This is a genomic window from Pseudomonas sp. NFX5 (genome assembly GCF_049132125.1).
GTDB classification, from domain to species: Bacteria; Pseudomonadota; Gammaproteobacteria; order Pseudomonadales; family Pseudomonadaceae; genus Aquipseudomonas; species Aquipseudomonas marginalis.
Map to the genome: position 1 here is coordinate 508,859 of NZ_JAFMZG010000044.1, position 57,671 is coordinate 566,529.

Annotated in this window: 50 protein-coding genes (1 of these 50 cut by a window edge); 23 read left to right on the top strand and 27 right to left on the bottom strand. The window is 59.6% G+C overall.

Features of this window, described 5'->3' with window-relative positions; all coding sequences use genetic code 11:
- The 6 genes from J1N02_RS30360 to tcuB form a co-directional block, all read left to right on the top strand.
- Positions 1-1,048: the 3' portion of a hypothetical protein gene (locus J1N02_RS30360; protein WP_027605749.1), read on the top strand. 629 nt of this gene lie to the left of the window's left edge; only the last 1,048 of its 1,677 coding nucleotides appear in the window; the start codon falls outside the window, past its left edge; its stop codon occupies positions 1,046-1,048.
- Complete coding sequence (locus tag J1N02_RS30365; protein ID WP_027605748.1) at positions 1,045-2,535, top strand: hypothetical protein; 1,491 nt, start codon at positions 1,045-1,047, stop codon at positions 2,533-2,535. Before J1N02_RS30360 ends, J1N02_RS30365 begins: the two co-directional genes overlap by 4 nt.
- Positions 2,536-2,767: 232 nt before the next feature.
- Positions 2,768-4,309 carry a hypothetical protein gene (locus J1N02_RS30370; RefSeq protein ID WP_368960800.1) on the top strand — a complete coding sequence of 514 codons (1,542 nt, stop codon included), beginning with the start codon at positions 2,768-2,770 and terminating at the stop codon, positions 4,307-4,309.
- A gap of 592 nt (positions 4,310-4,901) precedes the next feature.
- Complete coding sequence (locus tag J1N02_RS30375; RefSeq protein WP_115486068.1) at positions 4,902-5,852, top strand: LysR family transcriptional regulator; 951 nt, start codon at positions 4,902-4,904, stop codon at positions 5,850-5,852.
- Between the two features lie 123 nt (positions 5,853-5,975).
- Positions 5,976-7,430: an FAD-dependent tricarballylate dehydrogenase TcuA gene (tcuA, locus tag J1N02_RS30380; protein WP_421148202.1), complete on the top strand. Its 1,455-nt coding sequence runs from the start codon at positions 5,976-5,978 to the stop codon at positions 7,428-7,430.
- A complete protein-coding gene (gene tcuB / locus J1N02_RS30385; RefSeq protein WP_027605744.1) occupies positions 7,417-8,574 on the top strand; it encodes a tricarballylate utilization 4Fe-4S protein TcuB in 1,158 nt (385 codons plus the stop codon). Before tcuA ends, tcuB begins: the two co-directional genes overlap by 14 nt.
- Positions 8,575-8,673: 99 nt before the next feature.
- On the opposite strand, the gene J1N02_RS30390 is transcribed toward tcuB, so the two are convergent.
- The 3 genes from J1N02_RS30390 to J1N02_RS30400 are packed head-to-tail and all read right to left on the bottom strand — an operon-like array spanning position 8,674 to position 12,972.
- On the bottom strand, positions 8,674-10,326 hold the full coding sequence (locus J1N02_RS30390) for a N,N-dimethylformamidase beta subunit family domain-containing protein (protein ID WP_421148203.1): 1,653 nt from the start codon (positions 10,324-10,326) through the stop codon (positions 8,674-8,676).
- Positions 10,323-11,672, bottom strand: coding sequence for an MFS transporter (locus J1N02_RS30395; protein ID WP_421148204.1), 1,350 nt, complete (start codon positions 11,670-11,672; stop codon positions 10,323-10,325). Before J1N02_RS30395 ends, J1N02_RS30390 begins: the two co-directional genes overlap by 4 nt.
- Positions 11,673-11,721: 49 nt before the next feature.
- Positions 11,722-12,972, bottom strand: coding sequence for an MFS transporter (locus J1N02_RS30400; protein ID WP_421148205.1), 1,251 nt, complete (start codon positions 12,970-12,972; stop codon positions 11,722-11,724).
- 101 nt (positions 12,973-13,073) lie between these two features.
- Here J1N02_RS30400 and J1N02_RS30405 point away from each other — a divergent pair, with 101 nt between their 5' ends.
- Complete coding sequence (locus J1N02_RS30405) at positions 13,074-14,042, top strand: AraC family transcriptional regulator (RefSeq protein WP_108574434.1); 969 nt, start codon at positions 13,074-13,076, stop codon at positions 14,040-14,042.
- 21 nt (positions 14,043-14,063) lie between these two features.
- Here the strand turns inward: J1N02_RS30405 and J1N02_RS30410 are convergent, their stop codons facing one another.
- From J1N02_RS30410 to J1N02_RS30430, 5 genes are all read right to left on the bottom strand, one after another.
- Entirely contained in the window at positions 14,064-14,825 is a 762-nt protein-coding gene (locus J1N02_RS30410) for an SDR family oxidoreductase (protein ID WP_065948722.1), read from the bottom strand.
- 29 nt (positions 14,826-14,854) lie between these two features.
- The gene (locus J1N02_RS30415; RefSeq protein WP_421148206.1) at positions 14,855-15,682 is read right to left on the bottom strand and encodes an EamA family transporter; all 828 of its coding nucleotides are present in this window, start codon (positions 15,680-15,682) and stop codon (positions 14,855-14,857) included.
- Between the two features lie 74 nt (positions 15,683-15,756).
- Positions 15,757-16,662, bottom strand: a complete 906-nt coding sequence (gene gcvA / locus J1N02_RS30420; protein ID WP_092485540.1) for a transcriptional regulator GcvA — start codon at positions 16,660-16,662, stop codon at positions 15,757-15,759.
- 181 nt (positions 16,663-16,843) lie between these two features.
- Positions 16,844-19,933, bottom strand: coding sequence for an efflux RND transporter permease subunit (locus J1N02_RS30425; protein ID WP_421148207.1), 3,090 nt, complete (start codon positions 19,931-19,933; stop codon positions 16,844-16,846).
- A complete protein-coding gene (locus J1N02_RS30430; RefSeq protein ID WP_421148208.1) occupies positions 19,930-21,039 on the bottom strand; it encodes an efflux RND transporter periplasmic adaptor subunit in 1,110 nt (369 codons plus the stop codon). The genes J1N02_RS30425 and J1N02_RS30430 overlap by 4 nt, the downstream gene beginning before the upstream one ends.
- 300 nt (positions 21,040-21,339) lie before the next feature.
- Here J1N02_RS30430 and J1N02_RS30435 point away from each other — a divergent pair, with 300 nt between their 5' ends.
- Together J1N02_RS30435 and J1N02_RS30440 are read left to right on the top strand one after the other, a co-directional pair.
- Positions 21,340-22,797, top strand: coding sequence for an efflux transporter outer membrane subunit (locus tag J1N02_RS30435; RefSeq protein ID WP_421148209.1), 1,458 nt, complete (start codon positions 21,340-21,342; stop codon positions 22,795-22,797).
- A 41-nt stretch (positions 22,798-22,838) separates the two neighbouring features.
- Complete coding sequence (locus tag J1N02_RS30440) at positions 22,839-23,624, top strand: SDR family NAD(P)-dependent oxidoreductase (RefSeq protein WP_421148295.1); 786 nt, start codon at positions 22,839-22,841, stop codon at positions 23,622-23,624.
- Between the two features lie 71 nt (positions 23,625-23,695).
- Here J1N02_RS30440 and J1N02_RS30445 read toward each other — a convergent pair whose 3' ends face one another.
- The 4 genes from J1N02_RS30445 to J1N02_RS30460 all read right to left on the bottom strand — a co-directional run bounded on the left by J1N02_RS30445 (position 23,696) and on the right by J1N02_RS30460 (position 27,968).
- Positions 23,696-24,967, bottom strand: coding sequence for an OmpP1/FadL family transporter (locus tag J1N02_RS30445; RefSeq protein ID WP_368960814.1), 1,272 nt, complete (start codon positions 24,965-24,967; stop codon positions 23,696-23,698).
- Positions 24,968-25,354: 387 nt separating this feature from the next.
- Positions 25,355-25,975: a TetR/AcrR family transcriptional regulator gene (locus J1N02_RS30450; RefSeq protein WP_368960816.1), complete on the bottom strand. Its 621-nt coding sequence runs from the start codon at positions 25,973-25,975 to the stop codon at positions 25,355-25,357.
- 131 nt (positions 25,976-26,106) lie between these two features.
- Entirely contained in the window at positions 26,107-26,970 is an 864-nt protein-coding gene (locus tag J1N02_RS30455; protein WP_421148210.1) for a class I SAM-dependent methyltransferase, read from the bottom strand.
- 104 nt (positions 26,971-27,074) lie between these two features.
- Entirely contained in the window at positions 27,075-27,968 is an 894-nt protein-coding gene (locus J1N02_RS30460) for an NAD(P)/FAD-dependent oxidoreductase (protein WP_421148211.1), read from the bottom strand.
- A 107-nt stretch (positions 27,969-28,075) separates the two neighbouring features.
- Between J1N02_RS30460 and J1N02_RS30465 the strand changes: the two genes are divergently transcribed.
- Positions 28,076-28,717 (top strand): TetR/AcrR family transcriptional regulator, encoded by a 642-nt coding sequence (locus tag J1N02_RS30465; RefSeq protein ID WP_027605730.1) that lies wholly within the window; start codon positions 28,076-28,078, stop codon positions 28,715-28,717.
- 106 nt (positions 28,718-28,823) lie between these two features.
- Here the strand turns inward: J1N02_RS30465 and J1N02_RS30470 are convergent, their stop codons facing one another.
- The gene (locus J1N02_RS30470; RefSeq protein WP_027605729.1) at positions 28,824-29,864 is read right to left on the bottom strand and encodes a GlxA family transcriptional regulator; all 1,041 of its coding nucleotides are present in this window, start codon (positions 29,862-29,864) and stop codon (positions 28,824-28,826) included.
- Between the two features lie 243 nt (positions 29,865-30,107).
- Here J1N02_RS30470 and J1N02_RS30475 point away from each other — a divergent pair, with 243 nt between their 5' ends.
- From J1N02_RS30475 to J1N02_RS30490, 4 genes are all read left to right on the top strand, one after another.
- The gene (locus J1N02_RS30475; protein WP_092358100.1) at positions 30,108-30,812 is read left to right on the top strand and encodes an alpha/beta fold hydrolase; all 705 of its coding nucleotides are present in this window, start codon (positions 30,108-30,110) and stop codon (positions 30,810-30,812) included.
- A 58-nt stretch (positions 30,813-30,870) separates the two neighbouring features.
- Positions 30,871-31,500 carry an FMN-dependent NADH-azoreductase gene (locus J1N02_RS30480; RefSeq protein ID WP_405125860.1) on the top strand — a complete coding sequence of 210 codons (630 nt, stop codon included), beginning with the start codon at positions 30,871-30,873 and terminating at the stop codon, positions 31,498-31,500.
- A 27-nt stretch (positions 31,501-31,527) separates the two neighbouring features.
- Positions 31,528-31,836 (top strand): YciI family protein, encoded by a 309-nt coding sequence (locus tag J1N02_RS30485; RefSeq protein ID WP_027605726.1) that lies wholly within the window; start codon positions 31,528-31,530, stop codon positions 31,834-31,836.
- Positions 31,837-32,019: 183 nt separating this feature from the next.
- Positions 32,020-32,652: a LysE family translocator gene (locus J1N02_RS30490; protein WP_421148212.1), complete on the top strand. Its 633-nt coding sequence runs from the start codon at positions 32,020-32,022 to the stop codon at positions 32,650-32,652.
- Between the two features lie 62 nt (positions 32,653-32,714).
- On the opposite strand, the gene J1N02_RS30495 is transcribed toward J1N02_RS30490, so the two are convergent.
- Entirely contained in the window at positions 32,715-33,632 is a 918-nt protein-coding gene (locus J1N02_RS30495; protein WP_027605724.1) for a LysR substrate-binding domain-containing protein, read from the bottom strand.
- 191 nt (positions 33,633-33,823) lie between these two features.
- Between J1N02_RS30495 and J1N02_RS30500 the strand changes: the two genes are divergently transcribed.
- From J1N02_RS30500 to J1N02_RS30515, 4 genes are all read left to right on the top strand, one after another.
- Positions 33,824-34,573, top strand: coding sequence for an SDR family NAD(P)-dependent oxidoreductase (locus J1N02_RS30500; RefSeq protein WP_027605723.1), 750 nt, complete (start codon positions 33,824-33,826; stop codon positions 34,571-34,573).
- Between the two features lie 96 nt (positions 34,574-34,669).
- Complete coding sequence (locus J1N02_RS30505; protein WP_108574443.1) at positions 34,670-35,971, top strand: MFS transporter; 1,302 nt, start codon at positions 34,670-34,672, stop codon at positions 35,969-35,971.
- Between the two features lie 17 nt (positions 35,972-35,988).
- The gene (locus tag J1N02_RS30510) at positions 35,989-36,837 is read left to right on the top strand and encodes a transketolase (RefSeq protein ID WP_027605721.1); all 849 of its coding nucleotides are present in this window, start codon (positions 35,989-35,991) and stop codon (positions 36,835-36,837) included.
- Positions 36,834-37,856 (top strand): transketolase family protein, encoded by a 1,023-nt coding sequence (locus J1N02_RS30515; RefSeq protein ID WP_027605720.1) that lies wholly within the window; start codon positions 36,834-36,836, stop codon positions 37,854-37,856. Before J1N02_RS30510 ends, J1N02_RS30515 begins: the two co-directional genes overlap by 4 nt.
- Before the next feature lie 65 nt (positions 37,857-37,921).
- On the opposite strand, the gene J1N02_RS30520 is transcribed toward J1N02_RS30515, so the two are convergent.
- From J1N02_RS30520 to J1N02_RS30550, 7 genes are read right to left on the bottom strand one after another with little or no spacing between them, the layout of a single operon-like run.
- Positions 37,922-38,695 (bottom strand): phosphate/phosphite/phosphonate ABC transporter substrate-binding protein, encoded by a 774-nt coding sequence (locus tag J1N02_RS30520; RefSeq protein WP_421148213.1) that lies wholly within the window; start codon positions 38,693-38,695, stop codon positions 37,922-37,924.
- 34 nt (positions 38,696-38,729) lie between these two features.
- Positions 38,730-40,058, bottom strand: coding sequence for an LLM class flavin-dependent oxidoreductase (locus J1N02_RS30525; protein ID WP_027605718.1), 1,329 nt, complete (start codon positions 40,056-40,058; stop codon positions 38,730-38,732).
- Positions 40,059-40,094: 36 nt separating this feature from the next.
- Positions 40,095-41,000: an ABC transporter substrate-binding protein gene (locus J1N02_RS30530; protein WP_092358108.1), complete on the bottom strand. Its 906-nt coding sequence runs from the start codon at positions 40,998-41,000 to the stop codon at positions 40,095-40,097.
- A 49-nt stretch (positions 41,001-41,049) separates the two neighbouring features.
- Entirely contained in the window at positions 41,050-41,733 is a 684-nt protein-coding gene (locus J1N02_RS30535) for an ABC transporter permease (protein ID WP_043293549.1), read from the bottom strand.
- The gene (locus J1N02_RS30540; protein WP_027605716.1) at positions 41,733-42,362 is read right to left on the bottom strand and encodes an ABC transporter permease; all 630 of its coding nucleotides are present in this window, start codon (positions 42,360-42,362) and stop codon (positions 41,733-41,735) included. Before J1N02_RS30540 ends, J1N02_RS30535 begins: the two co-directional genes overlap by 1 nt.
- Positions 42,359-43,390, bottom strand: a complete 1,032-nt coding sequence (locus tag J1N02_RS30545; RefSeq protein WP_421148214.1) for an ABC transporter ATP-binding protein — start codon at positions 43,388-43,390, stop codon at positions 42,359-42,361. Before J1N02_RS30545 ends, J1N02_RS30540 begins: the two co-directional genes overlap by 4 nt.
- A gap of 30 nt (positions 43,391-43,420) precedes the next feature.
- Complete coding sequence (locus tag J1N02_RS30550; RefSeq protein WP_421148215.1) at positions 43,421-44,365, bottom strand: fatty acid desaturase; 945 nt, start codon at positions 44,363-44,365, stop codon at positions 43,421-43,423.
- Positions 44,366-44,474: 109 nt separating this feature from the next.
- On the opposite strand from J1N02_RS30550, the gene J1N02_RS30555 reads away from it, so the two are divergent.
- From J1N02_RS30555 to glcF, 4 genes are all read left to right on the top strand, one after another.
- Entirely contained in the window at positions 44,475-44,669 is a 195-nt protein-coding gene (locus J1N02_RS30555; protein WP_027605713.1) for a hypothetical protein, read from the top strand.
- A 236-nt stretch (positions 44,670-44,905) separates the two neighbouring features.
- Complete coding sequence (gene glcD / locus J1N02_RS30560) at positions 44,906-46,405, top strand: glycolate oxidase subunit GlcD (RefSeq protein WP_421148216.1); 1,500 nt, start codon at positions 44,906-44,908, stop codon at positions 46,403-46,405.
- Positions 46,405-47,469, top strand: coding sequence for a glycolate oxidase subunit GlcE (gene glcE, locus J1N02_RS30565; RefSeq protein WP_421148217.1), 1,065 nt, complete (start codon positions 46,405-46,407; stop codon positions 47,467-47,469). The genes glcD and glcE overlap by 1 nt, the downstream gene beginning before the upstream one ends.
- A 3-nt stretch (positions 47,470-47,472) precedes the next feature.
- Positions 47,473-48,744, top strand: a complete 1,272-nt coding sequence (glcF, locus tag J1N02_RS30570; protein WP_092358118.1) for a glycolate oxidase subunit GlcF — start codon at positions 47,473-47,475, stop codon at positions 48,742-48,744.
- Between the two features lie 230 nt (positions 48,745-48,974).
- Here glcF and J1N02_RS30575 read toward each other — a convergent pair whose 3' ends face one another.
- From J1N02_RS30575 to J1N02_RS30590, 4 genes are all read right to left on the bottom strand, one after another.
- Positions 48,975-51,347 (bottom strand): hypothetical protein, encoded by a 2,373-nt coding sequence (locus J1N02_RS30575; protein ID WP_421148218.1) that lies wholly within the window; start codon positions 51,345-51,347, stop codon positions 48,975-48,977.
- Between the two features lie 61 nt (positions 51,348-51,408).
- The gene (locus tag J1N02_RS30580) at positions 51,409-52,158 is read right to left on the bottom strand and encodes an ABC transporter permease (protein ID WP_027605709.1); all 750 of its coding nucleotides are present in this window, start codon (positions 52,156-52,158) and stop codon (positions 51,409-51,411) included.
- Between the two features lie 13 nt (positions 52,159-52,171).
- The gene (locus J1N02_RS30585) at positions 52,172-53,173 is read right to left on the bottom strand and encodes an ABC transporter substrate-binding protein (protein ID WP_027605708.1); all 1,002 of its coding nucleotides are present in this window, start codon (positions 53,171-53,173) and stop codon (positions 52,172-52,174) included.
- On the bottom strand, positions 53,170-54,009 hold the full coding sequence (locus J1N02_RS30590; protein ID WP_141155037.1) for an ABC transporter ATP-binding protein: 840 nt from the start codon (positions 54,007-54,009) through the stop codon (positions 53,170-53,172). The genes J1N02_RS30585 and J1N02_RS30590 overlap by 4 nt, the downstream gene beginning before the upstream one ends.
- A 136-nt stretch (positions 54,010-54,145) precedes the next feature.
- Between J1N02_RS30590 and J1N02_RS30595 the strand changes: the two genes are divergently transcribed.
- Entirely contained in the window at positions 54,146-54,889 is a 744-nt protein-coding gene (locus tag J1N02_RS30595) for a GntR family transcriptional regulator (RefSeq protein ID WP_108574450.1), read from the top strand.
- Between the two features lie 52 nt (positions 54,890-54,941).
- On the opposite strand, the gene J1N02_RS30600 is transcribed toward J1N02_RS30595, so the two are convergent.
- The gene (locus tag J1N02_RS30600) at positions 54,942-56,750 is read right to left on the bottom strand and encodes an ABC transporter ATP-binding protein (protein WP_108574451.1); all 1,809 of its coding nucleotides are present in this window, start codon (positions 56,748-56,750) and stop codon (positions 54,942-54,944) included.
- Positions 56,751-56,771: 21 nt separating this feature from the next.
- Positions 56,772-57,668 carry a LysR family transcriptional regulator gene (locus J1N02_RS30605; RefSeq protein ID WP_098479609.1) on the bottom strand — a complete coding sequence of 299 codons (897 nt, stop codon included), beginning with the start codon at positions 57,666-57,668 and terminating at the stop codon, positions 56,772-56,774.
- Between the last annotated feature and the right edge of the window lie 3 nt (positions 57,669-57,671).

A 57,671-nucleotide genomic window follows, 5' to 3' on the forward strand; every position in this document is an offset into this window, starting at 1 on the left:
CAACCAGGCGGCAGCGCTCGATGCACTGCTTGCGGAGCTGGACAGCCATTGCCCACGGGGGCAGATTAGGCCGCTGCACATTTCTCTGACCAAAGACTTGATCAACCTGCACTTCTCCACCGGCGGCGGCTCGCTGGAGACCTTTGGCTTCCTACAAAGAAACCGTGCGCTCTTGCAGGTCACCGATGACGAGATCGACCTCGCCGTCGCGGCCATCCGTAACGACCACAGCATGCTGAAGGACGATGTCACCGATGACCAAATTGTCAGCGCGCTGAAGCTGCTTTCGGCGAAGGCCGCGGCTGTCGGCACCCCACTGGCCGCAGTGTATCTCTCGGGTTCGGTGGTAGGCATGTCTGCGGCCGGGCTGACGTCCGGCCTCGCCACGCTGGGCATGGGCGGCATACTCGGCCTGTCGGGCATGACCACGGGGATCGGTGTCGCCGTGCTGCTCGGTGTGGGCGCCTACGCAGGCGTGCGCAAACTGACGGGCGCGGACGAGCTCACGCGCTCGAAGCGACGCGAGCTGATGCTGGTCGAGGTCATCAAGCAGACCCAGGCGACCATTTCGCTGCTGATGCAGGACCTCAACCACATTACCGATCGGCTGAGCCAGGCCCTGGCCGAGCATGGCGAGCAAGGCCAGATGATCCAGCGCCTTACCGCCATGATGGGGCAGATGACCGGCGCCGGTACCGTGCTGACCAACAAGTGCGAAGCGACCCAGAGCAGCGCGACCAAACTGCGCTGCGCTCGTTTCCTCGACGACGCCAAGCTCAAGACGCTCACCAAGGAGCCTACTAAGGCAGAGCTGTTCGACTTCATCAGGTCGTTCTACGAAGAACGTTCATTCTCCCAGGAGAAGGACGGCCAGCAGTTCGAGACGCTCAAGCTCGCAATCAAACCAGGCGTTTCGCCGAAGGCGCTGGAGAACCTTGCCCGAGCCTTTGAAGCGGTCGGTTATTTCAACGTCAGCGATGTACTTGTCGGCGGCGCCGCCGACATGGCAGACAAGGCTAAGGGCAAGCTGCTCGGTCTGTTCTCATGAGCATTAAGAATGCGTCGACTGAACAGGCCCAGGCGATGCTGGTGCAAAAGCACCAGTTGAACACCGCGCTAAACCACGTAGGACTGGTCAATGGTGCACTGCAAAGCCTGCAGGTCACGCAGGCACAGAGCCGCCAGCATCTCGAACTGTTGATGCTCGAAGCTGAAACACTGCTCGAAGGGAACCAGGTGATTTTCGAGGTGGATGACGACGATGCGCTGCTTGTCGAGAGTAGTTATGCCGTACAAGAAAACATCGTGAGCGTCGGCACGCCGCTGCCAAACCTCGACTTCATCGACATGAAAGGCAAGAGCGACTGGAATGGCTATCTCGACCAGGTCACTGCCTATGCCCAGCGATGGCGGATCGAGTTTGGCCACGATCCGTTCCGCGACCTGATGAGCGCAAGCCAACGTATTGCGCTGGAAAGACGCATCCGCGATGAGTTCTCGTACAAGGGCGCCCAGTGCGACAAATACGACTACATGATCGCCGGCACCTGCGGCCTGATCGGCGGCCTGGTGGACGTTCTGTTCGTCGGCCTCCCAGGTCAGGGAGCGCTCACCCACTTTACTGACGAGATGACCGATAACGCGGTGCGGAGGTTCGCTGCCTGGAACGGCTGGCAAGGCCCTAACAAAGGCAGTGACCCGGTAACCAGCGCCATTGGTTTCCTGGAAAGGAAGTACAAGGTCAACTACGACCATCGTCACGGCGGCGATGTCGGCGGCCTATTCAAGATGAGCACGCGCAACCACCACATCAAGAGCCTGGCGCATTCGCCGGACCTAGTCGGGTTGTTCTTTTCGATACTGGATCAGTTCACCAGTAGCGCACATTTCGTCGATGGCGGCCGAATCATCAGTGTCGATACCGAAACGTTCGAGCTCAAGGGCTCGAACCTGGTGGCTAAGCTGTTCTGCGGCTGCATGAATTGGCTGGGGCACCTGTTCTCGGATGTGGCCGGCTCCTCTGGCGCAAAAACGCGAGGGTCGGGTATTCCGATTCCTTTTTACTCGCTACTGCAGTTCATCAACCTCGGCGAGTTTGGACAGCATCGGCAAACCTTCGCCACGATCGCCGTCCAGGTGTTCGAAAAGGGCTACGACCTGCGTCACGGACTGGCAATGGCTATTCCGGTGATGCTTAGCGAAATGTTGACCCGAGTGATGTGGGTCGTGAAGCAGCGCTTCTATCACGAGAAGGAATGGGCTGAGTGCATTCCATCGGCCACTAATCCCGAACTTCAGCGGATGCTGCTAATGGCACACGGCACCCTTTGCGTGGTAGATGGCGCCGATGCGGCGATTCGCTCGGGCGGCGACATGATCCAGTTCATGTTGCGCTCAAACCTCATTGCCTGGGCGCGCTTCGGCACACTGGCACTCAAGGAACTCAACTCCTGGTACCAGGACGGAAGGCTCGACATCAAGGCCGTCGATACCTACCTGGACGCTGAGTACGAGCGGCTAGTGGCGAGCGCGTGACAGATTCAAAGATTTAAAGCTTGGCAGATATGAAGGAGAGACCGCCGGACTGCCGCCCGTACGGCCGCCTTATCGCAGGCCACCCAATGCGCCGCAAGCAGACGGAAGCACCATACAGCCACAACTCAGAACTCTGATAGTTATCAAATTCACGCCCGCGGCCCTTCCCTCTGGCGCGTAGTGAAATCCGTGCGCAACGAATGCGAACGCAGTTGATCCAGTGAGAGCAGTCATGGAAAAAAAAGTACTTGGTGTTTTGCAGAATTTCCATTCCGAAGGTCTTTACGTTGCCCCAGACATTCCACGCAAGAAGGCCGATAACGCCGCCGCGTCGTATGGCATGCCCTCTTCCGCGAAAGTGTTCGCCATCGTTGATTCGACGGTTTTCGGTTCGGCCAAGAACGGCCTGGCGTTTACCTCACATGGCCTGTTCTGGAAAAACGACTGGACTACCACCTCGGCTAAAACTCATATGCCGTGGGAAGAGTTCAAAGCCACGACTCAGGGTCGGGCCACAAAAGGCTCTGAACTGTTCTTGGGTAATGGCTGCGCGTTCGGCATGGCCGGTTCGAGCATGAAGCCCGAGGCTCTGCTGCAACTGCTGGAGAAGTTAGCGGAGCAGTTGCAGGAACCTGCCGAGCCGGTGGGGCATGCAGTCGAGGCGCCCATTGGGCAGCCTGCTACCGGCCAGGCGCCAGTTGTACGCGAAGAGCCTGTCAGCGCCCCGCCTGCAGCTGTTATTCCTCCTCGGCCACCGCAACCTGAGCCTGAGCCTATCCGCAAGCCCGCGTTCGAAGGCAGCTATCAGCAAGATCAGCTGCAGATCCTCAATGCAGTGGCCAAGCGACACAGGTTGTCCCACCAGATCCAGGTGGCACCCTCGATCAAGGTGTACAAGGTCGAGAAGGTCATCGAGATATCGGCTGGGCAGATCAAGCCATACGACATCCTGATGATCGTCGATAACACCTTCCTGCAGACTGCCAAGGACTTCTTGGTGGTGACCGCTCAGGCAGTGTGGGCCAAGGGGACACTTCGCAAACTCGAGCAATTCCCGATCAGCGAGATTCGCAGCATTCGCTGCGAGGCGAAGAATCTCTACATCAACGACTACGATTTCCAGTACTTCGATCAGCTTTCAGAGAACGAAGTGCTGGTGATGACCAACATGCTCAAAGAGCTGGTTGTGGCGTTGGGCAACCAGCAGCAGCGCTCGGTTGGCGGGGGCGAACCACAGCTACCTCACCTGCTAGACAACGTTCTGTCTGCGATATACGACGATGTCATCAACGATGCCGTCAGCCGTATGCGCCTGGACAATCCACAAGGTCGAGAGCTCATTACGGCACTGACTGACTGCTGCTTCGCCACATTCTTGCTGGTGAGCGCTCGCCTACAAGAGCATCAGAGCTCAGACCGTGCAGAGATGCTGGGGCAATACCTGCTGGCACAAACCCTGGCGACTGTGTTCGCGCTCCGAAGCAGTGACGAGTTGTGGAGCAGCCTGGAACTACAAGTAGCGTACATGATGATTCAGGGACGGTTGATTTACCGCGTGTTCGGGCAGACCGAGCGGGCCGGTATCGATATGTATCCTGGGCAAGAGTGCTATGTGCAAGCGCTTAGAAGTGTGATGGAGGCAGGTAGTCTTGATGACGGCCTGGATGCGCTACGCGACGTGCTGGGGGAGATTACGCGGGCGAATCAAAAAGCAATTGAGGCTGCGTTTGAATGTGCCGATCAAGTTCAAGAGATGTTTATTGAAGGGTTGTAAGTAGCGGTCTTCCAGGGTTGAAGCGGGCAGACGGGGGGGGGTCAAGCCCGCCGTCTGCTAGGTGCGAATACAGAGATGCTGCCAACTGAGCCATGTTTATCGCAGTGCCAAGCTACACAGGCAGGTAGAAAATCGCACCGGCCGCTTTGCGTTAGGCGGGCCGGACAAGAACTGGGCTGCACATAACCTGCTTTGATTCCAGGTCACCGAGGGAGAACGTCTGGGTGTTCCAGTCCCCTACCCTACCCAGTTTGGACGTACACCGAAGGCCATCCAGAGCCATCCAGAGCCATTCTGGATTTCGTCAGGAATCGCCATTCGTGATCGCTCATGTAAGGCTTCTGAGTGGGGCCAAAATTGGGGGCATATTAGGATTTTTTTAAACTGAAACTACCGAGCTAGAGCCAAGTCAAAATGTTTTTTGGCGATCCTGAGAGCCTTTAACGCCAGGTTACGCCGACGATTCACAAAGCCTGTACACGTGAATAAAACGCTGTCCTAACCAAGCCTCAATCGTCCATCAGCCCCGCGAAAGGACGTTCAACCTAACCCAGGTCGAGCAGCAAAACGACCTATCGAAGGTACTCTCCTGATGGAGCTCAGACAGCTTCAATACTTTCTTAAGATTGCCGAACACAGAAGCTTGAGCCGGGCTGCTGCTGAGCTTGGCCTGGGGGTTTCTGCCTTAAGCCAGCAAGTCAGTAAGCTGGAAAATGAACTGAGTACTCGGTTACTCAATCGCACGACCACTGGCGTGACACCGACCAGCGCCGGCATGGCGTTTCTTCACCATGCGCAACTTGCGGTAAGGCAGATAGGTAATGCGGTACATGCCGCTCAGCGAGGTCGCATGAGCGGATACGTCAGTGTGGGCCTGCCACCCACTACGGCCAGCGTTCTGGCGTTGCCTCTGATCGAGCGCATGCGCACCCGCTACCCTGACATTCAGCTGCACTTAGTGGAGATGTTATCTGGCCATCTCGCGAGCCAGCTTAACGCTCGGCAGTTAGATCTGGCGGTTGTGTTCCAAGCCGATGCCGGAAGGCGATGGCACGTCACTCCGTTGCTCGACGAAAAGCTGTTTGTCATAGCAGTCCCGACTCTGCTTGATATCCCTGAAGGCGATACCGTGCAAATTGATCAACTCGGGCATGTACCGTTGGTTATGCCGAGTGCACAGCACGGATTACGCACTAGCATAATCATGGCGTTTGAGCGCAGTGAAACCGTTCCTCACATCGTGATGGAGATCGATGGGCTAGCGACGCTGATGCAAGCAGTCAAAGCTGGACATGCAGCGACAATACAGCCTGGTGCCGCCGCCGCTCGCTTAGGGGATGCAGAACTTCGCATGGTCGAAATCTCTGACGACCATGTGGGGCGCCGCAACTTCCTAGCCAGCCTTTCGGACGACGAGCTGTCCCCTGCTGCGTTAGCCACGCGCGTCGTTCTTCTTGAGGTCAGCCGTGAGCTAGTGAATATGCACCTTTGGCCGGGGGCAAGCCTTCAACCGCCAGAGGCTCTCCATCGGGTAGGCCTTTAGTAAAAGTAAAGGCCCTGCCGCTAGCACGTTCTTTCGACCACCCAGACCTCGCATTAAGCTTCGCTCACTCACAAGGAGCACCGTGCTCCAGCCGGTTGTAGAGTCGAGTCGAGGAAAATAACAATGATTGATGTGTTAGTCATCGGAGGGGGTAATGCCGCCTTATGCGCTGCGCTGATGGCGCGGGAGGCTGGTGCGAGCGTCATGCTTCTGGAAGGCTCGCCCAAGATTTGGCGGGGTGGCAATTCGCAGCACACACGTAACCTTCGGTGTATGCATGATGCGCCGCAAGACGTTTTAGTAGACGCCTACCCGGAGGAAGAGTACTGGCAGGATTTGCTGAAGGTCACCGGCGGGATCACGAATGAAAAACTTGCCCGAATCACGATCCTTGCATCTTCCAACTGCCGAGACTGGATGCGCTCCCACGGCGTTCACTTCCAGGCGCCGCTCTCCGGCGCGCTCCATGTTGCAAGGACAAATGCCTTTTTCATGGGCGGTGGCAAAGCCTTGGTCAATGCTTATTTCCGAAGCGCTGAGCGAATAGGCGTTCAGATTCGCTATAACGCCCAGGTCACCGATATCGAGCTCAAGGACGGAAAGTTCATTGCTGCACATCTCCCTGAACGCGTGGTGGATGACGAGCATCTGCCGGCTGAACGGATCGAGGCCAAGTCCTGTGTGCTCGCTGCTGGCGGTTTTGAATCCAACCGTGAATGGTTGCGAGAAGCCTGGGGCCAGAACGAACGGGGTGAATGGCCCTCCGATAACTTTTTGATTCGCGGCACGCGTTTCAATACCGGAGTGCTACTTAAACGCATGATAGCGCTGGGCGCGGATGTCATCGGTGACCCGACTCAAGCCCACATGGTTGCGATTGATGCGCGGGCTCCTCTCTACGATGGAGGGATATGCACCCGTATCGACTGCGTGTCTCTTGGGGTCGTAGTCAATCGGGAAGGTGAGCGCTTCTACGATGAAGGCGAGGATTTCTGGCCCAAACGTTATGCCATCTGGGGTCGACTGGTCGCAGGGCAGCCCGGTCAGCAAGCGTATTCAATCATCGACCAGCAAGCTATAGGCAGATTCATGCCACCTGTGTTTCCAGGCACCACCGCTAACACACTGGCAGAGCTTGCCCGGAAACTGAACCTGCCCGTCGAGACCTTCGTTAAGACGGTGGAAGATTTCAATCAGGCATGCCAGGCAGGGACATTCGATCATACCGCGCTCGATGACTGCCACACTGAGTGCCTAACCCCTGCGAAGACCCACTGGGCGCGCCCTCTAGTTAACCCCCCTTTCTATGCATATCCGCTCAAGCCGGGAGTTACGTTCACATACTTGGGACTGGCGACTGACGAAACCTCTGCCGTTCATTTCAACGGCAAGCCTAGCCCCAACTTGTTCGTCGCAGGGGAGATGATGGCTGGGAACGTACTGGGAAAAGGTTACACAGCCGGGATTGGCATGGCCATCGGCACTGCTTTCGGTCGCGTTGCCGGGGTCCAAGCCGCAGCCAGCGCAGACATTGCTTCCAAATCAGAGACAGGGGGATCTCGATATGCAGCTTTATGATCCCAAAACTGCCAACCCGTTGATTCCGGTTCTAAATGTCGATGAGACTGAAGTTCAGCGACAAATGACCATTTGCAACTCGTGCCGTTATTGCGAAGGGTTTTGCGCAGTTTTTCCAGCCATGACGCGTCGCCTGGCGTTCGGGCAAGCAGACATCCATTACTTGGCCAACTTGTGTCACAACTGCGGCGCATGCTTGCACTCTTGTCAGTACGCAGCCCCCCACGAGTTTGCGGTCAATGTTCCCAAAGCCATGGCCAAGGTGAGGGTCGATACCTATGGGGAATACGCGTGGCCTAGACCATTTGGCCAGCTTTATCAGCGTAATGGGCTGACCCTCGCTGTAGCCTCGGGTATTGGCCTGGCGCTGTTTTTGTGTCTGACACTGGCCATCATGGGCAACCTGTTCCGTGAAATGCCGGGCGGTAATTTCTACGGCATTTTCCCTCATAACACCCTTGCATTGATGTTTGGCGCCGTGTTTGGTTTCTCCATATTGGCGTTAGGGATTGGCGTGAGGCGTTTCTGGAAAAATGTGTCACCCGCCCAAGTTCCTACTTCCCTGAAGGCATCGGCAGCCATCGAGGCAACAGCCAATGTCGCTAAGCTCAAGTACCTGGACGGCGGTCATGGTGAGGGGTGCAACAACGCCGATGACAAATTCACGCTCTGGCGACGTCGCTTCCACCACTTCACGTTCTATGGCTTCCTGTTGTGCTTTGCAGCCACTTGTGTGGCCACGCTTTTCCACTACTTTCTCAACTGGTCCGCACCCTACCCTCTCTTCAGCCTTCCAGTGATTCTCGGCGTACTAGGCGGCATTGGGTTGTTGGTGGGTCCTGCAGGCTTGTTATGGTTGAACTTCCGGCGTGATCCCGAACATGGCGATGCGAACCAAAGGCCCATGGATCGTGGTTTCATAGCCCTGCTGTTTCTGGTCAGCCTTAGCGGTCTGGCTTTGCTGGCCTGGCGGGAGTTTTCAGCCATGCCGCTGCTGCTGGCGATCCACTTAGGATTCGTTATGGCCTTCTTCCTGACGATGCCTTACAGCAAATTCGCCCATGGGATTTTTCGATGTGCGGCGTTGCTTAAGTTCTCAATCGAGAAACGCCAACCAAATCCTATCAACGCCGGGAGCGATTGAATCCGGCCTTCACGATTAGAACCCGTTTTTTCACAGAAATAACTAATGCAAGGAGACGAAATTGAAAACTCTCGAGTTTCTCACCCATGCTCTCAATAGTTACGTATTGCGCAGGAAACGCTCGAGCACATTGTTGGTGATCATCACGGTGTAGATGTCTGCCTGCATGAGCCCATGCACCCATTCGCACGTGGCGGCAGTGAACACCTCGCCTCGACCTTTGTGGAAGTGCACCACCATGCCGGCCCCGCGGCTATGCATATCGATGATGGCGTCGCTGAGGTCCGGCGCCAGGATGGAAGCACGAAACCGCGCATCGCCATCGCCGAGCATGAATGAATAGGCATCCTCGGACCGGCCATGCTCGGCATTGGTCGCCCAGCCCATGGCGAGGATTTGCAATCCGCAGGGCGCCCCGTCTGTGTAGAGCGGTTCCGGGAGGCCGTCGACGAAGGTGTATTCCAGGCCATCCACCTCATAGCCGAAGAGGTTGGCTTCGTCCGCGAACATATCCGCGTAGCCGAGGCCCGTCCCCATGAACGCCCAGTGCTTGGGCCTGAAGACTGTGTAGCCGCGCGGGCTGCGCGGCGCCATGCCTCCAAAGCTGGCGTAAATGCCTCGCAGAGCATTCACCCCGAACGTCGTTGCCCCGGGGTGATTCACCCTCGGATCTTCCCAGGCCCCCGTTAGCCGATGAGGCTCGGTAGCGGCCACAGGATCGAGCGCACCGGCGTCGTACTTGTAGGCCACCTGCCGCCGGCCTTCATCCTCCAGGCGAATCTGCCACATGAAATTGCCGGCGAAGCGCGCGACCTTGCCGCCCTCCTCGACAAAGGCGTCGACATGGTCGCGCATTTCCCGCGTCCAGTACTCGTCGTGCCCGATGAAGACGGCGCAGGCGTAGCCCTCAAGCGCGTGGGGGTCGTGATGCAAATCGTCCTGGGTCAGGATATGCACCGTATAACCTTGCTGCTCGGCCCAGAGCACAAAAGGTCTCTCGTAGGAAGCCCACCCCGCCAGCGCGTAGTACTTGGCGTAGCCGTTTAGGCTGGCCCATTCGATGAACTCATAGCGCGCCGGCCCTGGCGTGCGGGGCCGGGTCGCGTTGACGCAACGTGGCGCATCGGCCGGCAGCCACACCTGCCCTCGCGCCCAGGGGCGCTGTGCCGACAGCAACGGTGAGCGACCACGTGGCGTGCCGGGATGAACGCCAAAGTAATGATTGGCGCCGCCCCAGTCGTTATAAGCGGCCCACGTCGAGGTGGCCGCGACGAGCACCAAGGCATCGGCACGCTTGCACAGCGCCTTGACGATAAACAGATGATGCCCGAGGACGCTGTCGTCGCCGTCCCGCACTTCCACTATGTAGCCACCCTGCTCGGCATCCGCCGGAATTGACCATTGCATGAAGACAGGCCATTGGCAGCCATGCTCATAGGCACGTTCGGGTATGGGGTGGAATCGAGCGTCAAGGCTGTCGGTGGTATGCAGCGTGCGGGCGATGGCGCCATCACGATAGATCCGCAGCCTCACGTGCGGGCGGTTCGACGACAGATACAGGCAAACCGAATCACCCGGGTTATAGGCGCGACGGTCCGAGTAGCACCAGGCGGCCGCCGGGCCCGACTCGCAAGGAACTTCGACCCAGGTCTCGCGTGCGGCCTGACGTGGGCCCGAAGTCTGGCTGACGATCACGTTGGCGCCCGGGCGTTCGCCTCGCGCAGCGGTGTTTTTGAGGTCTGTGGAATTCATTGAGTCGTACTCCTTTGATCGGCTGATTCTGCGGGTCGACCAGCCAACGTGTTTACGCTGACTCGAGCACCAGGCGCCTTGATGTGCGCAAGGTCGATGCCCGCTGTTTCGTCGATAAGAAACCCCGCCAGGACGGTGACGACGCCCAACCCGATGACATAGCTGACGTACAGATAGCCAAGGTCGGCGCCGCTGAGATAGTTGTTTAGATAAGGGGCGGTGCCGCCAAAGATCGCCACCGAAACCGACGAGACCAAACCCACGCCCTGGGCCCGTGCCTGGGTGGGCACCTGCTCGGAGAGCACAGCAGGGAAAATCGCCGCGATCAGCGACCAGGCGCCCAGCCCCAGCACCTGGGCCAAAAACAGCGTCCAGGGCTCAGTGGTCACCATTATCGAAAGGGGATAGGTCAGCACGATCACGCCCAGACCCCAGGCGATAACCATGGGCCGGCGCCCTACCCGATCGGACACCATCCCGCAGACCGGCAACCAGCACACACAGAGGAGCTGCGCGAGAAGGCTGGCCACATAGGCACCCGTGGCGTCCATGCCCTGGGCAATCGCCGTCGAAGCACCGAACGTGACCCACGCGTAGTAAGTGACATTGGCGGCCGCTGCAAGCATGACGATGTTGCGCGCCACCCGTAGCATCTCCCCCCTGGACAGCTTGCGCGGGGGCCGCGCTTGCCCTTGCTGCTCTACGAACACATGAGACTCCTGCGCACCGCGGCGCAGAAACAGCGCGTAAATACCGAGCACTCCACCAATGGCGAAGCCGATCCGCCAGCCGTAGTCACCCATGGCCTGGGCGCCCAGCAGCCAGGTCAGCGTCGCCGCCACGGCCGTCGCCGCCATCACCCCGAGCGTTACCCCCACATAGACGGAACTCGACCATAAACCGCGGTGCTTGCTTGGGGCGATCTCAGCGACATAGGTGTAGGAAACCCCTGTCTCGCCACCATGGGCGAGCCCCTGCATCAGCCGGAAAAACAGCAGCGCGCCCGACGCATACAGGCCAATGCTCTGGTAGTCAGGGATAAGCGCGATGCCCAGGCTGCTGATCGCAAGCAGCAGCATGGTGAGCACCATGATGGTCCGGCGCCCCAGTCGGTCGCTCAGCCGGCCAAACAACCAGCCGCCGACAGGGCGTGCGACAAAGCCAACCGCAAACACTGCAAGGGTCGCGAGCATCGCGGAGCGCGCATCGGTCTTGTCGAACAGGTTGCTTGCCAGGTACACCGAAAAGGTGGCGTACAGGGTCCAGTCGAACCATTCGAGCGCATTGCCGATACCGGCTGCGCGCAACGATTTGAGGCGTCCTTGGTGAGACGTCGTATTGTTCATGGGGTATCTCCTGGTGGCGAACGGGATCGAAGCGGTTTGGCAAACCGGATCAAAGGTGCAACGCGGGCTTGGGCTGGCGTACGCCCTGGGCAGATGGGACGCGGACACGCAGCGCAATCAGCAACGCCGCCAGCAGCATCAGCACGGCCGCCGCTACGAATACGCCTGCGCTGCCACCGAAGCTGAACACTGCACCGCCAGCGGCGGCGCCCGTGGCGATGGCCGACTGCACAGAGGCCACTACCATGCCTCCGGCACTTTCCGCCTGGTCAGGTACCGCGCTGGCGACCCAGTTCGACCACGCCACCGGCACACCACCAAAGGCCAAGCCCCAGACCGCCAGCAGTAGCGCCTGCCCCGGCACCGAGGCCGGCAACAGCACCAGCGCCAGGGCTGCAACGCCGACCAGCGCCGGCATCAACACCAGCGTGGCCAGTGGGTGGCGCTCCAGCAGCCTGCCGGCCAACAGCGTGCCGGCGAAGTTCGCCACGCCAAAACCCAGCAACATCAACGACAGCCCCTGGGGGCCGATGCCAGTCGTCCCTTCAAGGAATGGCCGAACATAAGTGAACATCGCAAAGTGGCCGCTGTGCACCAGCACACAACCGAACATCCCCATGGCGATGCCCGGGCGCTGCAACACCTCGAGCACAGTGCGCAGACGTGCCGGCCGGCGCGGCGCCAGGCGCGGCAGCGTGAACGACTGGAAAGCCAGGGTCACCATGCCTACCGCCGCTGCGGCAAAAAACGCGCTGCGCCAGCCGTACAGCCCGCCCAGATAGCTGCCCAGCGGTACTGCAACGACCGTCCCGACGGCAATGCCACTGAAAATGATCGACAGCGCCCGGGGCAACAACGCACTCGGCACCAAGCGCATCGCCACCGCCGCCGCCATGCTCCAAAAACCGCCAAGGGCAATGCCCAGCAAGATGCGCATCACTAACAGCACCGCGAAGCTGGAGGAAACGGCGACCAACAGATTGGAGGCGACCATTAGCGTGGAAAAACCCAGCAGCACCCAACGTCGGTCGATGCTGCGGGTCAGGCCTGGCACCAACAGGCCGGCGAACAGCGCCACTACGGCAGTCACCGTTACCGCTTGGCCAGCCAGCGATTCAGACACTCCCAGGTCGGTAGCCATCAGCGTTAATAAACTGGCCGGAAGGTACTCAGCGGTGAGTAATCCGAACACACCCATTGCCAACGAGAAAACGGCCATCCACGCGGGCGTCGCAGGCTCTACATCCGCGCCGACGCCAGGATGGCGGTCGGATACGGCATTACATACACAGTCAGTCATTGCACGGATCTCCCAATCTTCATTGCGAGCCGAGTCTAGGCGCGGAAAACTGGATGATCTATGATCCAAAGTCTCTACTTTTTGACTAAAACACCTGAACGATGCCTGCAGATCAGTTTGCTCTCTCCTCGGATCTCATCAACGAGCTGTTGCGCGGCATGCGCCTGCGTGGCGTCGAATACCGGCGTATCCAGGCGGGTCCGACCTTCGGTTTGGGCTTCGCGGAAAAACCTGGGCACGCCTGGTTCCACTTCATGGCCGTCGGCAATGCGTTACTGCGAATGGAGGACGGCAGCACCTACGCGCTGTCTGCCGGCAACGCTGTGTTCATCTCCCATGGCGCAGCCCATCAACTGTCGTCCCATTCGGACGTGCCTGTTGAAGACATCGAGCGTCTGGACGGCGCGCCCTTGGGTGACACCGTTAGCGCGGTGAATACCGGAATCGATGCCAGCCCCACGCCGAGCACTATTTTGTTCAGTGGTTGCATGGAGTTCGAACTGGGCAGCATCCATGGTCTTGGTCGGCTGATGCCGGGACTGATGCTGATTGATGCCGGCGGCCAGCGTTACCCCGGACTGGTGCCGATCCTGACCACCATGGAGCGCGAGGTCGGCGCCGCGCGTATCGGCTTCGCCGGTATCCTCGCGCGGTTGGCCGACGTGGTGGCCGCCATGGTCGTTCGCGGGTGGGTGGAGTGCGCCTGCGGGAATGCCTCTGGCCTGGTCGCCGCCTTGCGCGATCCGCGCTTGGCCGGTGCACTGCTGGCGCTCCATCAACAACCGGGCCGCGACTGGACTGTTGCGCAGCTGGCCGAGCACTGCAATACCTCGCGCTCGGTCTTCGCGGACCGCTTTCAGGTGACGATTGGCATGACCCCGCTGCGCTATGTCACCGAACTGCGAATGCGGCTGGCAAGCCAGTGGCTGACGCTCGAAAGGCTGCCGATTGAAGAGGTGGCGCAACGTCTGGGCTATACCTCCCAGGCCGCTTTCAGTCGTGCATTCAAGCGCATTACGGGCCAGACACCGGGTTTGAGTCGCAAGGTGAGGCAAGCCGAACGCAGCTAGTCGATGATCTGTGCCTCTGACTCATTTACCCCCCGTTACGTCGAGGAATGTACCGGTAACGAAGGATGCCTCCGCGCTCGCCAGCCATAGAATCGCGCGCGCCACTTCCTCCGGCTGACCGCCCCGCCCCATGGGGATCGAATCCTTGACACGATCCACCCGCCCCGGCTCACCGCCACTGGCATGCATGTCGGTATAGATATGTCCGGGGCGAATACAGTTAACGCGTATGCCTTCCCGGGCCACCTCCTTGGCAAACCCGATGGTGAACGTCTCCAGCGCGCCCTTTGACGCCGCATAGTCGACGTACTCATTGGGGCTGCCAAGGCGTGCCGACGCCGAAGAGACATTGATCACCACCCCGCCCGGGCCGTTGTAGCGGTAAGACATGCGCTTCACCGCCTGCTGGGCACAGAGTATCGGCCCGATGGCATTGACCGCAAAGATGCGCTGCATCCGCTCGAAGCCGAGGGCCTCCAGGCGTGACTGAGGTGCGAGCATCCCGGCGTTATTGACCAGTACGTCGATACGACCGAAGGTGCGGTCGATGGCCGCGAACATATCGGCCACCTGTTGCGGGTCCGCACTGTCGGCTCGCATCGCCAACGCCCGGCGCCCCAATGCTTCTACATCCGCCACCACCGCCAGCGCTGCGGACTGGTTGGCAACGTAGCTGATCGCGACGTCATAACCTCTTTCGGCGGCCAGCCGGGCGGTTGCCGCCCCCACTCCACGACTTCCACCTGTGATTAGAATCAGCGGTGCCTGCGAGACGTTGACCATTAGACATTGCTCCTGAGCCGTTGGCTGTATCAGCCGATGATGAGGGTGCCGCTGGCGATCACTACGCATGCCAGTATCCGGCGTGCGGTAAGCGTCTCGCCGAGGAACACATAGCCGATCAACGCCGCAAACAGCACGCTGGTTTCGCGCAATGCGGATACCGCGCCCAGTGGCGCTTCGTTCATGGCGTAAATGACCATTCCATAGGCGAGCAAAGAGACCAGCCCGCCGACCAACGCGGTCACTGTTCCAGGCCGGACGCGGAACAAGCTGCGGGTGTCGCGCAGGCCGAGGTAGACCACCGGCATCAGCACGCCCCACAGCGCGCACATCCACACCGTGTAGGCAAGCGGCGCACCGGAGAGCCTGGCGCCGATGCCGTCGACCACGCTGTAGGCCGCGATAAAGCCGCCCGTCCCCAGCGCATAGGGCAGGCTGGGAACCGACAGACTGCGCCCTCTGAAGGCCAGCGAAATAATCCCGCCGGACACCAACGCAATACCGAGTAACTCACCAGGCGTGATGCTTTCCCCGGCAAACACGGCTGCGCCCAAGGTGATCAGCACCGGCGACGATCCACGTGAAATCGGATAGATCTGCCCCAGGTCGCCGACGCGGTAACTGCGCACCAGAAACAGGTTGTAGCCCACATGCAGCAACCCCGACAGCACCGCGTAGCCCCAGCTTTCAATCGCGGGGGGCACCATGAACGCTGCTGCGACGACACTGGCGATGGCGATGGCAATGCACATCACCGTCATGGACCACAGCCGGTCGGCGCCGCTACGCAGCAGCGCATTCCAGCCGGCATGCAGGAGCGCGGCGAAAAGCACGAGGAGGATGAGATGAGTAGGCATGCCCCACTGTAGGCAATCCGGCGCCGGGGCTAAAGCGAAGTCTCCTCAGCACAGCATGAGCGGAGACTCATGACTCACTCATCCGGTCGTTGGACCTTCAGTGCCTCGCTGACCAGCCATTGGCGAAAGCTGGCGATGTGCGGCTGGGATTCGATGCCCTTGGGGCAGACGAAGTAGTAAGCAAGCGGCGACGGAAGCGGTACGTCGAACAGCCGCACCAAACGGCCATCGCTGATTTCGTTCTCGACATGCCCGCTGCGCACCAATGCAACGCCCTGGCCGAGCAAAGCCGCCTCGACCGTCATGTTGGTATCGCCAAACCTGACGCTTTCCTGGAGCGGCAAATAGGCCAACCCGACGGCTTGAAACCACACCTCCCACTTTGGCACCAACTCGGCGCCATCCCGAGTCAGGAGCGGGAAATGCAACAAGTCTGCCGGGCTTTGCGGCGTGCCAACGCGCCGCAGCAGTTCGGGACTGGCCACGGGAAATACCTGCTCCCCAAACAGGAATTCCGAATGCAGGCCTGGGTAATTGCCCTTGCCGAGCCTGATCGCAACATCAGCCTGGCCGTGAGAGAAGTGGATGATTTTATCCGTGGTATCCAGCGAGACCAGCAGCTCGGGGTGCTGGCGAGACAGGCGCGGCAAGCGTGGCAGCAGCCATTTGAGCGCGAAGGAATAGGTGGTGCTGACGCTGAGCCGAACCCGGCCCTTTTGCTCGCGCAGGTCACCCAAAGTCGCCTCCAGGCTGATGAAAAACTCCCGCACGATGGGCGCCAGCGCAGCCCCCGCTGCCGTGAGGCGTAACGCCTTGCCACGTTCAAACAACGGCAGCCCCCAAAGCGCCTCAAGATGCTTGAGCTGGTGGCTGACCGCGCTTTGAGTCACATGCAGTTCCTGTGCGGCTGCAGTAAACGTCGGGTGGCGGGTGGCAACTTCAAAGGCGCGCAAGGTCGCGGTAGGCGGCAGGTCTCTCATCGGGGCAGGATCCAGCGAGTTATAGGAAAAGCGCATGCATGAACGTTAGCTCATGCAGCAGCTTACTTCACTGTACCCATTTGAATCCTCGTCCTTGTTCAGTCCGCGCCTACAGAAGCAGCCGCTTTGGCGAGTTGACCGACGAGAGGACGCCGGCGCCCTCCCCTCGAACACCCTTTGCTCAGGCAGGTTGCACTGCTTGAGCCTTGCTCGCGTTGCCAGGGCGGATTTTGAACCAGATGGCGTACATCGCCGGCAGGAACACCAACGTCATGATGGTGCCGACCAAAGTACCGCCGATCAGTGTGTAGGCCAGCGTGCCCCAAAAAACAGAATGGGTCAGCGGGATGAATGCCAGGATGGCCGCCATCGCCGTCAGCAGTACCGGGCGAGCCCTCTGTACCGTGGCTTCGATGACGGCGTGAAAGGGATCCAGGCCTTCCTGGGCGTTGTGATGGATCTGCCCGATCAGAATCAGCGTGTTGCGCATCAGGATGCCCGACAGCGCGATCAGCCCAACCAGGGCGTTGATACCAAACGGTTGATGAAATATCAGCAGCGTCGGCACCACGCCAATAAGTCCCAGCGGTGCGGTGAAAAACACCATGATCATTGCCGAGATCGAACGCACCTGGACGATGATGATCAGCAGCGTCAGCGCAATCATGATCGGAACCAGCGGCACGATCGCCTGGCCTGCCTTGCCCGACTCCTCGATTGCACCCGCTTGCTCGATCCGATAGCCGGCGGGGAGCGTGTCGATAATCGGCTGCAGTTGCTTGATGATCACACCCGATACGTCCGGTGGTTGAAGGCCTTCGTCAATATCGCCACGCACGGTGATCGTCGGTGTACGGTCACGGCGCCTGAGGATCGGATCCTCCATGCGCACATCCACCTCTCCGACCTGGGACAGCGGGATCCGCTGGCCCGCGGCGCCCACCAATGTAAACCCTTCAATCCGCGCAGGGTCCAGACGTATATCGCCTGCGGCGCGGCCAACCACCTGCACTGAACGAATGTCTTCACGAACCGACGTGATCGGCACGCCCGTCAGCAGGAATTGCAACTGCTGGGCGACGGCGCTGGAGGTCAGTCCAACCGCCTGCAAGCGATCCTGATCCAGGCTGAAATGCAGAGTCGGCGCCAGAGGGCCCCAGTCGCTGTTGACCGTCCTCATCAACGGACTCGCGTGCATGACCGCTTGTACACGGCCCGCAATCTCGCGCAGCTTCGTCGGGTCAGGCCCCATTACCCTGTAGGCGACGGGATAGGGTGAATACGGACCAAACACAATTTGAGTCGCCCTGACACGGGCCTCGGGGGCGAGCCCGGCAGCGACCGCCTCGCGAAAACGCAGCTTGAGGGTTTCACGTGCCTCCTGGCTGGACGTCAGCACCACGATCTTGGCGAACGAGGGATCCGGCAGTTCTGGCGCCATCGCCAGGAAGAAACGCGGCGCGCCCTGCCCGATATAGGCCGTGACGATTTTTGCCTCTTCCTGCTTTTGCAGCCAGGCCTCGACCTTTTTCGCAGTGGCGCTGGTCTGCTCGATGGAGGTTCCGTAGGGCATTTGCACCTCGACCATCACCTCGGGACGGTCTGACGTCGGGAAGAACTGCTTCTTCACCAGGCCCATGCCCAGGACGGCCACGACAAACAGCGTGATAACCGTGCCAGCCACCAGCCACTTGAGTTCGATGACCCGGGTCAGGACCCGGCGGAAGCGGTTGTAGCGCGGGGTATTGTAGATAGCCGCATGCCCACCCTCTACCTGCTTGATGTCTGGCAGCAACTTCACGCCCAGGTAAGGGGTGAAAGCCACTGCGACAACCCAGGAAGCGATCAGAGCAATACCCACGATCCAGAACATGTTGCTGGTGTACTCGCCGGCAGTGGACTGGGCGAAACCGTTGGGCATGAAGCCAACCGCCGTTACCAGTGTGCCAGAGAGCATCGGCGCGGCCGTATGACTCCAGGCATACGCGGAGGCTTTGATGCGGTCGTAGCCCTCCTCCATTTTCACGACCATCATTTCGATCGCGATGATGGCGTCATCTACCAGCAACCCGAGCGCCAGGATCAATGAACCGAGGGTAATACGGTCAAAGTTCTTTCCGGTGGCCGCCATCACCACAAACACGATCGCCAGTGTCAATGGCACGGCAGCTGCGACCACGACGCCCACACGCCAGCCCATGCTGAGGAAGCAAACAAGCATCACCACGAGCAGCGCGACAAAAAACTTGACCATGAACTCGCCAACGGCCGAGTCGATGTTGACGGCTTGATCGGTCACCTTGGTCAGCGTCATGCCCAGTGGCATGCCTTCATTGATCTTGGTCGTCTCGGCGTCCAGCGCCTTGCCCAGGTCCAGGCCGTTCCAGCCTTCGCGCATGATGACCCCCAGCAGCAGGGCCTCTTCTCCGTTACTGCGCACCAGAAAGGTTGCCGGGTCTTCATAGCCACGTTCGACAGTGGCCACGTCGGAGAGCTTGAGCGTGCGCCCCTGAACCACAATCGGCGTGTCACGAATCTTCTCCAGCTTATCGAAGGCGCCGTCCAGGCGCAGGAAGACCTGCGGCCCATTTGTTTCAATCGAACCGGCGGGCGTGAGCACGTTCTGGTTATTCAGCGCGGCAAAGATGTCCTGAGGCGCAATGCCCAGGGTGGCCAACCGATCATGGGAGAACGAAACAAATATCCGCTCGGCCTGCTCACCGATGATGTTGACCTTCTTCACGCCCGGCACATGCAGCAGTTGCTGGCGCAACGACTCAGCATCACGCACCAGCAGCCGCTGCGGCTCGCCTTTGGCTTTGAGGGCGAACAGCGCAAACGTCACGTCCGAATACTCGTCGTTGACCAAAGGCCCGATTACCCCTGCCGGTAGCTTGGTGGCCTCGTCGTCGAGCTTTTTGCGTGCCTGATAAAACTCTTCCTGCACCTGTGAGGGTGGCGTGCGGTCCAACAACGACACCATGGTGAAAGCAAGACCAGGCCGCGTATAGGTTTCCGAGCGGTCGTACCATTTCAATTCCTGCAGGCGTTTTTCAAGTGGCTCTGCGACCTGGTCCTGCATTTCCTGCGCAGTAGCCCCCGGCCAGGCAGTAATGACCGTCAACTGCTTGACCGTAAACGGTGGATCCTCCGCACGCCCCAGTTGGAAGAACGCCAGGGTGCCCGCAACCGCGATCAGAAAGATCAGGAATACCGTAATGGATCGCTCACGAACGGCGATCGCCGAAATATTAAAGCGGCCTTCGCTCATGGATGACTCCCGGCAACATGGGCTTCATCCTGCTGGGGCACTCTCACGTCTTCTCCATCGCGCAGCAGATGGGCGCCTAACGCGACGATCTGCTCACCGACCTTGAGATCGCCTGCCACGCGTGCGGCATCGTCGCTCAATCCCAGCACCTGAACAGGACGCCAGCTCACCTTTGCCGGCGAGCCTGCGATCACCCACACACCGGTGCCATTGCCTGGGTCATAAAGGGCCGCGATGGGGACTTGCAGCGCCTGCCCGTGCGCGGCGCCTTCTGCGATCCGCAACGTGACCGTCGAACCTATCGGGGCATTGGCCAGCGCGCCCTCAAGCACATACCGCGCCTCAAACGTGCGCGTCACTGGGTCGGCAGAGTCAGAAAGCAGCCTGAGCTTCGCTGTAACAGCCCCTGCGGTACTGCCGTAAAGCGTCGCTTGCGCGCTGGATCCGGCTGCAGGACGCAACGTCTCGGGCAGATGCACGATGGCTTCGCGCTGGCCTGCGCGGGCCAGTCGAACCACGGGCTGCCCCGGGCTGACGACTTGCCCGGGCTCTGCGAGTGTCTCCACCACGACCCCGTCGGAATCCGCAAATAACACCGCGTAGCCGGAAGCATTGCGGGCGACATCGGCCTGGGCTTGTGCGGCGCTGAGCTGCGCCTTTGCGCTATCCGCTGCGGCCTTGACCTGGTCGTAGGCCGATGCAGAAACAGCCCCTGCGGCGACGAGGTCGCGATATCGCGCCTCGTCATCGGCTGTCTGCCTGGCGCGGGCCCTGGCGGCGGTGACCGACTCTTGCTGTGCTCGCGCCTGCAACCCCAGGTCGATAGGGTCAAGGCGCATAAGCGGCTGACCGCGTTTAACGCTCTGGCCGGTATCGACCAGCCGCTCGAGGATCTTGCCGGAGACCCGAAAGCCGAGATCGCCCTGCACGCGGGCCGCCACTACTCCCGTGAATGAACGTGATGTCTCCGAGGAACCCTCAACCGTTCCGGGCCTTACCAGAGGAGCCTGCGTGCGCGGATCGTCAATGTTGGATGAGTCACCACACGCCGTCAGGACGAGAGGCAACAAGCAGGCTGCAATGGGGATGGGTCGGAGCCGGAGCATAGGTTCCCTTATTGAATAGAAAGAACAGGGATCACATATTCAGACTAGTGACTATTATTGTCAACGGTCACATTCGAACTCTCCAATGGCGCAGAAGGATGCACCACCCCACTACGCGATCGCTCATGACCCCGTTACAACAAGGCTAGGTTGATGCAGGACTGCATATTCCAAAGCAGCACATGACGGGGATGAACGATATTTTTCAGTCATACCTGAATTTAGCCCAGGGGCCTCAATTGACAGAGAGTGACCATACAGTACTATGGTCACCAACAATATTCGATTCAAGGAATCCCAATGCACTCCCTCCGCCCCGCTGCTTTTTTGATCAGCGCCAGCTTGATGACAGGTTGTGCGGTCGGTCCGGACTATCGCCGTCCGGACGCCCCGCTCCCGGACCGTTACCTGGGCCAGTCTTCTGTCGAGCAGAGACCAGGGGCGACGCCTGCCAGCCTCGTCATCTGGTGGGAGGGCTTCGGTGATCCACTGCTCGCCGACTTCGTCGCCAAGGCGCTTGAACAGAACCTCGATCTGGCGCAGGCCCAGGCACGAGTCGCGCAGGCGCGGGCAGGACTAGGCGCCGCCAATGCCGCTTTATGGCCCTCGGGAAATATCAGCGGCCAGGCCGCCCGCGCCTACCAATCAGTCGAGACGCCACTCGGCCAGGTGCTGAACTCAACCCCTGGCTATGATCGCTATGGCAGTTCCTACGAAGCCGACCTCAATGCCAGCTGGGAAGTGGATGTCTTTGGCGGCCTGCGACGCGGACGCGAGGCGGCACTGGCCGAGTACCAAGCGTCCGAGGCTGGCGCCGCGGCCACGCGATTGGCCATCGCCGCACAGACTGCGGATATCTACATCACTGTCCGCGGATTGCAGGCTCGGCTGGACATCGCGAATCGACAAGTCAAAACCCAGCAGGGGCTGCTGGAGAAAGTCCAATTGCTCTACAGCAAGGGGCTTGCCGCCAGCTATGAGGTTCGTCAGACCGAGGGGGCTTTAGCACAGGTCCAAGCCACCGTACCGGTGCTGCAGACCGGTCTGGATGCGGCCATGAATTCACTCGATGTCATGCTCGGCACGCCACCCGGTACTCATCGCACGCAACTTGCCATGGTCGCAAGCATTCCGGCAGCGCCGCAGTTAAAGACCATGGGAACGCCAGCCGACTTACTGCGCCGCAGGCCTGACCTCATTGTGGCCGAGCGCCGCCTTGCCGCCTCAAACGCACGCATCGGGGAGGCGATTGCCGAGTACTACCCTAAGTTCTCTCTGAGCGCATTACTGGGGAGTGCAACGGCTGTATCGGCAGGCAATCTTTTTTCCGGCGGCGCCAGTCAATCGTCGGGCGTACTGGGACTGCGCTGGAGACTCTTCGACTTCGGGCGCATCAACGCCCAAATCGACCAAGCCAAGGGACAGGAAGCCGAATCCCTGGCCGCGTACCGTCAGTCTGTGCTGCGCGCCACCGAGGATGTCGAGAACGCGCTCTCCTCACTGGTGAATCGGGACGCCCAAGCAACCACCCTCATTGGAGGCGAGACGTCTTTGACGCAAGCGCGCCAATCGTCGTTCACTGCTTATGAGAAAGGCACGGCCAGCTTGATTGACGTCCTGCACGCTGACGAGACCCTGCTTCAGGCTTCCGACGCTCGGGCGCAGGCACAAACCGAATCGGCACGCGCGGCAGTCGCCGCGTTCAAGGCGCTGGGCGGCGGCTGGCAGCCCTCGGATAGCCGACTGACGAGCCGATGACACGGGTGCTTTTCGAGATTCAAAAACAAGGGGTATGCAAGATGACAGTGAGAGAAAATTCATGGGTGCTCATTACTGGAGCCTCCAGCGGATTCGGCAAGGAATTTGCCCGACAGTACGCCGCAAAAGGGAAATCGCTGATTCTGGTAGCCCGCAGGCTGAACGAGCTTGAAGCACTCGCGGACGAATTGCGTAGTCGTTTCGACGTCGACGTGATGGTGCAGCAAGCGGATCTTTCATCAATAAATGTGATTATCGATCTGCATCGGCGCCTGCATGACAGCAATACGGTGGTCGATGTCCTGATCAACAATGCGGGTTACGGCTTGCAGGGAGCATTCCTGGATGAGCCCCTGGAAAGCTCCCTGGCGATGATCGACCTGGACGTCGCCAGCCTGACCGCCATCACTCGTCTGTTTGCAGAGGATATGCGGGCCAGGCGCAAGGGGCATATCTTGATGACAGCCAGCCTGCTGTCCTACCAGGGCGTGAAGAACTTTGCGGTTTACTCTGCCGCCAAGGCTTACGTACTCAGATTCTCCGACGCCCTGCATCGTGAGCTCAAAAAAGACGGTGTGGTGGTCACGGCGCTTTGTCCAGGCATGTCGGATACCGGGTTTGCAGCAAGTGCCAAACAAAAGATAACACCGGTCTTGAAGAGGGTCATGATGCAACCCGAGCCTGTAGTGCGAGCGGGGATACAAGCGTTGCACGCAGGCCGCATGAGCGTCGTGCCGGGCTTTGGCAACAAGGCTATTGCGGTCTTGACCTGGGCCACACCCCGTCGACTTCACCAGGGCCTGATGTCACGGGTAATGGGTGTTTGAGCGGGCCAGGCAATGCCCCCGACGACGGATACCTGATCCACTAGGTATCCGCTCTCAGGCCCCGCAGTGAGTCAGAATCGATAGCTGACAGAAGTCCCCAAACCGCTCGCGCTATTTTTATACTTCGAGCTGTAGGCGCCTCTTGAGGCGGATACGTCATTGACCTGTACGCTTTCCTCCCATAGGTAGGAATACGCCACATCGATCGTGACATTCTCCGCCGGCGTCCACCCTGCCCCGACACTGATGACTTTCCGGTCACCGGTAGGGATTCGCGGCCCACGGTTGACGTTGTTGGCGGGGGACTGGTCAACCGAGAAGCCGGCGCGAAGAACCCACTGATTGTTCAGCTTATACGCCGTGCCGATAGCGTGCGCCCACGTGTCGTGCCAGTTCTGCTCCTCGGTAATACGACTCAGCGTTCCGCTCAACGCCGCAGGCAAGCCACTGTTTTCGAACACCAACTCCTTGAAGCGACTCCAGCGCGTCCACGTACTCCCCAGGTAGAGCGTCCAGTCATTGTTGAGTTGATGAGTCACGGAAAAATCGACTGATTCCGGGGTGTCCACATCCAAGGACGCGTCATAGCTCGTACCGCTTACACCCAGCACACTGAAGATACCGTCGGTGAGCTTGGTCTTGGCATCCAGCCGGTAGCTGACCTTGGAGTGATAGGTCAGACCCAACCGAGTTCGATCTGTCGCCTGCACTAGAATACCCGCGTTAAATCCAAGCGCCGTGTCGTCGCCGGTGCTTTTGAGTTTTCCGTCATTGCGGCCCGGGCTGAGTGGATTGAGCACCATCCCGGAAAGCTCACCACTGATACGGTTGATGGTCGGTCCGAAACCGATGGAGACCTTGTCGTTGAACGCATAGCTGATGGTGGGCTGAAACGTAAGGGTTGTGACCTCACTTTTGTTGGCGTAGTAGCGGCCGGCGAAACCACCGCCATAATCGGTCATTAGCCCAAACGGCACATAGAAACCCACACCGAACGCCCAGTGCTCATCGATGGGTTTGACGTAGTAACCCATGGGCACTGTGGTGGTCGGCACCATGTCCCCGTCCTCCTGCCCCCCGAATGTGCTGCGCGTCTGGCTTATATGGGCTTTTGCGAAAAGCGTTGCCGCCCCGACGCTGGCCTGCTCTTTTTTCAAGCGAGACATACCGGCCGGATTACCGAAGACGGTACTCGCATCTTCTGCCGATGAAGAACGGCCGGCAAATCCGGAGCCCATCCCACTGATGCTTTGTTCATTGAGAGCGAAACCGCTCGCGAACAGTTGAGTCGACGAGAGGGCAACAGCAAGGCCAAGCGGGGTCCTGCGCAGTATTTTTTTCATTATTAGGACTCGATAGATCATCGGGATAAAGCGGTAGAGAGCGTCACGCTGAGCGCGGGCTACCGGGAGGGGCCGCTGCGCAGCGCGACGAAGATCGTGCGCGCCGCGGCGATTCCTCCAGGATAGGTACAGCATATTTATTCATGTGACCATTTATGTCAATAGTCACCAATTCGACAAATGAACATGCGTGGCTAGGCGGCAAATGCTGCGCGGATAATCCACTCAGTTACCTGGTGAGGTTTGATACATGGCTGTGAATGTGGGGATCAGGCCCCGGATTCGAGTTAATACCGCGCCCCGGAAAATGGTGTCCACATGGATCGGTATTCACCATCATCTCAGCGTTGATATCAGAGCAAAGTGATAGAGATGATTAGCGCAGGCTCACGGCATCAAGCTACGCAGAATGAGATTGGAGGTGAGGACCGGAGCCAGCTCGACGAAGTCAAGGTTGTATTGCAAAAGCAACGGATTGACGAAAGGGCGCAGCGCAAGGTGGATCGAATCGACTGTTTCGTCCAAGGGTGTTTTGCGTTCAAATTCGCCGATCTCTCGGCCTTCACGCACAATCTGCAACACGAAGCCCCTGACCAAGGCGTCATATTGCTGAGCGCAGGGCCAGTTCTCAGACGCTGCAAATGCGGCGATGTCATAGAGCTTTCGATCACTGAAGAACAAATTCACCCCGGTAGCGATCAGCGTTTTCACCAAACGTCGAAAACGTTCGGTCGGCGAAATGTCCTCTACATTGATGGCCTGTTCTACGGCCGCGATGATTTCCGCCAGGCAATTGCCACAGATAGCCTCACCAATCGCCTGCTTGGAATCAAAAAACTTGTAGATGTACGCCTTGGAAAACCCGATCGCTTTCGCCAGGTCGGAAACCGTGGTTTTGCTATAGCCGTATTGACTGAAGTGCTGATTGGCCGCCACGACGATCTGATTCCGGATCTCATGATCGGCTGGGCCACGGATGCTGGGGGAAGCTATGGATGTCTTGTTCATGCGAGCTAGCTTACGCATCCGAAAAGCGCTTGACAACGAGTGACCAAATTATACTTTTGTCACAAGCTCGCAATGATCAGGGTTGGTTTCAGGTCAATTGTCTCTACGCGGAAGGCCAAACACCTCCCCTGTCAGCTTGCCGGATTGCGTGCCATGACGATCCACGTCGCGCCGTCGATCATCACCGACCGCTCGCCGGGGAGGCCCGCGAAGGCGGCGCGAACCGCGGCCCAGGCGCGGGCTCGGATGGCGTCGGGCTGATCAGCGAGCACAAGCGCCAGCGGGCCCCCCTCGAATGCCATCTTCACCGCGTCGTCGATCGCCGCGTCCCGCGTCACGCCCTCGCCGAACGGGATGGAAGCATCGAAGGGCGTGCTGGCGATATCGGTGAAGCCGGCCGCTGTCAGGATGCGTGCCACGCGCTCCCGGTCGCCAAACGAAAATGGGCCGGGCGCTTCGGGATCGGGCCGGGCGGTCAGCGGGAGGATGCCCTTGAGCGCGCCCATCGGCAGGCGCACCCAATCATTCTCGGCCACACCGCGCCAGCAGACGAAAGCGACCCGCCCGCCCGGCCGGAGCGCGCGTCGCATATGGGCGAACGCCCCTGTCGGATCGTCGAAGAACATCACCCCGAAACGCGAAAACAGGAGGTCAAACGCGCCCTCGGGCAACTCGGCGCTGCTGGCATCGGCTACCCGGAACCGGGCCGGCGTATCCTGTGGCGCCAGCGCACGCGCGCGGCCGATCAGCGGTTCGGATATGTCCACACCCAGCACATGACCACCCGCGCCGACGCGGGCGGCCAGAGCCAGGCTCGACGCGCCCGCGCCGCAACCGATGTCAAGCACGCGTTCGCCCGTGGCTGGCGCGGCGGCTTCGATCGCGGCCTGGCCGAATACCGCAAACATGGCGTCGAGCCGGGCCTGGTTGGCGGCCCAGTATTCTCCGCTTTGGCCATTCCAGTCGGCAACCTGATAGGCATTTTGCTCTGTCATGACATCTCCTCGTTTTGATTCGTTTTTAACCAGGCCGTGCAAAAGCCGGGAACGGCGACCTTCTGAGACCCGTGTTCCAGAAGCCTGCGACAACCGAATTGTCCTCAAACCAGCATCGACTGTTGGGCGGAGATACCCGCCGTCGCGCCGTGCGATATTGCCAGGGTGACCGAGGCCATAAGGGGGTTTGCCAGGTCGCCGGCGGCATAGATGCCGGGCACGCTGGTTTCGCGACGCTCGTCGACCTTCAGGGCTATGCCCTGGGGCGTATCCACCGTGGCGAGGCCCAGCGACTCATGCAGGCGCGCAGACGGCTTGTTGCGCGGATGCGCAAACAGAATGTCGACCGCGACAGGTGGGCCGGCGTTGAGCCTGACGGTGGCATTATGGTTCTCGGCATGGTCGATTTCGGTGATCCGGCCATTGACGACAGAGATGCCACGTCGCGCCAGATCGGCCTGGATGTCGGGTGGAAGGTCATGCCCATTGGTGAAGACCGTCAACGTGTCGGTCCAATCGTGGAACAGCCTGACCTGATTCATCGATTGCGGGCCGGACCAGACGAGGCCCCAATGCTGGCCGGCGACTTCAAAGCCGTCGCAATAGGGGCAAGGCACGATGGAGGTGCCCCAGTTTTCGGCATAGCCCGGAACATCAGGCATCTGGTCAACGACGCCATAGCTCAGGATCAGGCGGCGCGCCCTGAGGCTTTCGCCATCGCCAGTGAGGACGCAGAAATCGTCGATGGCGCCGGAGATGCTCTCGGCACGGGCAGTGACCAACCTGACCGTGGGATAGCGCGCCAGCTGCCGCCGCGCCTCGGCCAGGATCTCCAGCGGTGGCTTATGATCGTGGCCGAGCAGGCCGTGGGAGTGGCCGGCGAAGCGGTTGCGTGGGAGGCCGGTATCGAGAACGGTGACCTTGCGCCGGGCACGACCGAGCTGCAGGGCTGCAGCAAGACCGGCAAAGCTGCCGCCGATGATGATGACGTCATTCATGGTGATGGGCTCCGCGTTGTGGATGAAGGGAGATCGGCTTGCATTTTTAAGATACTTTGAAGTACCCTAATTCAAGAATTAGAATACTGTCAAGTACTGGAATATGTATGACTGAACACAACCAGGGTCGGCGCGGCCGGCCCGCCAACGAGGCGCTTGGCCAAACGATAGTCGACGCCGCGTGCGAACTTTTTGTGGAATTGGGTTTTCAAGCGACGACAATGGACAAGGTCGCCCAGCGGGCGAAGATATCCAAGCTCAGCATCTATCGGCACTTTGAGAACAAGGAAGCGCTGTACAGCGCGGCCATCGCGGCCCACTGCCATCAGTTTGCACCACAGACCCTTATTGAAGGCGTCGACGGTTCGGCGGCAGATCAGCTCATGGCGGTGGGAACATTCCTGCTTCGCACGTTGTTGAGCCCGGATGTGCGCAGTGTCGAAGCCATGATCATGGTCGACAAGACGAATCAAACGTCGTTAAGCAAGCTCCATTACGAAGCCGGCCCCGCCTATGTCATCGCCCAGATCGAGGCCCTGTTGCGTCAGTTGCACGGGAAGGCGGTGCTGAACGTGCCCGATCCTCTGGGGTCCGCCCGCTTGTTTGCCGCGCTTTTCAAAGGCTCCGATCTCCTGATGATCGCCCGCTTCGATGAGGCAAGAGCAGAGGATGAAATCGAATCCTATTGCCGATCGGCCGTCACCCTGTTCATCGCCGCGCATGGTGGCAACGACCGCGCTGGTGGATAAGCATTCATTGCTCCAGGCAGCTTGGCCTGAGCCGCCGTCCGGGCCTTGGCAGCTATCACCTGATCTATTCGAGCCAGCAGGCCAAACATCTGCATGGCCCCATGGCTTAGCTGAACACCGAAGAACTCTCAGCTTCGATATCGACCAAGGCGCGCCCTTTCGACCAACGCTTATAATCCGCGGGAGTCATCCCCGTCAGTTGTATAAAAGAACGACGAAATGACGTGTCCTCGTTATAGCCACAATTAAGGGCTACCTGTTTAACGCTGGCCCCTGGTATCTGTAGCAGTACACAGGCCGTCTCTATTCTCACGCGGGTGATGAGTTCTTTAGGCGATTCATTTGTGAGGTTCTTGAAGCGTCTGTGTAAAGTTCGCTCGCTCACATTCAACGCCTTGGCCAGCCCCGCAGCGGTCAGGCCAGGATTTCCGTGTCGAATGATTTGCTCGGTTTCCAGCAGCAGGGGATCGGCATTGTTAATGAATCCTCGGGGCGCGTAGACGGACTGGGGCAATGGCAAGCTATCGGTCACAGAAATATCAGCCGTTAATTTCGCTACCTCCGCGCCTGCCAGGCTCCGGATCACATAAAGCGCCAAATCAATCCACGACAAAGGCCCGCCGGTAGTCACGATGCGATCCTGGGACTCTACTGCGGAACCCCATGCAACCAGCGCCTTGGGAAATCGCTGTTTGAAAACATGGTGGAGCCACCACGTTGTAGTACAGCGCCGACGGTTCAACAGGCCTGCCTCGCCCAGCACAAATGTGCCGGCACACGCCGCACCCACCAGTGCTCCCTGTTGGTGATTGGCTTTAATCCACTGTGCAGCTCGCGTGAGGGATTCAGAGCCAGGTGGCAGCCGATCAGCCCCGAGTGCCATCCCGGTAACAAGTACAGCGTCGCAAGGCCCGACATTTTCAAATGTTGTATCAACGGGGATCACCCGCCCTTGCGGGTCTCGCACTGCGTTGCCATCGGCACTGACTATGATCGTCTCAAACTCGTCGCAGACGTGGGCCTTTAAGGCCGATGGCAACCCCGCCGGTGGAGACCTCAACGCCTGATTGGTCATCCAGAACAAATCAGCCAGCCCGGTAATCGCAGACATCAGGCTGCCCTCTAAAGCAACGATGGCAATGCGCATGGTAATTCCCTGTTTAAAGATCAAGATGGCGAGTTTTGCATGAAATATGGCCGATCCGAGCCCTCACGGTTTTAGCAGAGTCTCCCTAGACTTGCAGCACAAACTGTAGAGACGGCCTGCATGAAAAAGCTATTGCACCTAAATGTTCACTGCGCAAAAGCACGTTTGTGGGCGTTTCTAAGGTGGTCAGGTCGACTCACTTTCACAGTGGGAGCGTTCCTGCTGATATCTGGAGGCTCCGCCATGGCGGCAACAACCGCACACCCCGTGCCTAATATCGTGCTGGTACATGGTGCTTTCGCAGATGGCTCGAGTTGGTCGGCAGTGATGGAGCGATTGACTGCGATGGGCTATCACGTCACCGCTGTCCAGAATCCATTGACGTCATTGAGTGATGACGTAATCGCCACGGAGCGCGTTCTGCGCAGGCAAAAGGGCGATGTACTGCTGGTGGGACACTCGTGGGCTGGCGCGGTGATAACACAGGCTGGCAACGCCAGTAATGTAAAAGGCCTGGTCTATCTATCCGCGCTCGTGCCCGACAGTGGTGAGTCTGCTGCGGATCTCTTGGCGCGGTTGAAGGCGCCAATGACGGGCCTCAGCCCGGATGCGGATGGGCTGCTTTGGCTGGATGACCCAGCGCAATTTCATCACGTGATGGGCGCAGACCTGGCGATGTCAAACGCACGGTTTCTGTCATCAGTGCAGCAGCCAATTGCCGCCGTCTGTTTCGCCGCAAAGGTCAAGCATGCGGCCTGGCATGACAAGCCAAGTTGGTACTTGCAAACAATCGATGACCAGGCACTTCCCTACCCGGTACAGCAAACCATTGCGCGCCAGATTGGCGCCAGAACCTTGTCTATTCGATCCAGCCACCTGTCATTGATTTCTCAGCCCGATGCAGTAGCCAAATTCATCGACCGTGCTGCCAGCGAATCGGAAAGATGAGCCTCTGCCCACAAACAACGTTGATAACAACGCTTTTCCACTCCCGAGGAAATCAAGAATGAAAGTGCTCCATATTGACTCCAGCATCATGGGCAAAGATTCCATCACCCGAGATCTTACCGCCTCCATCGTTGCGCACATTCAAGCCAGTAATCCTGGTGCCCACGTGCAGCGCCGCGACCTCGCCGACCAAGAAGTGAGACACCTGAGTGGCTCAATTGCCGCAGGGTTTCGACAAATGGGAAACAGTGATTTTTCGGCAGAAATTTTATTGGAGCATCAACTCTCGGAAACGCTGGTGACCGAGTTTCTCGCGAGCGAAGTGCTCGTAATCGGTGCGCCAATGTACAACTTCAGCGTTTCGACTCAGTTGAAGGCTTGGTTAGACAGAGTCGCGCAGGTGGGGCGCACGTTCAAATATACCGAACGCGGCCCTGTTGGTTTATGCGGCGGGAAGCGCGTCATCGTGGCATCGGCGCGCGGAGGTTTTTACGCTGAAGGTCCTTTTCAGAACATGGACTTTCAGGAAAGTTACCTGAAAGCGTTTTTTGGCTTTCTGGGAATTGACGATATCGAATTCGTTCGTGCCGAAGGCGCCTCTAAAGGCGAGCAGGTTCGCGATAACGGCGTAAAGCTGGCCAAAAACGCCATTACCTCGGCAGTGGCACACTTGTCAGCCGCCTACTAATAACCATTAAAGCCAGGAGATTAACGGATGCTTTACGCCATAAAGTTGACCTACACCAGTTCTGCCGAACAGATTCGGGAGCATCTGGATGCGCACAAGGGCTGGCTGATCAAATACATCGGATCGGCACATGTGCTTTTCGCCGGCCCGCTCATGGATAAGAGTGGCGGATTCATTCTTGCCCACGCCCATCAGTTGTCAGACATTCAGAAAATAATGGCCGAGGATCCTTTTGTTGCCCACAGGCTTGTAAGCCTCGACATAATTGAGTGCGACCCGGCAATTCGCTCGACGGATTTCGCAGCACGCTGGGCCGAGAATGCGCAGTCTGTATAAATGACCGGTGAGTTTGGAAACAACAGGCTGCTTTAGACGAGGGGTCCAGAAATACCAACTTTGTCGACTCTTCACACCAATCTTTGGCTTGCCTGCACCACCGCGATTCGATGAGTAATCCGATTCTATACGCTATGTAGAAGCGTTCCTCATCATTCACCTCTGATTGATCTGGAACTCCCCATGGATATTTCTTTCACGACCTTGGTTCTATTTGCTACGTCAGTGGCGATTCTAATGATCACGCCCGGAGCGGACATGATCTACATCCTGTCTAATTCGATCAGTAATGGTGCCCGCGGGGGTATGGCTGCAATTCTTGGCGTGGCGAGTGGCGCGTTTTGTTATGTGCTTCTGGCGATAGCGGGTGTGGCGGCCCTGATCGCCGCGTCTCCACTGTTGTATGGCCTGTTGGTAATAGCAGGCGCGGCATACCTCTCCTCGCTGGGTGTGGGCCTGCTCCGCTCCGGTCAATCGGTGACACAGGTCCAGGGCGGAATCAGGGCAACTTTCTGGCCCGTCTACCGACGCGGGTTGATGACCAACTTGTTCAACCCGAAGGCGATGATGTTCACCCTCTCATTCATGCCGCAATTCATTCCACAGCACGCAAGTCATAAAGCACTTTCGATGCTTTATCTCGGTGTCGTCCTGGTAGTGGTCATGATTTTAGTAGAGCTGCCCCTTGCGCTCTGTGGACGACAGATTGGCCTTAAGTTAGGTAATAATCCACGCATTGGTGTGTGGATCAACCGAGTCGCAGGGGCGTTGCTGCTGTCCATTGGTGTTTTTCTTGTACTCTCTAACGTCTTCTAAACCGTCTTGCCCAGGATAGTCGTTGGACAAATAACGGTCATTCCCTTTGGAAAACCACAGCGCTAGAACACAAAGCTATGCCCTAACTCCACCTCCATCCACCCCAAGAACCGCCTGACCCTGGGAAAACTGGAGTGCGCCTTCGGGAACACTAAATGGTGGGCGGCGACCGCAGCGCTCAACGCTTCGGGGGCGACTTCAACCAGCGAACCGTTGGCCAGGTATTTTTGCGCCAGCAGCGTGCTTTCAAGGGCGAACCCCAGGCCGTGGCTCGCGGCTTCCAGGCTCATGTAGGAACGGTCGAAACTCAAGGCGTAGGGCTTTTCGGGGCGCGCCAGGCCATGCTGGGCGAACCACTCAGGCCACCTGAGCAAGGTTGCTTCGGAAAGGATCAGCTCTTGTGCCAGGAGATCCGCGGCGTTTTCTACCGCGCAGCGCGCGATCAGCTTGGGCGAGGCCAGCACCGCGAAACTTTCGTTGCGTACGGTGCGCACTTCATAGCTGGGCCAATTAGGCCGGCCGTGACGAATATCCACATCGATCTTGTCCTGGCTGAAATGCAGCGACTCATAGGAACACGACAAATTGATCTGGATGTCCGGATTGCTCGCGCGAAACGACTCCAACCGCGGCATCAGCCAGAGCAAGCCAAAGCTGGGGGCCGAATGCAGCCGCAGGCAATCCAGGCTGACGTCACTCGCGGCGCGCTCGGTGGCGACCTCAAGGCTCTGCAACAGACCGGAAATATCCTTCAAGTACTGCTCACCCACTGGCGTCAGGGTCACCCCACGCGCTGCCCGCACAAACAACTGTCGACCAATCATCACCTCCAGCTTGGCCAGTTGATGGCTGATCGCTGACGGTGTGAGGTCGAGCACTTCGGCGGCCCTTGCCAGGTTGCCGAAACGGGCTGTCTGCTCGAAGGCCTGAATGGCTCTCAGCGGTGGCAGATTGGAGGTGGGGATATCGTCCTGGCGCATCGGTATTCAGCCTATTGTTTTTTGGGTCGCGGGCGGATTGTGCCATTCAAGCATTTGCGGTCCACATTGACGAGTGCTGAATTTTATTCATGTAGCAGTGAGGTTTGCGTTATTGCTCGGCCCGTCGACGGGGACCACTCTGAGCCATCGATCGCTGAATCGAACCATAAAAACAATCAGAGGTATCCCTCATGCTTCTTCAAGGCAAAGTCGCGATTATTACTGGCGCCGCATCCGCACGCGGCATCGGCCGCGCAACCGCGCTCACCTTCGCCCAACACGGCGCCCGCGTTGTCATCCTGGATCTCGACGAGTCCGCCGCCCGTGACGCCGCGGCCACCCTCGGCGAAGGCCACCTGGGCCTGGCTGCCAACGTGGCCGATGAGCAACAAGTCCAGGCAGCGGTCGCCAAGGTGCTGGAGCACTACGGCCGTATCGACATACTCGTCAACAATGCCGGCATCACCCAGCCCATCAAGACCCTGGACATTCGCCCGAGCGATTACGACAAGGTCCTGGATGTCAGCCTGCGCGGCACGCTGTTGATGTCCCAGGCGGTGATTCCGGTGATGCGCGCCCAGGCTTCGGGCAGCATCGTCTGCATGTCATCCGTATCGGCCCAGCGCGGCGGCGGCATTTTCGGCGGCCCGCACTACAGCGCCGCCAAGGCCGGCGTGCTCGGACTGGGCAAGGCCATGGCCCGCGAATTCGGCGCGGACAACATTCGCGTCAACGCCATTGCGCCAGGCCTGATCCATACCGACATCACCGGGGGCCTGATGCAGGATGAGCGCCGCCACGCAATCATCGAAAGCATCCCCCTGGGTCGGCTTGGTGCCGCGCAGGATGTTGCCAATGCGGCGCTGTTTCTCGCCAGCGACTTGTCCTCCTATCTCACCGGCATCACCCTGGATGTCAACGGCGGCATGTTGATCCACTGACCACAGGTGCCAGCACCCGCTGTCCATTAAGTTCTGGATCGAAGATACGTCGGGCTTCAAGCCCGGCGTTCTATAAAAACAAGAGATCAGACCCTCATGATGACCACCATGACGCTCGACACTGTGTCCACAGTGCGCGCAAGCGCGTATCGCAAAACTGCCTGGCGATTGATGCCTTTCCTGATGCTGTGCTACCTGTGCGCCTACCTGGACCGGGTAAACGTCGGGTTTGCAAAGCTGCAGATGATGAATGACCTGTCCCTGAGCGAAACCGTATACGGGCTCGGCGCGGGCATGTTCTTTCTTGGCTATTTCCTCTGCGAAGTGCCGAGCAACCTCATCCTCCACAAAGTCGGTGCCCGGCGCTGGATCGCGCGGATCATGATTTCGTGGGGCATTATCTCCGCCCTCTTCGCCTTCGTGGAAACGGCCTGGCAGTTCTATGCGCTGCGCTTCCTGCTCGGTATCGCCGAAGCCGGGCTCGCACCGGGCCTGCTGCTCTACCTCACCTACTGGTTCCCCTCCTACCGCCGCGCCAAAATGACCGTGCTGTGGTTCATCGCCATCCCGCTCTCCGGCATGATCGGCGGGCCGCTCTCGGGCTACATCATGACCCAGTTCGCCGGCGTACATGGCTGGGCGGGCTGGCAGTGGATGTTCGTGCTCGAAGCCATTCCGACCGTCATCGTTGGCCTGATGGTGCTGGCTTACCTCAAGGACGGCGTGCACCAGGCGACCTGGCTCACCGATGAAGAAAAAGCGCTGGTCAGCAAAGAACTCGCCGAGGACAACAGCCGTAAAGTCACCCATGCATCGGTCGGCGCCTTCCTGCGCGACCGCCGCCTGTGGATTCTCGCCTGCATCTACTTTTGCGTGGTCATGGGCCAGTACGCGATCACCTTCTGGCTGCCGACCCTTATCCGTAATGCCGGTGTTGCCGACCCGATGCACATCGGCTTGCTCACCAGCCTCCCCTACCTGTGCGCCATTGTCGCGATGGTGCTGATGGGGCGCAGCGGCGACAAGCACCAGGAGCGCCGTTGGCATCTGGTGGCGCCAATGCTTGCCGGTGCGCTGGGCCTCACGTTGGCGGCGGTGTTCGGCACCCAACTGATGCTGTCGGTGTTGTGCCTGTGCCTTGCAGCAGCAGGCGTGCTGTCGGCGTCGTCACTGTTCTGGATGCTGCCGACCACCTTGCTCGGTGGCGTCTCCGCCGCTGCCGGGATCGCTGGAATCAACAGCTTTGCCAATCTGGCGGGTTTCTGCTCGCCCTACCTGATTGGTTGGATCACCACCACGACCGGTTCGAGCGCCATCGGCATGTACCTGATTACCGGTGTGCTGTGCATCGGTGCCTGCCTGGTGCTGCGCATTCCTGCCGCTTCGGTCAATCGTTGAGTTAACGGAGAACTTCCATGACTGCCACTTTATCTCGCGCGTCCTCCACCACGCTGGTGCAGCGCGCCCATAACATTCGCCGCCATGCCTTGCGCATGGGCCAAGTCCAGGGCCAGGGCTATGTCGGCCAGGCGCTGGGCGCGGCAGACTTGCTCGCCGTGTCGTACTTCCACGCCTTGAACTACAAGCCCGAAGACCCGGAATGGGAACAGCGTGATCGCTTTTACCTTTCCATCGGCCACTACGCGATAGCCCTGTATGCGGCGCTGATTGAAGCGCAAATCATCCCACTGGATGAACTTGAAACCTACGGTTCGGATGACAGCCGCCTGCCCATGTCCGGCATGGCCGCCTACACCCCCGGCATGGAGATTACCGGCGGCTCCCTGGGCCAGGGGCTGGGCATCGCAGTGGGTGCCTGCCTGGGCTTGAAGCGCAAACAGTCCGCCTCATTCGTCTACAACCTGCTGTCGGACGGCGAGCTGAATGAGGGATCCACCTGGGAAGCGGTCATGTCCGCTTCGCACTGGAAGCTCGACAACCTGATCGCCATTGTCGACGTGAATAACCAGCAAGCCGACGGACATTCCAGCGAAGTGCTGGCATTTGAACCCATCGTTGACCGCTGGCAAGCCTTTGGCTGGTTCACCCAGCGGGTAGACGGTAACGACCTGGATGCCTTGGTCAAGGCGTTCGACGCGGCCCGCAGCCACCCCGGCGCACAACCGCGCGTCATCATCTGCGATACCAAAATGGGCAAAGGCGTGCCGTTCCTGGAAACCCGCGAAAAGACTCACTTCATCCGCGTCGACGAGCATGAATGGGATGTGGCCCTGAACAACCTGGAAGAAGGCAAAACCGTATGAGCAACGCACACAAGACTGACGTTCAGGCACCCGCAGCGGCGAAGAAAAAGCTGACCACCTCGGCGATGATTGCCTCGATTGCCGCTGAAGGCCAGGCCACAAAACCAGCGCCATTCGGTCACGCATTGGCCGCACTCGCGGACCAGCGCCAGGACATCGTGGGTTTATCGGCTGACTTGTCCAAATACACCGACCTGCACATTTTTGCCAAGGCGCATCCGGAGCGTTTCTACCAGATGGGCATGGCCGAGCAACTGTTGATGAGCGCGGCAGCCGGCATGGCTCGGGAGGGGTTCGTGCCCTTCGCTACCACTTACGCGGTGTTTGCGTCGCGCCGGGCCTATGACTTCATCTGCATGGCGATTGCCGAGGAAAACCTCAACGTCAAAATCGTCTGCGGCCTGCCGGGCCTGACCACCGGGTACGGCCCCAGCCACCAGGCAACGGATGATCTGGCGATTTTCCGCGCCATGCCCAACCTGATGATCGTCGACCCCTGCGATGCCCTGGAAATCGAACAAGCCGTGCCCGCCATTGCTGCGCATCAAGGGCCGGTCTACATGCGGTTACTGCGCGGCAACGTACCGCTGGTGCTCGACGAATATGGCTATACATTCGAGATCGGCAAGGCCAAGACCCTGCGCACGGGCAATGAGGTTTTAATCATTTCCACCGGTTTGATGACCATGCGCGCCCTGGAAGCCGCCAAGGAACTACAGGCAGATGGCGTGGATGTCGCGGTGCTTCACGTGCCCACTATCAAGCCTTTGGATGAGCAGACCATTCTGGCTGAAGCCAGAAAGCCGGGACGACTGGTAGTGACGGCCGAAAACCACTCCATCATTGGCGGATTGGGCGAAGCGGTGGCAACCGTGCTGTTGCGCAATGGCGTTACCCCGACGTTCCGGCAAATAGCGCTGCCGGACGCGTTTCTCGATGCGGGAGCGCTTCCGACGTTGCACGATCGCTACGGTATTTCCACCCAGGCTGTGTGCGCGCAGATCAAGGGTTGGCTATAGGGTTTGAACCTGCTGGGGACTGAATGAGTCCCCTGCAGGAGTGCCTCCGTTTGAGGTGGGGCCGCTCAGGACGCTACAAACGAAAAGCCGCGACTGGCCGCACTGCGCTCATATTCCAGGAGACACTCATAGTCAGCCTCACTGGCCGGCAGGACTTCCTTGATCGCGAGGTCACGGGACACCTCAGGAAGCTGCTCCAAGGCGTCGTTCATTGCGTTCCTGATTGAAACGGCGTCCTGACCAATCGAGGTGATGTAAGGCAGGCAGGGACTGCGCGCACTTCGTGTCAGGATCCTGAGGCCTTCGACCTCGTCACTGTGATCTCTCGCAAGATAGTCGTAGGTCATGCTATCGATGGAAGCCAAATCACCCTCGCCGTCTCTAAGCCTTCGCAGGCTCTCCCTGTGGGATCCGGTGAAGGTGAGTTTCGAGAAGAAACCTCGGTCACTGATCCCGGCCAGCGTGTGGCGAAATAAATTCATTCCAGAGTTGGAATCCGGGGCGTTGATCAGGCCATGGCTGCCCTGGAAACCCGCCAGGTCAGTCACGGCCGAATCAGCCCTGCAGAGCAGCAAACTGCAATGGTCCCCCCCCGAGCCATGGGTAAGCTCATAGCTCGGGCGCCCTACCAGTTTTACCTTTCCCCGCAGCGACGTAACGAATGGATAGCCACAGGTCTGGGATAACAACAGATCCGGGGAAAGCCAGTGCGCCGCGAGATCAACGACCTGTGTTTGCCCACGGCGCTCGCCGAGAATCGCCAGGATGCGCTCAAGCCAGGCATCCTGTGCGTGTAGAACCCTGGCGGGAGCGAGGTACATGGATAGATCGCTGGTCATATGACATCCATTCAGAGGGTGCGATTGATACTGCTCACAACAGGAAACGGTTGGCCGGCGTCTTCAAGCCCAAGCGATCCCTCAGTGTCCCGGGCTCATATTCCTGGCGGAACACCCCTCTGGCTTGCAGCAGAGGCACCACGCCACGGGTGAAGGTTTCGAAGTCAGTGGGCAAAAACGGAAACATGAGGTTGTAGCCATCGACGGCATTCGACTCGTATAACGCTGAAAGCTTGTCGGCAATATGCTCCGCCGTTCCGATCAACAGCCAGGTGCTGGAGCTCTTGACCAACCGGCGCCCTATTTCGCGGATGGACAGGGAGGTGTCGTACTGCTTGAGCAGGGCCAGCTCGGTTCGAATGCCATCAAACTCGGACTCATCCGGCAACGCTGGCAACGGGCCGTCCGGCGATAGTCCTGTCAGGTCCAGGCGGGTGTAGCTGGAGACCAGGTCAATCGCCACCGCATCGATAATCAGGCTGTCCTCCAGGTGCCGACGTCGTTCCTCCTCAGTCTCATCCCCGAGCACCACCGGCAGCACGCCGGTGATGATTTTCAGATCACTGGAATGCCTGCCCTTCAACTCGAGTCGGCGATTCAAATCGGCCCTGTACGCCAGTCCCTCCTCGACCGAGTTGATAAAACAGAAGTGTACGTCCCCATGGGCGGCGGCCAGGTTCTTGCCGGCTTCAGAAGACCCCGCCTGGGCAAGGACCGGATGCCCCTGGGGTGGACGCGGCACGTTAAGCGGCCCACGTACGCTGAAATGTGCGCCTTTGTGATTGATCGGGTGGATTTTCGAGGGGTCGGCAAAGTCGCCGGTGCCCTTGTCAAATTCAAGCGCGCCCTCCTCCCAGGAGTCCCAAAGCTGCTTGACGACCTGGATGAACTCCTCGGCCCGCAGATAACGATCGCCGTGTTTCGTCACGCCTGACAATCCGAAATTCGAAGCCTCTTCTTCCAGCCAGGACGTCACGATATTCCAGCTGGCCCGCCCTGCGCTGAGGTAGTCCAGCGAAGCAAAATAGCGCGCGAGGTTGAAGGGCTCGTTATAGGAAGTCGAAGCCGTGCCCATCAGCCCGATGTGCTCGGTAACCGCCGCCAGTGCGGACAACAGCGTAATCGGTTCCAGGCGGGCGTTGGCATAGTGCCTCAGCCCGCTGGCCACGGAGTCCCAGACCGCAACGTGATCCGCAACAAAAACCGCATCAAACTTCGCCGCCTCCGCCGCCTGCACCAGTTTTACGTAGTAACCCAGGGTCAATATCTCTTGGGTCGGTGCCTGCGGGTGGCGCCAGGAAAAACGATGATCGCCCTGGGGGTTAAAAAAGAACAAATTCAAAATCATACTTTTATTCGACATAACGCCTCCGCGACCTTACCCACGTCGCATTGATTTTCACTGGACCGTCTTGACGGTATGTTCGGCGACCCACTGCGCCGCGACTTTCGCGGGGTCCTTGTGATCGATATCAACCAGGCGATTGAGTTGCTTGAGGTCGTCATCGGTCAGCTTTGCAGAAACCTCGTTAAGCACCTGGGTGACTTCCGGGGTCAGCAACGCCTTGCGCCCCAGTGGCGTGATGTTTTGCAGGGGCTGTTGGTGCTTGTCGTCCTCGAGGACAACCCAAGGCTCTTTCGCCAGGATGCCTTGCGTGGAGACCACCGTGGCCACGTCGATGGCGCCGGAGTTCAACGCCAGCCGCGACAAGGGCCCGCCCATGTCCAGCGACTTGACGCTCTTGAAGTTGATGCCGTAGACCGCCTTCAACCCGGGCAGGCCTAACGCGGCCGTGGCGACTTCGGGAGGCCCGCCCAGGGTGAAATCACCCGAGACGGGCGCCAGGTCGGACAAGGTGCGCAGGTTGTACTTTTCTGCGGTCTTTTGGGTGACGGCCCAGGCAGTAATAGAGCCTGCGGACGAGGGCTCAAGCAGCTGGAGGTCCGCCGGCAACTTCTGTTGCAAAGCGCTGAGGATCTCCTTTTGGGTGGTCAGGGCGGTCTTGTCGTCATAGAAACTCAACAGTGACCCCAGGTATTCGGGGACGACGTCTATATCGCCGTTTTCCAGGGCCTGGGCGATGATCTGGCGGTTGCCCAGATTGAGTCGGGTCTTGACGTCTATCCCTTGATTTTTCAAGGCTGACGCATAGATGTTGGCGAGAATCGTCTGCTCGGAAAAATTGGCCCCTCCAATGGTGATGGACTGAGCGCTGGCCAACGCGCTGCCCACCAGCAAGCCCAGCCCCAGCAGCAATGAAACCGAGTGCGCTGAGCGAGCCTTCGAACGTTGTTTGTTTTTCATGTGGGTTTGCACCTCTGCAGAGTTAATACACACTTTCAAGTGCCTCAGGTCATGTAGCGCTTAGTTCGATTTTCCCCGCGCGCCATTTTCTAACCATGAATGTTTCTATCATTGAACAAACCCACTCACTGGCAATCGCCAGTGCCGACACCATCAGTGCGCCGCCAATGATTTGCGGCGTATCATTTCGGCCCAGTCCATCAATCAGAAACCTGCCCAGCCCGCCGAAGCCGGCATACGCGGCGATGGTGGCCGTGGCGATAAGTTGCACCAGGGCTGAGCGGAACCCTGAAAAGATCAGCGGAAAAGCCAGCGGCAACTCGAGCTGAAAAAACATCTGCCCTCTGCGCATGCCCATCGATCTGGCAGCCTGCTTCAGGGATGAATCCACCTGATCGATGCCAACATAGGTATTGGTTAATATCGGCGGGATGCTCATGGTCACCAACGCGATAATCACCGTGCTGGTTTCATAGCCAATAAGCATGATTGCAAGTATCACAATACCCAGGGACGGTAATGCTCGCCCAATATTGAACAGCCCTATCGCCACCTGCGCGCCTTTGCGGTAGTTAGCCAGTAGTACGCCGAGCGGCAACGCTATTGCACAAGCAATAGCCAGGCTCAAGGACACATAATAAATATGCTCTGCCAGCCGAGTCAGTATGCCGTTTTCACCCAACCAATTATCTGGAAGAGAAAACCAAAGGTAGACACTTGCGATCATGTTCATCAGCGCACCCAAGGCACCAGCCATTTATTGATTGAATAAAACAGAAAATCAAAACATAACGCCAACATCACGGTCAGGACCAGGCTGACTGCCACAGGTGTAGTGAAACTTTGAGCCAGCCCGGTAATGAACAGCTGGCCCAATCCGCCTTGACCAATCAAGGCAGTAACCGTCACCAGCCCCACCAAAGTAACCGAGGTTGTTCGTAAGCCCGCCAATAACGCAGGCAGCGCCAGTGGAAGTTCAACCCCGAGGAATCTCTGCATGCGCGTATACCCGAGCGCACGGGCTTCCTCCAATACGTCCGCAGGGTTACTCGCAAGTCCCGCCAAGGTGTTCTGCAACACAATAAGCAAGGAATACAGGCTCAAACCAATGACCGCCGTGGTCTTGGATAACCCGGTAAAAGGCATTATCAAAATAAACAGTGCCAGGGACGGAATGGTAAAAAGTATGCCGCAGGCATAAATCATCGGCCGCGCCAATCCTGGCTGCCACAACGTCAAGAGCACCATTGCACCCGCCAACAGCATCCCTATACACAGGCCCAGGGTCACCAGTTGAATATGATCGACTAACAGCTGGCCGATCTGCTGCCAGTTTTCAACGATCCAGGACCAGTCAATCATTGCGCACTTCCGAAGCGGCGTTCATTAAGTGCGCTGTGAAGGCTGGCAATCGACAGGCAACCTTCGTAACCGCCGGCCTCGTCCACGCGAACAACCACACCCATAGGCGCCGTTAGCATCTTAACCAGAGCGTGATGCAACGAGTCGTGACTCGACACTGTTGTCAGCTCCGGAACAGGCATGTCCGAGTCACTGACCCACTTCAACGGGTTGGACTTGTCATCCAGTAGAAGTTTGAATTCACAACTGATCTCATCCACCGGAAGATCAGAAACCTTCATCAGCGAAAGTCTTTTTAACAGCGGATCTTTGCCGATAAAACTCCTCACAAACTCGCTGGCAGGATGGGCAAGGATGTTGTGAGGGGTATCGAACTGGACAAGTTTCCCTTCGCCCTCGAAGATCGCAATCCGATCACCAATCTTGATGGCCTCCTCCATATCATGGGTCACCAGGATAATGGTTTTATGCAGACGTCGCTGAAGCGCAACCAGTTCATCCTGCAGTCGCTCGCGTATCACCGGATCAAGCGCGGCAAAGGGTTCGTCCATCAATACAACCGGTGGGTCCGAGGCCAATGCCCTTGCCAGGGCGACACGACTTTGCTGCCCGCCCGACAGCTGGTTAGGGTAGCGGTCCAGAAATTCCGGCTGAAGCCCAACCAGGGAAATGAGCTCGCTCACGCGCTGGCGGATTTTATGTTGGCTCCAGCCCAGCAGCCGCGGGACTGCGCCAATATTTTCGGCAACCGTCTGGTGAGGAAACAAGGCGGCGCTCTGCATCATGAAACCAATGCCGCGACGTAGCGTAACGACGTCAAGTTCATCGGTCGCCACGCCGTTGACACGGATGCGGCCACTGTCCTGGGTATCCAGCCGGTTGATCATGCGCAGAATGGTGGTTTTGCCGCAGCCACTCGGCCCGACAAATACACAGATCTCCCCCTCCCGGACGTGAAGCGTTAAATCGCTCACGGCCATTCGCGGGCTGCCTTTATGAGTTTTCCTGATGGCTTCAAAACGTATCATTTTCCGACGCCCACATTAGCTTGCCTAGTGTTAGTGCTCAGCAGGATGGCGAGGACAATCCACGGGACTGACCAGATGTTTCTGCAATAACTGGAAGTAGCCATGAATGACATAGCCATTGTTTCGCGCGATCCATTGTTCACGCCTGGCTCTATACACCCTGGGTAAGTAAAACCAGGGCAAACCGGGAAGATCGTGATGAACCAGGTGAAGATTGAGGTTGAGAAACAGCCAACTCAACAGCCCCGACGATTCATTGATAACCGTGCGGTGTTCCGGATACGTTGACGGACGATGTTCGTAAAACGACCTGATCATGGCAATCGACAAGGCCGGCAACGAAACCAGGAATAAGTACTGTATGGCACTGATGGCGCTGTATTCCTCAACCAAAGCCAGCACTACGCCAACACTGAGTAGATGCGCGGCCCACATCCGCCAAGCGATTCGGCCGGTATGAAACAGCCCTCTGATTTCGCTACCCGCAAGGGCTATCACCGCCAGTGGCGCGCCCATAAGCAAACGACCGCCCAAGGTCTTGTTTACCCATAACAACGTTCTGATATACCGAGGCGAGCGCAACCAAAAAGCACCGCTGACATAACGACTTTCCGGATCTTGCCCGGGTACCGTCAGCACTTCGTCGTTGTGATGTGCCAAATGGGTGTCCCTGTAAATGTCATAGGGGTACCAAACGGCAAACGGCGGAAATCCCAAGGCCTTGTTTATGGCGGGCCAACGGGTTGGGTGACCATGGATAAGCTCATGCTGAATCGACATCCACAGCACAACCAGTGGCACCAGCAGGACAAGGCTGAATACTTCGCCAAGTACTTGCCCATAAAAAACAATAAACGCCCAGGCCAGATAAAACCCGACTAACAAAAGCCAGGTGGGCCATTCGGTTCTACTGGTCAGGGTAGTGCTCAGCTTGACGATTTCCGCTCGATGAGCGTCATCCAAATAGTTTGGCATTGTTGTCAGTCGCGATAGAACGTGCTCGGAACGGGCGCCCAATCACTCACACTTCAAGCTGCAACCCATAAACCGGGATTACCTGAAGATGAATGGCTGGACTAACGGTATGGAAGTGCCCAACAACGACGATTCACATGGCGTAGAGAAGAAACGCCAAGCCTTCGCTGATTGCACTGCAGGCTTCGCTGTTGGCCTGACAAGGGAGAGGTTTGCCGGTAACGGATGGAACGGCAATGGAAGAAAAAGGACGGGTGCTGATATTGTCGGCGTGAGAAATCGCGACATGGGCGCCGTCATGTGACAGAGCCTCAAGGCTGATTTGGAAGATTCGGGCGCCGGACATAGTCGTACCATAACAATAGGATTGAACATATCCGGCGGTCCGGTGACAGCAAGGTAGCATGATGATTAATACGATCAAGGACTATATTTTATTATGCTTATTCCTAAAATGAATAAGTAATCCAGGCGAATGATGCAAGCCGGCTGCATCGGAACAGACCTCGAATAAAAACAACGGAGGGTTGCCTACCGACTATGAACATTCTCTACGATGAACGCGTCGATGGCGTCCTGCCTGACGTCGACAAACAGGCGCTGCTGCACGCCCTGCAGACTCGCTTGCCTGACCTGGAAATCCTGCACCAGCACGAAGCGCTCAAGCCGTACGAATGCGACGGACTCTCGGCTTATCGCACCACGCCCATGCTGGTGGTGCTGCCGCGCCACATCGATCAGGTCCAGGGCGTGCTTCGAGTCTGCCATGAGCGGCGTGTACCGGTGGTGGCTCGCGGCGCGGGCACCGGGTTGTCCGGCGGTGCGCTGCCGCTGGAAAAAGGCGTGCTGCTGGTGATGGCGCGCTTCAACAACATTCTGCACATCGACCCCGCCGCCCGCACCGCCCGGGTTCAGCCGGGGGTACGCAACCTGGCGATTTCCCAGGCGGCTGCGCCGTTCGGCTTGTATTACGCGCCGGACCCTTCCTCGCAGATCGCCTGTTCCATCGGCGGTAACGTGGCGGAAAACGCCGGTGGCGTGCATTGCCTGAAGTACGGGTTGACCGTGCACAACCTGCTCAAGGTCGACATCCTGACCGTCGACGGCGAACACGTGAGCCTGGGTTCCCAGGCCCTCGATGCTCCGGGTTTCGATCTGCTGGCATTGTTCACCGGCTCCGAAGGCATGCTCGGGGTGATCACCGAGGTCACGGTCAAGCTGCTGCCCAAACCACAAACCGCCAAAGTGTTGCTGGCAGCCTTCGATTGCGTTGAGAAGGCTGGCCGTGCGGTGGGTGACATCATTGCCGCCGGCATCATCCCGGGCGGCCTGGAGATGATGGACAACCTGGCCATTCGCGCCGCCGAAGACTTCATTCACGCCGGCTACCCGGTGGACGCCGAAGCGATTCTGTTGTGTGAACTCGATGGCGTGGAAGCCGACGTCCACGACGACTGCCACCGCGTGCGCCAGGTGCTGGAACAGGCCGGCGCCACCGAAGTGCGCCAGGCTCGGGATGAGGCTGAACGCGTGGGTTTCTGGGCCGGGCGCAAGAATGCGTTTCCGGCGGTGGGCCGCCTCTCACCGGATTATTACTGCATGGACGGGACAATCCCGCGCCGCGAACTGCCTGGGGTGCTGCACGCTATCGCGGCGTTATCGACCGAGTACGGCCTGCGGGTAGCGAATGTTTTCCATGCCGGCGACGGCAACATGCACCCGCTGATCCTGTTCGATGCCAATCAACCGGGCGAACTCGACCGCGCCGAAGCCCTGGGCGGCAAGATCCTCGAATTGTGCGTGAAGGTCGGCGGCAGCATTACCGGTGAACATGGTGTGGGCCGCGAGAAGATCAATCAGATGTGTGCCCAGTTCAACAGCGATGAGCTGACCGTGTTCCACGCCGTCAAAGCCGCCTTCGACCCGGGCGGATTGCTCAACCCCGGCAAGAACATCCCGACGTTGCATCGATGCGCCGAGTTTGGCGCCATGCACGTTCATCTGGGTCAGATGCCCTTCCCCGACCTGGAGCGTTTCTGATGCGCAGCGAACACCCTATCGACGCCAGCGCAGCGCTGCTGGAGCAGGTCAACCAGGCGCTGAACGACGCCACGCCGCTGCGTATCCAGGGCTCCAACAGCAAGGCGTTCCTCGGCCGCGCAGTCACCGGGGAAGTCCTCGACACCCGCGTCCACCGGGGCATCGTCAGCTACGACCCGACGGAACTGGTGATCACCGCCCGTTGCGGCACGCCCTTGGCGGAGCTGGCAGAAGTGCTGGACGCCGCGCACCAGATGCTGCCCTGCGAACCGCCCTCCTTCGGTGAGCACGCCACCGTCGGCGGCATGATTGCCTGCGGACTCTCGGGGCCGCGGCGTCCCTGGTCAGGATCGGTCCGCGACTTTGTCCTCGGGACGCGGGTCATCACCGGACAGGGCAAGCATTTGCGCTTCGGCGGCGAGGTCATGAAGAACGTCGCCGGCTACGACCTGTCGCGCTTGATGGCCGGCAGTTACGGCGCACTTGGGGTGGTGACCGAAGTGTCCCTCAAGGTCCTGCCCAAACCACGGCAAACCTTGAGTATCAGCCTGGAAATGGACACCGACCGTGCCTTGCTGCGCCTGGCGGAATGGGGGCAGCAACCGCTGCCGATCAGCGCGGCGTGTCACGATGGCCAGCGCCTGCACCTGCGGCTCGAAGGGGGTGAAGGCTCGGTGGCGGCGGCCCATGAGCGCTTGGGCGGCGAGGTGCTGGACGCTGCCTACTGGCAAGACCTGAACGAACACCGGCTGGGTTTTTTCGATGGGGATCTGCCCCTTTGGCGCCTGTCCTTGCCGCACAACACGCCCCGACTGGCGCTGCCAGGTACCCAATTGATCGACTGGGGTGGCGCCCAGCGCTGGCTCAAATCCGACGCCGACGCGAGGGTCATTCGCGCGGTGGTCGAAAAAGCCGGCGGGCATGGGACCTGCTACCACCCGGGCCTGATCGACAGTCCCTTCCAACCGCTGCCCGACACGTTGATGCGCTACCACCGGAACCTGAAGCAGCAACTCGATCCACGGGGCATCTTCAACCTCGGTCGCCTGTACGCGGAGCTTTGAACCATGCAGACCACCTTGAGCGAAGACGCCCGCCGACTGCCTCGCGCCGAAGAAGCCGAACGCATCCTGCGCAGTTGCGTACACTGCGGTTTTTGCAATGCCACCTGCCCGACCTATCAACTGCTGGGCGATGAACTGGATGGCCCGAGGGGACGCATCTACCTGATCAAGCAGGTGCTCGAAGGCAATGAAGTCACGCAAAAGACCCAGCAACACCTGGACCGGTGCCTGTCCTGCCGTAACTGCGAAACCACCTGCCCCTCTGGCGTCGACTATCACAACTTGCTCGACATCGGCCGGGCGGTGGTCGACGCGGCAGTGCAACGCCCACTCAGTCAGCGTTTGCTGCGCGAGGGGTTGCGCAGCGTCGTTCCCAATCCCGCCCTATTCAACCTGCTGATCGGCAGTGGCCAGCTATTTCGGGCATTGTTGCCCAACACCTTGCAGGCCAAGTTGCCTCGCCGCGTCTACCCGCCCAAACCGCGCCCGACCACGCGCCACGCCCGCCAGGTATTGATGCTTGAGGGCTGCGTGCAACCGAGTCTGTCCCCCAATACCAACGCCGCCACGGCGCGGGTGCTGGATCGCCTGGGGATCAGCGTCATATCCACCCGCGAGGCAGGCTGCTGCGGTGCGGTGGATTATCACCTCGACGCTCAGGCGGCGGGCCTTGAGCGCGCCCGGCGCAACATCGATGCATGGTGGCCGAGCATCGAAAACGGGGCCGAGGCCATTGTGCAAACCGCCAGCGGCTGCGGGGCCTTTATCAAGGATTACGGCCACCTGCTCAGCACCGACCCGGCGTATGCCGACAAGGCGCACAGGGTCAGTGCCCTGGCCAGGGACCTGGTTGAAGTGCTGCGCGGCGAGCCGCTGGATAAGCTCGGTGTACACAGCGACCAGCGCCTGGCGTTCCACTGCCCCTGCACCTTGCAGCACGCGCAAAAACTCGGCGGAGCCGTTGAAACCCTGCTGACAAGCCTGGGCTTCAACCTGACCGCGGTTCCCGACGGCCACCTGTGCTGCGGCTCGGCGGGCACCTATTCGCTGACCCAGCCCGAATTGTCGCGGCAACTGCGCGATAACAAGCTGAATGCGCTGGAAAGCGGACACCCAGACGTTATCGTCACCGCCAATATCGGCTGCCAGTCCCACCTCGACGGCGCGGGACGCACCCCGGTCAGGCACTGGATCGAACTGGTCGAGGCCGCGTTGCCCTCGCCAGGTACTGGAGAATCCTTGCGGCTGCACGCATCGAAGCCCCCAGCAAACTAGCCGGGGCGCAATGCCTGGATTGAATCGGCCCCCTGTGGTGAGCGGGCTTGCCCCGCGCTGGGGTGCGAAGCAGCCCCTGATGAAGACGAATGCGGTGTATCAGGCACGCCTCTGCGCCTGGTTTTGGGGCTGCTGCGCAGCCCAACGCGGGGCAAGCCCGATCACCACAACAAGCCCGCTCGCCACAGGTTTCTTTGCGCTCTCCCGGACAGGGTTCAGCCACGGCGGCCTTAAGCAAGCGTGAGGAACAATGCCGAGGTCCAGACCCGGGACTGGTCGCGTTGGCGCGCGCAGATGAACAGCGGATGCTCGCGCCCCGCGTGCAGATTGAGTGGTGCCAGCTCGATCTGCCCCTGCAGTTCACGGGGCAGCGCTTCGGCGGTGGTCCTTTCCAGGGAGACTTTCAGCTCAGCCCCTGGCAGCTCTTCGATCACCTGGGATTGCGCCAGCAGTTCTTCGCCGGACAGTTCCATCAGCACCGTCGGCGCATGCACGTAGGGCTGCGGTTCGGACGGATCGCCGACCTTGATGTAGTTGTCGATGCGGCTGCGGACCTGCAACGTCGCGCCGGCCAATTGCGACAGGTCGATTTCGATGCTGTCGGTGTCGCCGTTGGTGTCGGTGCGAAAGGCCAGGGTCGTGGCGTCCTTGCGCCATACGGTTTGCTCCGGATGATCGAGGCCCAAGGCGCGAAAACCATTGATGACCGCGCCCGTCACCCGGATTTCGCCGGTCCAGTACGCGCCGCGATAACGGTCCTTGATGCGTGCGCCCCCCAGGCGCAGCCGGATGCGTTGGGCGGAAAACCCCAGCTCCTGATGCAGGTTGCGCGACCAGATCAGTTTATCGCCGTCGAACAGGTCCACCTGCTCCCAGCCCGCCTCGCCCAGCAATCGATAGTCCAGCGTCGCATTCGAATCGGCGCTGAAGACCTCGCCCATGAAGTGCTGGCCCTGGCGCAGGCTGGCAAATGCACGCTCGCCCGTCGTGGCAAAGGTGCGACGGGCGCGAAGGGCCTTGCCGACACTCGAACGGTCGAAAGACTCGGCAATCACACCGGTCAACCCGCCGCGAGAGCCAAACACGGCCGTGGCCGGAACCCCGCCGCCGCAACGGCCCTGATGCTCATCGCTGTTCGCCGCGGCGCCGACCCGATAGCCACGCTGAAGGGCTTCGGCGTAGACCCAATGGAACTGGCCCCAGGCCGAGCCGACTTCGATCAAGCGTTCCAGCTCCGGATGGTGCCAGTCGAGGTTGCAGCGGCGCCCGCCGACATGGGGCATCATCAGGTGACCTTCCGGGTCTTTCGCATAGGCCGCGTACAGCTCGTCCACCGGCCAGGCCCCCGGTTTGATGGTGCCGGCAGTGAACTCGTTCCACTCGAACGAGCGCACCAGGCGCCCTTGATTGTCGAACGGAAACTCGGGCTTGCGATCATGCAGGAACACCACGTTACGGTCGCCGCCCGCGCAGGAGTTGCCGCACCACTCGGTGCCGGGGTAGCAGACGAAGCGGCCGGGCTCGTTGAGTTCGTGAATCAGCTTCACCGCCTGATCCCAGCGTTGCTCGGTGATATTGAAGTCGTTGGCGGTGTAGCCGAGCACATCGAGGCCGGCGACATCGCGGCCGTAGCTGAGGTTGTAGAGCGTGTCGTTGGTGCCCACGGTGTCATCGGAGTGCACATGCAGGTCGGCGTACAGCGGGCGCAATGCGCTGCCGGCCGGGTCAACCGTCACGAAGGCCTGGGCGCCACGCACGCCGGGCGCCTGCACCTCGGCGGACAAACGCCACTCGCCCACCGCCCCGAGGTCAAACCCCTCGAGCCGCACCGTCGCCCACCCTTCATTGGCCAGGGTAAACCCTTGCTGACGCTCGCCGCCTTCCGGATCAACCAGGGTCAGTACCCCGTTGAGCGGCAGGTTGCGGCACGTGTTGCCCCAGGCATCGTCGACTCGCAGCAGCACGTCGAACGCCTCACCGGCGCCGACCAGGCGCGGCACAATCAGCTGCACACTCTGCGCCGGTCCCGGCACGATGTTCAGCAACGGATCGCCGGGCACCTCGGCAAATTTCGAGCTGCCCAAGGGGTCGATAAACAGCCGGAAACGGAAGTCTTTCTCGACGAAACTCTGCACCCGTGTGCCCGCCCCGCCCTGGCGACGGTCACCCAGGCGAATAGTGATTTTGTCGCCGGGATTCAGGTAGCCGTCGATGATGTCGATGATGATCGCTTTCTGGAACGGCCGTTCGTGACCCTTCTGGTCGAAGCGCACTTTCAGGTGCTGCACGGTGGCCTGGCTCTGCCCGGGGACCAACTCGCCCGCCTGGTACTCGGCGCTGACGTAGTTGGGGCCGGCCGGGTTCGAGGTCTGGAACAGTGCCCAATCGGAGTAGAACTTGAACGCCAGTTTCAACCAGGCGCCATCCGCCAGGCCGCTGCCGCCGACCTCGTAGACCAGGGTGATTTCATCCCATTGCCCGGCAATCAGCGTGTACCGATCACAGTCGATGCTGCCGAGGAACGGGCGTTGCTTGTTGCGTTCGTAGAGGCCTTGGGGGGCCATGTAATGCCCGGCTTCGCGGGGATCGAATACGTTACTCACATGACACCTCGTGCAGTGGTCCACTGAAGGTTTGAAAGGGTTCGAAGGCAAAGGACGATGCTTACTGCACGCGCCATTTCTGGTAGTGACGCTCGATGCGCCGGAACACAAGACTCTCCATCAGCCAGGCAATCAGGCCGATCAGCACGATGCCCAGCAGCACCTGGCTGCTGTTGCCGATCTGCCCGCCGGTGGAGACCATCCAGCCGATGCCCTGGGAGGCGCCGATCATTTCTGCGGCGACCAGTGCCCGCCAGCCCTGACTGAAACCGATGCGCAAGGCCGCCGTCACGAAGGGCAATGAGGCCGGCAGGTAAACGTGGGCCAGCAATTGCCAGGGGTTGGCACCCAAGGTGCGCGCCGCGCGGACTTCGCCACTGCGAATGCTCTGCACGCCTTCCTGGATGGTCACCGCCATGGGGAACATCGCGGCAATGAAAATCACCAGCACGATGGAGACATAGCCCAGGCCGAAAATGATCATGATCAGCGGCGCCCAGGCAATCGGCGGGATCGCCATGAACAGGCTGTTGAGCGGCGAGATGAAATCGCGAAAGCGCGAAGACAAGCCGCCGGCCGTGCCCAGCACAATCGCGACAAGCACCGCCGCACAGAAGCCGCCGACTTCCTCCAGGACGCTCGCCCTGAGGTGCTGCCACAGCGAACTGTCGCTGAGCCAACGCAGCGCTTCGCGCGCCACATCCCAGGGCTGCGGCAGGATGTAGGTGGGAAAGCGGCTGGCCAGGGCCATCCAGATCAACAGCAGGAATGGCAGCGAAGCCCATCCCCAATTAGGTTTTGGCAAGGACATGACAGGCTCAGACTCAGCGCGAGGCTTTTTCCAGGTAGGCGGTATCCACGATCTGCTCGGTCTTGAGCGTGGTGTCGATAAAGCCCAGGTCGTGGGAATAATTCATCAGGCGCTGGATGAATTGGATATCCGCAGGCTGCAAGTCCGCCGACCAGCCCAATCGCGTGCGCGCCTGGGCGACGATGGCCTCCGGGGCAATGGTCTTGCCGTCAGGCCCCTGGACCGCTTCAAGCTTGAACGCCTCGGCGATGATGCGATTCGACTCGTCGGGATGCTCGTTGAGGAACGCGATGGCCTTGCGGTGCGCACGCAGCAGCTTGACCACGTCGTCCGGTCGCTCCTGCAAGGTTTTGGGCAGCGCGATCACCACGTACCACGGGTAGTTCGGCAGCGCCTGGTTGACGTCGAGCAGAATCCGGCTCGACCCGCGCAGCAACGATTGGCTGACAAAGGGTTCCCAGGAAAACGCCGCGTCGACGATACCGCGCTCCAGCGCCGCGTTCATGTTGCCGGGTGGCATGTCGATGATGTCGAGGTCCTTGTCCGGGTTGAGCCCGGCTTTTTCTTTCAGCACATAGCCGCGCAACAACACGTCCATGCCACTGCCTTTCTTGACCCCGGCAAGCTTTTTGCCCTTGAGCTGCTCCAGGCTGTTGATCTGGCTATTTGCATCGACAATCACCGCCGCCTGACCGTAATTGACCTTGGCCAGAATCCGGCTTTGCAAGCCTCGGGAGAACCATTGGTACACCGGCGGCGTGCCCACATAGGCCACGTCCAGCTCATTGGCGGCCAGCGCCTGTTGGATCACCGGGCCATCGCCCAAGGCCTTGAGGTCGACATTCAAGCCTTCCTCGCGGTAGTAACCCTGCTTGTCGGCGATCAGCGCCGGAGCGTTGGCCATGGCGAACACATACCCCACGCGCAGGGGTTTCTCTTCAGCGGCCACGGCACCTGTGCTGCTTGCCAAGGCGGCAACAGACAAGGAAAGAGCAAGCAGCGAACGTTTGATCATGGGGTTAACTCGGGTTGGCGGGTGGGGTTAGGGATGGCTTCGGCCGCGCCCATGACCTGGGAAATGCGCTCCATCAGCTCATTGCGGTAATCGAGAAAGGCCGGCAGGCGTCGTGTTTTGAGGTTGGAACGCGGGCGCGGCAAATGGATATCCAGTTCGCTATGGATACCGCCGGGGGCGATGTTGAGCACGATGACCCGGTCGGCCAGGAACACCGCTTCGTCGATGTCGTGGGTGATGAACAGCACCGTCTGACCCAGCTCGGCCCAGATCCGCAGCGTCTCTTCATTCATGCTGTTGCGGCTGATGGCATCCAGCGCGGCGAAGGGTTCGTCCATCAGCAATACGCTGGGCTCCAATGCCAAGGTCCTGGCCAGGGAGACGCGCTGCTGCATGCCGCCCGACAGCTGATGGGGCAAGCGCTGTGCAGCGTTCTCCAGGCCGACCAGGCGCAAATACTGCAACGCCTGGGCACGCTGTTGCGCCTCGCTGAGCTGCGCCGTCATCCGCAGGCCGAAACGCACGTTCTCCAGCGCGCTCAACCAGGGAAACAACTGCGGCGCCTGAAACACATACCCCAACTCCGAGCGCTCCGGGCGCACAGCGGTCTGGTTGATGCTGATCCGGCCGCTCTGGGGTTGCTGAAAACCCGACAACAGATTCAGCAACGTGGTTTTTCCGCAGCCCGACGGCCCGAGGATCGCGACGAATTCGCCCGGCTTGGCATTCAGGCTGAACGCGTTGAACACCCGATGGCCGTTGGGGTAGCTGAAACTGATGTGATCGACCGTCAGGGCGTCGGCTTGCGGTGGTGCGTAAGGCAAGGAGTCGGGCATGGCAAGTATCGTCAGGTCGTTTACAATGGGAATGCCTGACATAATACGTATTAATACAAGTTGTCCCAATAACCTATTTTTATAACCTTAGAAGTGAAGGCGCACCGCCCCACTCCTAGGCCCCTGGAAGCCGACCGTGTCCACGTCCATTCTGCGCGACAGCACCACCTCGCTCTACGAACAGATCGCCCATCGTTTGCTGGAAGAGATTCAGCGCGGCGATTTCGAACCCACCGGCAAACTGCCGTCAGAAGCCGAACTGGGCGAACGCTTTGGTGTGAGTCGCGTCACGGTGCGCCTGGCGGTGGGCAAGCTCAGCGACGACGGCGTGGTGGAGCGCAAGCAAGGCAAGGGCACGTTCGTCGCCGCGAAGCAGGTTCGGCATGGCCTGGATGCGTTGCGCAGTTTCCATGAAGCCTTGTTATTGCAAGGGCTCAAACCGAGCATGCAGGTGATCAGCCACACGCTGCAGCCCGTTCCGGAAGCCTTGATGGCGTTGTTTGAAGGCGCCCACGATTGCCTGCTGCTGGAGCGCCTGCATTTCGTGGATGATGAGCCCATCGCCCTGGGCCGCAGCCATCTACCGGCCGAGTTGGCCGGCGTGGTCTGGACAGACGTCGAGCATCAACCAATCTACTCGATCCTGGAATCGATCACCGGCCAGGCCGTCACCCGTGCCGACCTGGCCATCCGTGCGCAAGCAGCCGATGCAAGCCTGGCCAGTGCCCTGCACGTCAAACGCGGTGCCGCATTGCTGGTGATGGAACGCAGCTCTTACTTTGCCGACGGCCGTTGCTGCGACCGCACCACCTTCTTTATCCGTCCGGAACGCTATGCGTTTGTCCTCAGCGGCGTATTCAAATCCGGCCCTGCCAAATAGCGATCTGTACAGGTCATTTGAAGGGATCGGCAGACACGCGGCGCTGGGTCTTCTAGCGATAGCCCCGCGCCTGAACGTCGAACAGCTCGGCATAACGTCCACTCGCAGCCATCAGCTGGTTATGGCTGCCCTCCTCCAGAATCTGCCCGCGTTCCAACACAATAATGTGATCCGCACTGCGCACACTGGAAAAACGGTGGGAAATCAGCAGGGTCATGCGGCCCCTGGCATGCTCACGGAAGTGCTCGAACACCGCCGCTTCAGCCCCGGCATCCAGCGCGGCAGTGGGTTCATCGAGGATCAGCAGATCGGCATCCTGACGCATGTACGCCCGCGACAAGGCCACTTTTTGCCACTGCCCCCCGGACAGTTCCTGGCCTCCAAACCAGCGTCCCAGTTGGGTTGAATAGGTATGGCTCAAGCGCTCGATAAATTCCGCCGCCACGCCTTGAGTGGCAGCGCTGCGCCAGCGGGCCTGGTCGTCCAGGGCATCGACGTCCCCCACGCCGAGGTTCTCGCCGACACTCATCTGGTAGCGGATGTAGTCCTGGAAAATAACGCCGATGCGCTGGCGCAGGGTGTGTTCGTCCCATTCCTGCAGGTCGCTGCCATCCAGCAGGATGCGGCCTTCATCCGGGGTATACAGACGGGTCAGCAGTTTGATCAGGCTGGTCTTGCCGGAACCATTTTCACCCACCAGGGCCAGGCTTTTCCCCGGTGCCAGGTGCAGGCTGATATTGCGCAGCGCGGCGGATCCGGCGCCTGGGTAGGTGAACCCCACCTGCTCGCAGCGCAGGCCATCGCCAGGGCGCGCGCCCTCGGTGAGCCGGCCGCGCGGCGTGATCACCGGGGTTTCAAGGTATTCATACAGGTCCGAGAGGAACAGGCTGTCGTCGTACAGCCCGGCAATGGCGCTGAGGCTGGCGGTGATTGCGGCCTGCCCCTGCTTGAACAGCACGATGTACATGGTCATCTGGCCCAGGCTCGTCTGGCCACGCACGGTGTCGAGTACCACCCAGGCGTAGGCCAGGTAAAACGCTGCGGTGCCCAGCAGGCCCAATGCAAAGCCCCAGGCATCGCGGCGCAGCGTCAATTGGCGGTCCTCGGTATACAAGCGCTGGGCGTTGTCGCGATAGCGCTGGAGGAACAGCGGTGCCAGGCCAAACAGCTTGACCTCCTTGGCATGGGACTCGTGGGAGAGCAAGGATTCCAGGTAGTTCTGCCGGCGCGTCTCCGGTGCACGCCGGTGGAACAGGCGAAACGCATTGCCGGAAAAATGCGTCTCGGCGAAGAACACCGGCAACGCACCGACCACCAGAATCAACAGGGCCCACGGCGAAAAGTGCACCAGCAGGACTGCAAAGCTGACCAGCGAAATGAGGTTCTGCACCAACCCCAGTCCTTTGGTGACCAGGCTCAGCGGGCGTGTCGAAGCCCCCTGGCGCACGCGCACCAGCTTGTCGTAGAACTCGGCGTCTTCAAATTGCAGCAGCGAAAGGGTCTGGGCTTTCTCCAGGACCATCAGGTTGACCTTCACGCCCAGCTTCACCCGCAACAGCGACTGCTGCATCGACAGCGCCCGTTGAGCCGCCGCCAACAAAGCCAGCACACCGGCCTCGGCCAGCACGTAGCGCATCACCGGCCACACGGGGGCCTGGCTGCCGGCCGCATGAACCTGCATGGCGTGGACCACGCCATCAACGATGCGCTGTCCAATCCAGGCGGCCAGTGCGGGCAGCAGTCCGGCGACAATCGTCGCCAGCAACAGCCCCGTGAACAGTGGCCGCGAGGTTTCCCACACCAGCCCCAGTGCCCTGCGCGCCTGGGTCGAAAACGCGCTCAATCGATTGAACAGCACCATCAATGTTCCTAAAGTGGGCCGTCAGGCATCAGGATGACCGGATGCAAGACGCGTTGAGAGAAAGTCGATCAACGCCTTGAGGGCGTTCGGCATACGCTGGCGTGACAGATAGACGGCGTGGATACCAATGGGTTTGATGCGATGCTCGGGAAACAGTCGAACCAAACGTCCTTCCTTGATGGCCTGCTCGGCAGCGAAGTGCGGCAGCATCGAAACACCCGTTCCGCTCAACGCCGCGCGCACGATGATTGACGCCTCGTTAGTACTGAAGCTGCCGGTAACGGGCACCATGACGTTCTCGCCGTCAACGACGAAATGCCAGAGGCTGCGCCCGTAATAGGCGTAAGTCAGGCAATTGTGAACGGCCAAGTCTCTCACGTCTCCAGGGACTCCATGGCGCTGGAGATAGGCAGGACTGGCACAGATGAACGAATCGACTTCGCCGAGCTTCTTCGCGATAACGCCAGGGTCGAGGTGGTCAGTCACTCTGATCGCCAGATCGATACCCTCTTGCGCAAGATTGGTCATGCCATCTGCAATCTGCAAATCGATGGCGACAGCCGGGTAGCGCTGGAGAAACGCCATCAGCACATCCGTCAGGCAATATTCCGCAAAGATCGACGGTGCAGTGATCCTGAGCAATCCCCTGGGCGTACTTTCGGCTTGTGAGCCGAGCACCTTGACGTCCGTAGACAGCGCCACGAGTTCTTTGCAAATGGGCAGCAGTTGTTCGCCGGCCGCTGTCAGGCTGAGTTTGCGCGTGGTCCTGTGCAGCAGCCGTATCTCGGCCCATTCTTCCATCAATCCGATGTAACGGGTGGCCATGGCCCTGGACATATCCAGATGAGTGGCAGCCGCCGAAATGCTTCCCCTGGCGACGGTCTCAAGGAAGACTTTTGCCGCTGTCAATCGATCCATATG

Bases quoted from the DNA above. Each gene is read 5' to 3' on its own strand.
- glcD (WP_421148216.1), top strand. From the start codon at position 44,906: ATGAACATTCTCTACGATGAACGCGTCGATGGCGTCCTGCCTGACGTC.
- J1N02_RS30430 (WP_421148208.1), bottom strand. From the start codon at position 21,039: ATGCTCCGGCTCCGACCCATCCCCATTGCAGCCTGCTTGTTGCCTCTC.
- tcuB (WP_027605744.1), top strand. From the start codon at position 7,417: ATGCAGCTTTATGATCCCAAAACTGCCAACCCGTTGATTCCGGTTCTA.
- J1N02_RS30545 (WP_421148214.1), bottom strand. From the start codon at position 43,390: ATGATACGTTTTGAAGCCATCAGGAAAACTCATAAAGGCAGCCCGCGA.
- J1N02_RS30455 (WP_421148210.1), bottom strand. From the start codon at position 26,970: ATGACAGAGCAAAATGCCTATCAGGTTGCCGACTGGAATGGCCAAAGC.
- J1N02_RS30540 (WP_027605716.1), bottom strand. From the start codon at position 42,362: ATGATTGACTGGTCCTGGATCGTTGAAAACTGGCAGCAGATCGGCCAG.
- J1N02_RS30365 (WP_027605748.1), top strand. From the start codon at position 1,045: ATGAGCATTAAGAATGCGTCGACTGAACAGGCCCAGGCGATGCTGGTG.
- J1N02_RS30400 (WP_421148205.1), bottom strand. From the start codon at position 12,972: ATGACTGACTGTGTATGTAATGCCGTATCCGACCGCCATCCTGGCGTC.
- J1N02_RS30510 (WP_027605721.1), top strand. From the start codon at position 35,989: ATGACTGCCACTTTATCTCGCGCGTCCTCCACCACGCTGGTGCAGCGC.
- J1N02_RS30370 (WP_368960800.1), top strand. From the start codon at position 2,768: ATGGAAAAAAAAGTACTTGGTGTTTTGCAGAATTTCCATTCCGAAGGT.
- J1N02_RS30415 (WP_421148206.1), bottom strand. From the start codon at position 15,682: ATGCCTACTCATCTCATCCTCCTCGTGCTTTTCGCCGCGCTCCTGCAT.
- J1N02_RS30515 (WP_027605720.1), top strand. From the start codon at position 36,834: ATGAGCAACGCACACAAGACTGACGTTCAGGCACCCGCAGCGGCGAAG.
- J1N02_RS30520 (WP_421148213.1), bottom strand. From the start codon at position 38,695: ATGACCAGCGATCTATCCATGTACCTCGCTCCCGCCAGGGTTCTACAC.
- glcF (WP_092358118.1), top strand. From the start codon at position 47,473: ATGCAGACCACCTTGAGCGAAGACGCCCGCCGACTGCCTCGCGCCGAA.
- J1N02_RS30485 (WP_027605726.1), top strand. From the start codon at position 31,528: ATGCTTTACGCCATAAAGTTGACCTACACCAGTTCTGCCGAACAGATT.
- J1N02_RS30525 (WP_027605718.1), bottom strand. From the start codon at position 40,058: ATGTCGAATAAAAGTATGATTTTGAATTTGTTCTTTTTTAACCCCCAG.
- J1N02_RS30555 (WP_027605713.1), top strand. From the start codon at position 44,475: ATGGAAGTGCCCAACAACGACGATTCACATGGCGTAGAGAAGAAACGC.
- J1N02_RS30435 (WP_421148209.1), top strand. From the start codon at position 21,340: ATGCACTCCCTCCGCCCCGCTGCTTTTTTGATCAGCGCCAGCTTGATG.
- gcvA (WP_092485540.1), bottom strand. From the start codon at position 16,662: ATGAGAGACCTGCCGCCTACCGCGACCTTGCGCGCCTTTGAAGTTGCC.
- J1N02_RS30375 (WP_115486068.1), top strand. From the start codon at position 4,902: ATGGAGCTCAGACAGCTTCAATACTTTCTTAAGATTGCCGAACACAGA.
- J1N02_RS30530 (WP_092358108.1), bottom strand. From the start codon at position 41,000: ATGAAAAACAAACAACGTTCGAAGGCTCGCTCAGCGCACTCGGTTTCA.
- J1N02_RS30495 (WP_027605724.1), bottom strand. From the start codon at position 33,632: ATGCGCCAGGACGATATCCCCACCTCCAATCTGCCACCGCTGAGAGCC.
- J1N02_RS30395 (WP_421148204.1), bottom strand. From the start codon at position 11,672: ATGAACAATACGACGTCTCACCAAGGACGCCTCAAATCGTTGCGCGCA.
- tcuA (WP_421148202.1), top strand. From the start codon at position 5,976: ATGATTGATGTGTTAGTCATCGGAGGGGGTAATGCCGCCTTATGCGCT.
- J1N02_RS30535 (WP_043293549.1), bottom strand. From the start codon at position 41,733: ATGAACATGATCGCAAGTGTCTACCTTTGGTTTTCTCTTCCAGATAAT.
- J1N02_RS30585 (WP_027605708.1), bottom strand. From the start codon at position 53,173: ATGATCAAACGTTCGCTGCTTGCTCTTTCCTTGTCTGTTGCCGCCTTG.
- J1N02_RS30470 (WP_027605729.1), bottom strand. From the start codon at position 29,864: ATGCGCATTGCCATCGTTGCTTTAGAGGGCAGCCTGATGTCTGCGATT.
- J1N02_RS30390 (WP_421148203.1), bottom strand. From the start codon at position 10,326: ATGAATTCCACAGACCTCAAAAACACCGCTGCGCGAGGCGAACGCCCG.
- J1N02_RS30590 (WP_141155037.1), bottom strand. From the start codon at position 54,009: ATGCCCGACTCCTTGCCTTACGCACCACCGCAAGCCGACGCCCTGACG.
- J1N02_RS30505 (WP_108574443.1), top strand. From the start codon at position 34,670: ATGATGACCACCATGACGCTCGACACTGTGTCCACAGTGCGCGCAAGC.
- J1N02_RS30440 (WP_421148295.1), top strand. From the start codon at position 22,839: ATGACAGTGAGAGAAAATTCATGGGTGCTCATTACTGGAGCCTCCAGC.
- J1N02_RS30475 (WP_092358100.1), top strand. From the start codon at position 30,108: ATGGCGGCAACAACCGCACACCCCGTGCCTAATATCGTGCTGGTACAT.
- J1N02_RS30550 (WP_421148215.1), bottom strand. From the start codon at position 44,365: ATGCCAAACTATTTGGATGACGCTCATCGAGCGGAAATCGTCAAGCTG.
- J1N02_RS30445 (WP_368960814.1), bottom strand. From the start codon at position 24,967: ATGAAAAAAATACTGCGCAGGACCCCGCTTGGCCTTGCTGTTGCCCTC.
- J1N02_RS30605 (WP_098479609.1), bottom strand. From the start codon at position 57,668: ATGGATCGATTGACAGCGGCAAAAGTCTTCCTTGAGACCGTCGCCAGG.
- J1N02_RS30500 (WP_027605723.1), top strand. From the start codon at position 33,824: ATGCTTCTTCAAGGCAAAGTCGCGATTATTACTGGCGCCGCATCCGCA.
- J1N02_RS30580 (WP_027605709.1), bottom strand. From the start codon at position 52,158: ATGTCCTTGCCAAAACCTAATTGGGGATGGGCTTCGCTGCCATTCCTG.
- J1N02_RS30480 (WP_405125860.1), top strand. From the start codon at position 30,871: ATGAAAGTGCTCCATATTGACTCCAGCATCATGGGCAAAGATTCCATC.
- J1N02_RS30405 (WP_108574434.1), top strand. From the start codon at position 13,074: ATGCCTGCAGATCAGTTTGCTCTCTCCTCGGATCTCATCAACGAGCTG.
- J1N02_RS30410 (WP_065948722.1), bottom strand. From the start codon at position 14,825: ATGGTCAACGTCTCGCAGGCACCGCTGATTCTAATCACAGGTGGAAGT.
- glcE (WP_421148217.1), top strand. From the start codon at position 46,405: ATGCGCAGCGAACACCCTATCGACGCCAGCGCAGCGCTGCTGGAGCAG.
- J1N02_RS30450 (WP_368960816.1), bottom strand. From the start codon at position 25,975: ATGAACAAGACATCCATAGCTTCCCCCAGCATCCGTGGCCCAGCCGAT.
- J1N02_RS30600 (WP_108574451.1), bottom strand. From the start codon at position 56,750: ATGGTGCTGTTCAATCGATTGAGCGCGTTTTCGACCCAGGCGCGCAGG.
- J1N02_RS30490 (WP_421148212.1), top strand. From the start codon at position 32,020: ATGGATATTTCTTTCACGACCTTGGTTCTATTTGCTACGTCAGTGGCG.
- J1N02_RS30425 (WP_421148207.1), bottom strand. From the start codon at position 19,933: ATGAGCGAAGGCCGCTTTAATATTTCGGCGATCGCCGTTCGTGAGCGA.
- J1N02_RS30465 (WP_027605730.1), top strand. From the start codon at position 28,076: ATGACTGAACACAACCAGGGTCGGCGCGGCCGGCCCGCCAACGAGGCG.
- J1N02_RS30460 (WP_421148211.1), bottom strand. From the start codon at position 27,968: ATGAATGACGTCATCATCATCGGCGGCAGCTTTGCCGGTCTTGCTGCA.